Here is a 56,674-nt window from a genome sequence, read left to right on the forward strand (position 1 = left end):
ATGCCGAAGTTCTCAACCAACACATTCGCAACATTCGGAGAGAGGAATGCGGGCAGTGTGGGCCCGAGATGGATGTTCTTCACCCCGAGGTAGAGCAGTGCAAGCAGAACGATGACGGCTTTCTGCTCATACCAGGCGATATTGTAAGCAATCGGCAGATCGTTGATGTCATCCACGCCGAAAATTTCCTTCAGTTTCAAGGCGATGAGGGCCAGCGAGTAGGAGTCGTTGCACTGGCCTGCGTCCAGTACGCGGGGGATGCCGCCGATGTCACCGAGGTTGAGCTTGATGTACTTGTATTTGGCACAGCCTGCGGTCAGGATTACAGTATCCTTCGGCAGAGCCTTTGCAAACTCGGTGTAGTAATCCCTGCTCTTGGAACGACCGTCACAACCACCCATGACCACAAACTTCTTGATTGCACCGCTCTTCACGGCATCGACAACCTTGTCGGCCAGGGCGAACACCTGCTCATGGGCGAACCCGCCGACCAGCTCCCCGTCCTCGATCTGGGTCGGAGCCGCACAAGTCTTGGCAAGCGCGATGATCTCACTGAAATCCTTCTGCTCGCCGATTGAACCGCTGATGTGCTTGCAACCCGGAAAGCCCGTGGCTCCGGTGGTGAACAGGCGTGCCTTGTATGACTCGGCTGGAGGAACGATGCAGTTTGTGGTCATCAATATCGGGCCGTTGAAGGACTCGAATTCCTTCTTCTGCATCCACCAAGCGTTGCCGTAGTTGCCGTAGAAGTTTGGATACTTCTTGAATGCGGGATAGTAGTGGGCGGGAAGCATCTCGGAGTGGGTGTAGACATCGACTCCGGTGCCCTGTGTCTGCTCGAGCAGCATCTCCAGGTCGCGAAGGTCGTGGCCGCTGATCAGGATGCCGGGGTTCTTGCCGACTCCGAGCTTGACTTTGGTGATCTCGGGATGGCCATACGTGCCGGTGTTGGCGGTATCGAGCAGGGCCATGCCTGCAACACCCCACTTGCCGGTCTCCAGGGTGAGTGCCACCAACTCATCGACACTCTTCTTTTCAAGCAGGTCTGAGAGGGCCCTCTGGATGAAAGAATCCAGCTCTTCGCTTTCATTGATCAGGTTGTTGGCGTGCTTTGTATACGCGCAGATACCTTTCAAACCGTAGGTGATCAGCTCCTTGAGACTGCGGACATCCTCATTGCTCTGTGCAAGGACACCGACGGTCTTGGAAAGCTCTGCGTAGGTCGAAGTATCGACATTGTTGAACAGCGCGGCAGCACTGAGGTCCTTCTTATCTGCAAGATCAGCAAGCAATTGCTCCTTTTTCGCAATGGTAAGGAGAATGCGTTCCACCACTTTGTCGTCGTCAAAGTTGGCATTGGTGATGGTCTGAAAAAGGTTGTAGGTGACAAGGTGATTCACATCCTTGTCGATCTGCCTGCCCTCGGCGCGGAGTCTGGTGGTTATCTGGCTCAAGCCCTTGGTCACCCAGATCATCAGGTCCATGAGATTGGAGGTTTCGGGTTGCTTGCCGCAAACGCCGACTTGGGTGCATCCGAAATTTCGGGCGGTTTCCTGACACTGGAAACAGAACATCTTGGTATCCATTTATATTCTCCTTACGAACGTAGTTTAAAAGCTGACTACCAGAAACATCTTGAATCGCTCTGGTGCATAGACGGCATGGGGGACGTTGCTGGGCAAGAGGATCGATTCTCCACTTCTTACAGTGAATTTCTTTTCGTCGATCGTTACTTCCCCTACTCCGTCCAACGCGATGACCAGTGCATCCCCGCCGCTTGCGTGGGTACTGATTTCTTCGCCTTTTTCGAATGCAAACAACGTGAGGCTGTGATGCTTGTCCTGGGCAAATGTCTTGCTGACCACCTGTCCATCTTGATACTGGACCAGATCTGCAAAGACTTGGACTTCGGATGCTTTGAAATTCTTGAACATCGTTTCTTCTCCTCTTGCTTGCCTTCACTCGTACTGTAGAGCATTCCCAAAGAAGCGTATGTTGGTTTTCCAACAAACTTGGAAATTTTTGATTTCTTCCGGCAATCTTGTCCTAGCCTGCAAAACCTCCTATACTCTGCCCTATGAATTGAGGGGGAAATCTGGTTTGGGAATCCTAGAACTATTGTTGGTCGCCATCGGTCTTGCCATGGATTCGTTTACAGTATCCTTGTGCAAAGGATTGAGAATGAGGCGCATCAACTACGGGCAAGCCTTGGTAATCGCCCTTTTCTTCGGCTTCTTTCAAGCAATGATGCCCCTCCTTGGATGGATACTGGGCATTCAGTTCGAGCAGTACATAACTTCAGTCGACCATTGGATCGCATTCATCCTGTTAGCCGTCATCGGCTCAAAAATGCTGTATGACACCCTTACCGAGGATCCCTCCTGTCCTGTTCAAACGGTCGATCGACTCGATCTGAAGGAACTGCTGCTGTTGTCCATCGCCACGAGCATCGATGCGCTCGCAGTAGGCATAACGTTGGCGTTCCTCAAGACCGATATTCTTCTATCCGTATCCCTGATCGGAATTGTCACCTTCATCCTCTCTCTGGCTGCGGTGGCAATCGGAAACCGGTTCGGCAACCGCCTGCAAAGCAAAGCCGGTATTGCAGGCGGCGCGGTGCTCATACTCATTGGGCTGAAAATCCTGCTTGAGCACCTGGGTGTCATCACATTCTAATTCTGATTCCCATCATCCTCCGGCTCACCGCGGGTCACCCTGCCCATCAAGAGGAAGGCGATCAGCATGGAGACCGATCCATAGAGGAAAATTGCCCTGAACCCAAAGAAATCGATGAACGCTCCAGTAATCGGGGGGGAGATGATTGAAGCCAACTGGCTGAAGAAGTAGTAGAGGCCGGTATAGATGCCCACTGTCTGATAGCTCGACATCTGCCAAAGCATGGGAAAGCTGTTGGTCACCACCGACACCCAGAAAATGCCGAAGCAGAACAACATCGCCCAGAAGGTGTATTGGCGAATCGCAGCACTCAGGTGCGCAGTAAGCGGGTCGTGGAAGAAAATGGCCGCCAGCAGCACCACGAGAACAGAAAGGGAGATGCGGATGGTCTTCTTTCGCCCGATGCGATGGGCAACAATACCCGAGGGTATGGCAAAGATGGCATAGGCAATGCCGACCATGCCGGCAGCCAGGCTTGCCGTTCCACTGCTGGTCTTCAGGATGTCCTTCGAGTACAGCCCGACAAACGGCAGAATCCCCTGATAGCCGATGAACCAGAACAACAACGAAAACAGGATGAAGAGTGCGCTCTTGTCCTGTTCACTGAAAATGACTTTCAAAGAAGCCAAAATCGGCTCCTTCTTCTCGGTCTGCTCATGTACAACAGCCTTCTTCTCCTTCACAAAGAAGTACAGCAGGATGACTGCAAGCAAAACCAGGATCGAAGAAATCGGAAATGCCAGGATATCCTTGGTAGGGCCCCGTCCGGGCAGATTGATCGGAACATCCATCAACCGGGCAAGACCAACAGTCCCTACGATGGTCGCAATGCCACCCATGGTGTTGATCACCCCGTTTGCCTCACTGCGAAGATCACCGGGGATCATATCGGGCATGAGCGCCACAACGGGCCCTCTGACAGCCTGTTTGAACAGGTTGAGCACAAAAACCAGGACGATGAGCAACCAAACGCTGTACAGAGCCGCGATGGGAATCAGGCCGAAGGCAACGGCTGTCACCGGCAGGCAGATGATGATGAACGGCATCCTTCTGCCGATTCTCGTATGAGTTCGATCGCTAATGGCGCTGAACACAGGGATGAGGAAAATGGCCAACATGTTATCAAGGGTCATAATCGAGCCGATCAGCGCTTTGGACTCGACATAGCGAGCCAAGAAAATCGGAACATAGGTGTCATACAGGGGATCCATCAACCCCATGGTGAAGAATCCGAGCCCGATGAGGAAGGTGGTCAGATAGTACCCCTTCAGACCCCGTTTTTGTGCTTTGGCCATACAACAACTCCTTTGTGCGTGCAGTTGATTTCAGTGTACCATGAAATTATTACGATATGATGAGTATTATACCATGCTCTGGACGAAATTCTGACTTTACGGTACACCTTCGTCATGCACAAACACCGACAGTCAACCATCATTACATCCAAAGAAGCGTTAAGCACCCATCTAGCGCTCACCGAGGATGAATGGTTGTTCGACTCTGATGATCCTACCTCCCTGCCTCTGAAAATTCCCTGCTATTTTCTTGCTCTCATCGACAAGAACGACCCAGAGGATCCCATCCGCCGCCAGGTTGTTCCCACCAGGCGGGAACAACAGGTGCTTTTTGAAGAACACCTTGATCCGCTGGCAGAAGTCGACCACAGCGTTACCGACCGTCTCATCCACCGCTATCAGAGCCGGGTGGCATTCTTGACAACCGATGTCTGCCCCCTCCATTGCCGCTACTGCTTCCGTAGGCGTTTTACCGGCACCTTCCAAGGACCGGCCACCAAACAGCAGGTAGAGCAGGCAGCAGCCTACGTTCATGTTCATCCCGAAGTGAAAGAAATCCTCTTTACCGGCGGCGATGTCCTCACGCTTTCAAACAAAGCACTCGAAAAGATGATCAAAGCATTCAGGGACAAACGGCCCGACTTGGTCATCCGCCTCTGCAGCAGGATGCCTGCATCCTATCCGATGCGCATCAAAGCCGATTTGATCGCCATGCTCAAGCAGTTCGACAGCGCCCCGTTTTATCTGATGACACAGTTCAACCACCCTCGTGAGTTGACAGCCCGGGCGATCGAGGCGGTCAGGCTTTTTGTTGATGGGGGAATTCCTGCAATGAACCAGACGGTGCTGCTGAAGGGAGTGAATGACGAGGTCTCCACCCTGGAAGAGCTGTGCAACACCTTGGTTTTCAACCGCATCAAGCCTTACTACCTCTTCCAAGGAGACTTGGTATCGGGGACAGCGCATTTTCGGGTACCACTCAAGGAGGGGCTGGCGATTGAGGCCGAGCTCAGGAAGCGCCTGAGCGGACTGGCCATGCCTTTGTATGCAATCGACCTTCCCCAAGGAGGAGGAAAGGTACCCTTGATGCAAGGATACCTCTCCGAACAATCCGGTTGCGGGCTCTGGTCCTTCAGGACCGTAGAGGGTGAAACGAGAACCTATCCCGACTCTATGGCGCAATCCTCTTCAGGACATCCTCGATAGCCTTGTTTCGTATCTCCTGACGCTGTCTCTCATACTCCTCGGGAGCAAGGAACACCACCTTCTCCTTTTCTTCAAAGACAGGAACCGTAATGATGGGCTGTCCTTGCTTGGGTACCGGCGGGGCCTCGACTGTCACCGTGGTCTGCACTGTCTTGGGGATCGAAGGAGCCGCAGGTTGCACAAGAACCAGTGCTGGGACCGGAGCGCTCGGAATGGGCTCTGCAGGCTGGACGACAGCGGGTGCGACACTCGGAGCGCTGGGGACGGGAACAGGTTCAGCAATGGGCTCTGCAGGTTCTTCCTGGAGAATAATTGGAGCAGTCTCCATCTCGCTTGGCGACGTCACCACCTCTGGTGCAATTTCAACGACCGGGGCGACAGGCGCCGTTTCGCTTTGAGCCTGTACTTGTATAGAAGGACGTTTCACTGTAGGAGCTGCAGGAACCCTTACCAAGGGCATGGATGCAACATAGGCATTCACCTCTTCCCTCACAGTCGTCTCCATCTCGTCCAGCAAAGCAGGCACCAGGTCGAGCACAATCTGGTTGCGATAAGTGTCATACAAGGCAATCAAGTCCGACTCCTCCAAAGCAGGGGCAATACTCTCTCGCAGGCTTGCAAGATAACTTTCCTTGTTTGCCTCCAATTGCGCGACCACCTGCTCCACCACCTGGGGAATCTTTGCATCAACAAGCTGCGGCAGGAGGCTCAACAACTCTGCCTTGTTGCTTGCAATCGCCTCCGACATGACCGACTGTATCTGATTTCCATTAGCAACCGCATCAGCCTGCAGGTTTTCCCTGAGGGCTTGAAGATTGGAAAGCATCGATTGCTCCATCTCCTGACGGAAATTCCCCAGTTGTGATTGCAGAGCTTCGGCCAACAAGGGCTGGACAGACTTGGACAACTCAAAGGCCAATGCCTGGTCGGCAAGCAACTGGGATCGGATGGACTGCGCAAGCGGACCTTCCAACTCCTGTTTGAGTGTGGGAAGGAGTTCCTTGGCCAAGGCCAGGGTATTTGAGACGTCTTGGACAGAGGGCTTTTTGACTGGAGGCTGAACCTCCATCAGGGGTACGGACTGTCTCTGCCTTGCTTGCTCAAGGATTTCATTTGGTACACCAGGACGCATAAACCACAGTCCTGCGAATACAAACAATGTCACCACTATGGTGATGACCAGTACATTGATCCGAACCGCTTTATTCATATCAAACCCTCATATTGCCACGATTTCAAAACTGTGGAGAAATCGGTAATCCTATCGTAGCACAATAGGTTGCAACTTGTCGATGAATTAACGTTCTTGAGCGGGTATTGTGCAACACCTTCACCGGTTTTTTCCCTGCCAGGGAGGCGACATTGATGTCCTTCTGTGCACGCTCGCGGTCAAGAAAACGCTTCCAGGAAAGTCGCTCCCTGCCTTTCGCCCTCAGGTACCTGACCAAAAGCGGGGCTTGAATGAACACGATATGGTCACAGAGGTCGGCCAAACCCATTCGGCCGAGCAGCGCGGCATTGAGAATGATTGCCTCTTTGTTCTGCTGCCTCGCCTGGTCGATCATGTGCTTGCAAGCCTCAACCATCTCGGGATGGGAGATGCTTTCCAGCACTTTGAGCTTTCTTGGATCTGAGAACACCAGGGCCCCCAACTTCTTCCGGTCAATGGCCCCGCCGGTCAGGATGTCGCTTCCAAAGGCTTGAATAATCTTTTGTTCGCTTGTCTGCAACGCTGCGTGCCCCAAGGTATCGACATCCACGACGGGAAACCCAAACGATGCAAAAACCGAGGAGTATGCGTTCTTCCCTGCACAGGCTTTCCCCGTGATTCCAATCACCAGCATCAGTGGATATCCCCCCAGTTGGAACCTACCTCGATGCTCGTACGCAAGGGGACACTGAGCGCAACTGCATGTTCCAATGCTTCTTTGACGACAGCCTTGGTCTGTTCAATTTCGGCTTCCGGGACTTCAAAAATGAGTTCGTCATGAATCTGCAACAACAGGCGGGCACCCAGCTTATGCTCCTTGAGCATGGCATCGACCCGAAGCATGGCGAGCTTCATGATGTCGGCGGCGCTTCCCTGGATGACGGTATTGACGGATATACGCTCGGCTTTCGCCCGTTCCACGGCACTGCGGCTGTTGATCTCCGTGATGGTGCGCACATGGCCGAGCAACGTCGAGACCGATCCTGTTCTTTGGGAGGTTGCTTTGGTTTCTTCTACAAATGTGCGGACTGCACTATACCGTTCAAAGTATTGCTCGATGAACTGCTTCGCCTCGGAGTGGGGAATCTTCAGGTCCATTGCCAGGCTGTGGGTTCCCATGCCGTACATGACCCCGAAGTTGATCGTCTTGGCAATCCTTCGTTGTTCGGCTGTCACCTGCTCAAGCGGAACATCGAAAATCAGGCTGGCGGTGAACCTGTGTACGTCGATACCGGCTTCAAACGCCCCTTTCAGGCCGGGATCGTCGGCCATATGGGCCAGCACCACCAACTCTATCTGGGAGTAGTCGGCAGAGAGGAAGAGGTGGCCGGCTTTGGGTACAAAGGCTGAGCGGATTCTCCTGCCCTCCTCCGTCCTGACCGGTATGTTCTGCAGATTGGGGTCCTTGCAGGAGAGCCGGCCGGTTTCTGTTCCGGTCTGGGCGAATGAAGGATGAATCCTCTGTGTCTTCTCATTGATCTGCTGCGGCAGTTTGTCGATATAGGTTGTCTTGAGCTTGTTGAGCATCCGGTATTGAAGGATGAGCTCGACCTCAGGATAGCTGTCCCTCAACGGTTCCAGCACATCGGTGGAGGTGGAAAACCCGGAACGCGTTTTTGCCCCGGTTGGAATATTTCGTTCAACAAAGAGCACCTCTTGAAGCTGTTGAGGCGAATTCAGGTTGAACTCATGGCCGCACATGGAAAAAATCTGACTGCGTATAGCATCGATGCGCTGCTCGAATTCCGCTGAAAGCGGTTCGATGAGCTTGCGTTCGAGGTAGATGCCGGCAAGCTCCATCTCGGCGATGATCCGAAGCAGCGGCATTTCCAACTCATCCAGAAGCGTGCGAAGATTGCGTGCCGCAAGCAGCTCGGCAAAGAGTTTGTAGAGACGGAAGGTGATATCGGCATCCTCAGCGCCATAGAAGACCGCTTGGTCCAGGGGGATGTCCGAGAGCAGCTTGTCCTTGGGCACGATGTCGCTGTAGCGGACCGTTTTGTGATTCAAATACTTTTCAGCAAGGTAGTCCATGTTGAAGACGGATGTGCTGTCCAACAGCCAGGCAGCCACCATGGTGTCAAACACCATGCTCTTGACCTTGATGCCCCATTGGCTGAGTACCTTGTAGTCATATTTGATGTTCTGCCCCACCAACGACAGCTTGGCTGTGCTGAAGTAGGAATCGAGCAGGTCCCTGGCCTGCCGCCTGTCCACAAGCTCCCTGCCTTCATGTACAAGAGGCACGTAGTAGGAAGTGCCTTCAACCCAGCAGAACGAGAAGCCGATCACCTGGGCCGTCATCTCATCCAAGCCGGTCGTCTCAAGATCGAAAGCCATCACGCCACCGGCCTGTACGGCTTCATCAAACAGTCTTTTGACCTGGGCAAGATCGGTAACCGCCACATAGGAAGCTGTACCGGCCTGCGTCTTCACTTCAGCCTTGGGAGGAGCAGGCGCGGCGCCGTCTCCGTTCGAGGCCCTTCCCAGTTCCTTGATGATGCTTCGCATCCCGATTTCCTGAAACAGGGGAACGGCGGCATCGTAATCCACATCGCGTACCAAATACTGCTCGGTGTCGAAGGTCTCAACGGTGAAAAGGTCTCGTTTCAGTTCAACAAGGCGCTTGCTCAACTTGGCGTTCTCTTCACCCTCGACCAGTTTCTTCTGCAAACCGGGAGCAATGAGCTTGAGATTGGCATAAATGCCCTCCAAGGATTCGAACTGCTGCAAAAGTTTGGCAGCCCCCTTCTCCCCGATGCCCTTCACACCGGGAACATTGTCGGAGGAATCGCCCAGCAGGGAGAGGTAATCGACTACCTGCGACGGCTTTATCCCGTACTCTTCCTCTACTTCAGCACACCCCATGAGGCGGTAGAACTTCTCATTTTTCTTTGCCGGCCTGAGTGCAAAGGTATGTTCATCGACCAGCTGCAGAAGGTCCTTGTCGCCGGTAAACATGATGGTGTCGATCTGATGGCGGGTTGCCTCGTCGCTGAGCGTGGCGATGATGTCATCGGCCTCAAAGCCCTGCATCTCTATCGTGGGTATCTTCAAGGCTTTGAGGATGTTCTGGATGAGCGGAATCTGGGTGTGCAGCTCCTCGGGAGCCGCATCACGGTTTGCTTTGTAGGGCTCGTACAAGCTGTGACGGAACGTCGGTCCGATGCTGTCCATCGCCACCACCAGATAGTCGGGATTATACTCGCGGATGAGCTTGAGCAAGGTGGAGAAGAATCCGTAGATTGCTGATACATTATTGCCTTGGGCGTCTCGGATCGGATTGGCAAAGAACCCGAAAAAGGAGCGGTAAATGAGGCTGTAGCCATCGATGATATAGAGTTTTTTCTGGTTACTGAGTGTGGTGGGGCTCACAGCCTTCGGCTCTTGCGGCTTAGGGGGCACTGACAATACCCGATCCTTGGCCTCCAAGGCAAGTTTCTCCTGATCGAAGTCCTGGTTTGTAAACAATTCGTCCATATTCAACTCCCTACTGCTATATGCAGCATATCATAGGCCACCTGAAACCCCTCAGGCAACTCAGCGGACAGCCCGGCATGGCTCAGTCCATGGCTCAAATGGGTAAGGAACACCCGTTTTGCACCAACTTTCCGGGCAAATGCCACCGCTTCAAAAACACTGTAGTGGGTGGGATGAGGCCAATAACGCAACGCACCCACCACCAAGGTATCGAGCCCCTCAAAGTACTCAATACTCTGCTCGGGTACTTCACTGCAGTCGGTCGCATAGGCAAACGAGCCGATGCGAAAGGCAAATATCTCCCGTTTCCCATGAAGGATGGGTATGGGCAGGACCTTGCAATCGCCGATTTGAACCGCTTCATACGGTTTGAGAATCCGCAAATCCAGATGAGGAATTCCCCCGGCGATATCATCGCCGTTGAGGACATAGCTGAAACGGCTTTGGATCGCCTGCGCCACATCCTCCTTGCAGTATACAGGCAGACTGCGGTCTTTGCAAAACACCCGCAAGTCATCGATGCCGTTGAAGTGATCGGCATGGTCATGGGTGTAGAGCACAGCATCGAGATGATGCAAAGCGGATCTGAGAGCCTGCAGCCTGAACTCCGGAGAAGTATCGACCAGGATGGTGCTTCCCGCCTGCTGAAGAAGAATACTTGCACGGTAGCGGGTGTCCCGGGGATCGGAGGAGGTGCAGACAGGGCAGGAACAGCCAATGACGGGAATGCCGTGACTGGTGCCGGTACCGAGAAATGTGACATCCAATTGACTCATTTCGCCATATCCGACAAGTTCTTCACTGCATCCTCAAGTGCTTGTTGTCCTTGCTTTGCCGCATCCTTGAGCTTCTGCTGTACCTCAGGACTGGAGAGCAGCGACTGAAGGCGCTCGAAGGACTCCTGGGAGAACTCAGGATTCACCCTCAATGCTTCCAAGGCAGTCTGGACCTGAGAGTTCACCGAACCCTCTCGTAAAGCGAAACTCACCCCGAGAAACTGCATGCTCATGCTCGGAATAAAGAAGTACATGATGAAGAATGAAAGAATTGCAACAATGATGGATGACAGGAATGCATGAAAAAAACCTTTCTTGGCCATGGCTGAACTCCTCTAGGCAAATGTACCATACTTGGACGTCGCAGAAAAGCAACTCAGGCCCGGATTTCTCCGGGCCTGAGGAAATGATCGAATAGTTACTAGAAAAGAGAGAAAAGCAGGGAAACACCGAACTTGCCATCATCCAAATCAGCTTCGAAAAGCTTGTTCACATCCTGGGCATTCTCGAAGGTGTACAGAGTGTCGAGCGTGTAATTCAAGCCAAGCATCAGAGAACCGAGGTTGAAGTCAACCGTTGCTCTATAGGCAACAGGGGACTTGACAAAAGCATCACCAAAGTTCTCCCAAGTGTTTACTGTGGAATTATCGCTTGCGATAACCTGGGCTTTTCCAGCGTCATCAATCAGGACGCGGAAGCGGGGTCCCAAACCAAAACCAAGACGGGCCAACCCAAGCAAATCCATGGAGATACCGGCGGTGGTCAGGGCGGAAATCTCAGTGTAATCAACACCACCTCGAGTGGTATTTGCAAAAGTACCGACTACGTCCACTTCAGCAATGAGCAACTTAATCCTCACATCTGCACCGATGGTGTAGTTTTTAAAATCCCCAAGACCGGGCCAAAAATCTTCGTTGTCCAGGTCTGTCTTGATTGCTTCGAGGTTCTTGTTGTACTGCGCTGTAGCACCAAGGCTCAAATCAACGATTGCAGCACTGAGAGCTGCAGGCAACAAGACACAAACGACAAGCAATGTGACCAAGAATCTTCTCTTCATATCGTACCCCTTTTTGCCAGTTTTCCTGTCATATAAGCGATTATGTTCTAAATCTAGAACATTTTTAGAGCCAACGCAAGGGAAAGAGTCCTCTTTTCAATAGCAAAAGCGCCCCACCATGCATCAGAAGCAAGAGCAGACCCAACAGTCTTCTGACTTTCCATCAAATATCTCAGTTTCACGGTGATTGGACCAACTTCTGTCCCAAGTCCAGCCTGCAGGTATACAGGGCTTTTCCAAACCGCTTCCCCGAAGGTTACATCCTCGGCATCAGCCTTTGCACCTTGGGCAAGTGCATAATAGGATTTAGAAACTGTACTGTTTGTAGGTACATAGGTCACCCCTACTCCTGCACCCAATTCGAGAGAGAGCAAAGGACCAAGTATGGGCAAACTCAGCGACCCCATGCCGATCATCAGGATTCCTGTTTCTTCTTCGTTGCACTGAATCGGGAAAATCATTGCCTGAGCCTGAAGGAAAGCGAGCCTGGCACTGACCTCTCCACCAAACAACCAATTGTTCGGATCTTCCATGCCTAATGAGAATCCGGTTTCTTCATCAGGCGAGTAGGCAGCTCCGAAGCCAAGACTTACGTTCAACAAGCTCCTCGCTCCAACGGAGACAGGCAGCAACAAACACAGGATGACCAACACGGCCAGAGACTTGTTTCGCATGTGGTGTAATTACTCCTCATCTCTATAACAGCACTCGAATACCGATTACTACAAAAGAATGAGAAATTTTTTGTTGAATTCTTGTACTATTTTGCTATAACTTCACAAAGCCTCAAGTTCCTGCATCCAGATCGTGCAAGCAGCATCGCTGCTCATCCGCCAATCCCCGCGTGGAGAGAGTGCAAGCGAGCCGATCTTCGGGCCGTCGGGCAGGCAGGATCGTTTGAACTGTTGGCTGAAGAAACGGCGGTAGAACGTCTTGAGCCAAGCAAGGATGAAGGATCTCTCATACTCGCCGGCAAACGCGAGTACTGCCAAACGATGGACCTTGGCAGGGCTGAAGCCCCACCTGATGGCATAATAGAGAAAGAAATCGTGCAGCTCGTAGGGCCCAACGATGTCCTCCGTCACCTGCTTGATCGTTCCATCGCTGTTCGCCGGAAGCAGTTCAGGGCTGACCGGTGTTGCAACAATATCGAGCAGGACTTTCCCGAGGGCCGGATCGCTCTGGGCGGCGACATGCTTGACGAGGTGGCGAACCAAGGTTTTGGGGACCGAAGCATTGACCCCATACATCGACATGTGGTCTCCGTTGTAGGTCGCCCATCCCAAGGCAAGCTCGGACAGGTCGCCTGTTCCCACCACCAAAGCATTCAGCTTGTTGGCCAAATCCATCAACACCTGGGTCCGTTCACGTGCCTGGCTGTTTTCGTAGGTGACGTCCAGCACCTCAGGATCGTGACCGATATCCTTGAAATGCTGAGCGACGGCTTTCGCAATCGAGATGGTCCTCAGTTCAACACCCAAGGCCTTGGCAAGCTGTACGGCATTGCCTTTGGTGCGTTTGGTGGTACCAAAGCCCGGCATGGTTACCGCAACGATGCCGCTTCGGCTCAAACCCAGCATATCGAAAGCCCGTACACAGACCAACAGGGCCAACGTTGAGTCCAGCCCGCCGGAGAGCCCCACCACCACCGATTTTGTTTGGGTGTGGGCAAGACGTTGCTTCAGTCCAAGGGCTTGGAGCATCAGGATCTTCTCACATCGTTCGCTGCGGTTAGTCTCATCGGAAGGAACAAAAGGAGCCTTGTCGATAAACCGGGTAAGCGTACAGGCTGCAACCTTCCAAGAGAAGGAAATTGCCTTATAGGCACTCCTATCCGATTTGAAGGTTTGCATCCTGATGCGCTCGAGTGCAAGTTTCTGTACATCGATTTCAGTAATGAGCAGGGCATCGGTGACTCCATACTGCTCGCCCAGTTGTACGCCGTTCTCGTAGATGAGGTTGTGGGGGGTGAAGACCAAATCGGTTGAGGATTCGCCTTGTCCTGCATCACTGTACAAGTATGCACATACGAGTTTCGCGCTTTGGCTGGCCACCAGGCTGCGCCGGTACTCCTGTTTGCCGACCAGCTCGTCGCTGGCAGAGCAGTTGGTAATAACGGTGGCCCCCGCCAATGCATATCCGATGCCCGGAGAATCGGGGACCCACAAGTCCTCACAGACCTCGCAGGCCATGACAAATTCGGGAACTTCACTGTTTTGGAAGAGCAGGCGTGTTCCAAACCATGTGGTTTGTCCCAGGAGCGTTATCTCACGATTTCCATCCTTGGGGGTGCAAAACCACCGCTTCTCATAAAATTCCTGATAGTTGGGCAGATGTTGCTTGGGAACAACACCAAGAATAGAGCCCTTATGGACAACCACGGCACAGTTGTAGAGATTTCCCTCAACGACCAAGGCGGAGCCGAAAACCAACAGCAGCTCACACTCCTTGCTTGCTTCAACAATTGCCGCTACTGCCTCGAGGCAGCCTGTCTGCAACGTCTGTTGCAGGAACAAATCGGCACAGGTATAGGCGCTGGTGACCAGTTCAGGAAGCACAAGCAGGCGCACCTGCTCTTGTTCGGCTTGACGCATGAGAAGCAGTATCGTTTGGGTGTTGAACAGACTATCGGCAACCTTGACGTGGGCAGAGGCGACAGCACACTTGATAAACCCGTCTTTCATTCTCGATTCTCCCTGCGGTCAAGGACTGCCACCGCCTCATGGTGGAAGGTTTGGGGATAGAGGTCGAACACCCTGACCACAGTTGTAGTGTAGCCCTCACAGGCAAACCGTTGCAAGTCTCGTGCAAGAGTGACACTGTTGCAGGACACATAGACAACCCGCTCGGGTTTGAAGGAAGCAATCAGGGATGGTACGCTCTCATCCAACCCGGTACGGGGTGGGTCGACAACCACCGTATCGACTTGGATGCTCTGCCGCTTGGCCCACACTTCCACTGCATCGGTAAAGAACTCACATGCATCAAGGTGTTTTTTTGCCAGCTGAAGACATTGTCCCTGCCGTTCAACCGCGATAAGACGCCTTCCCTTTTTAGCAAGAAACGCACTGAAGGTTCCCACCCCGCTGTACAGGTCCATGACGGTGTCGCCTATTGCCTGGCTTGCCACATACTCACCCAGAGAAGCGGTCAGATACTTGTTTGACTGGAAGAAGACCTCGCTGGTGACAAAAAAGTGTTTCCCTCCTACACGAAGGCTGATCTCCTTGTCCAGAAGGGAGACATCTGCATCCGAGGCAATGGCGGGAACTTCCAAGTACCCTCCTTTCCTCGCTTTATTGGCGAACATCACCTTTCTTGCTACTTCAAACAGGGGTTTCGGGTCTGCAAGCAAAGCATTGAGCCCCTCGGTGAGGATGGGACAGCCTTCGATGCGGACAAGACTTGATGATTTGCGCTGAAGAAAACCAACCTGCTTGTTGGGCAAGTCCACATGGAATCGTACACGGTTTCGATAGTTCCAGGCAGGCCCGGTCACTGTCGGCTCAAGGTGGAAAGAACCTAGTTCCAAACCACCCAACCGGCTGAGGTTGTCAAGGACAATTTCTTGTTTGCACACAGCCTGAAAAGCTGCATCGGCATACTGGAAGTCACAACCACCGCAGATGTCCCAGTAGGGACAGGCAGGCTGAATGCGATGCCCGCTTGCCTCAAGCAGTGCATCGACGGTGGCAAGGTTGTAGCCGCCCTTGATCTGATCGATGGTGACGTCGACCACCTCACCGGGCAGCGTCCGGGCGACAAAGACCTTCTTTCCATCCTCTCCGATGGCAAGTCCATCCCCTCCGCTTATCAGCTTCTCAATGAAGAGGCGCATCACACAGCTCCCCAATGTACGTTGCAATAACAGCCATCCCCTGCTCCCAAAAACTCCTATCAGCCAGGTCGATGTCGACCAAGGAAGCCACCTCGCGTGCACTGAGGCTTCCCGTTGCAGCGAGCAGTGTCTTGTACTGCGCCGGAAAGGAAGAACCGGAATGCCTGCTCTTTTCGTACAAACCCAAGGCAAACAGCTGGCCGAAGGCATACGGGTAGTTGTAGAAGGAGAAATCCGAGGAGTAGTAGTGGCCTTTCGCCGCCCACATATAGGGATGGTACTCGACCAAACCATCGCCGTAGGTCCGCTTCTGGGCCTCTTCCATAATCGAGCAAAGCTCGAGCGCTGACAGCTCTCCATCCGGTCTTCTGGCAAAAACCTCCGTTTCAAAATAGAAACGGCTGAGGATATCGATGCAGACCTGCGTGGCATCCTGTACAAACTGCTCGACCAAGGCCAATCTCTGTTCGCCCGAGCTTTCGGCTAACGAGCCTTGGAATACAAGGAACTCACTGAAAATTGAAGCGGTCTCAGCCAGCGTCATGGGATAGGTTCTCTGAAGATTGCTCTTGGGAAGGACCACCGAGTCATGCCACGCATGCCCAAGTTCATGGGCCAAGGTCGAAACCCCGCTGTAGGTATAGTCAAAATTCGATAGTATCCTGCTCTGTTTTGCCAAGGGGAAGGATGTATCATAGGCTCCCCCTACCTTCCCCTTCCTGCTTTCCGGGTCGATCCAACGAGCCTTGAAGGCATGATCGGCAAAGGCTCCCATCTCCTGTGAGAAGGTGGAGAACTGCTTTACGATGAAGCTATGGGCTTCTTCATAGGTGAAATGACTCGCCTCTTTTCCCACTGGAGCAAATAGGTCATAGAAGCTGAGACCGGGAAGTCCAAGCAGTTGGGCTTTCTTCTTCAGGTACCTGCGGAAAAGAGGAAGGCTCTCTTCCAAGGTACCGATCAAGGCATCGAGAATCGGGCGGTCGATACGCGACTCAAACAAGGAACGATCAAGAGGAGAAGCGAACCCTCTCATCTTGTCGAGTGTCAACGTCGTCCCTTTCACCCCGTTCAATGCTGCAGCGAACGGCACCTCATACGCCTTCCACAGCGCAAGCTCCTTTTCAAAAGCGACTTTGCGGACATTGCGGTCGGCATTGGTGGCATCACTGCGCAGCTGCACCACGGTCTTCACCGTCTCTGCATCCCACTGCGTATGGATGCTTGAGCCCATGGCTTCCTGCAACCGGGAGAACGCATCGGTTCCGGACCGGGCGAGGTCGCTGGCCAAGGCCTCCAATTCGGGGGCCATCTGGTGCTTCTGCTCTTCAAGCAGCTCTTGCAAGGGGAACCGGTACGCTTGGAGGTCTCCGCCCTGGCTCGTCCGTTTTTCAACCTCATCGCCCCTTTGGGCAAGGTAGTTGAGAAACAGCACCTCCAAATGCTGCACTACCAAGGAAGCCTCCTCCACCTGACTCACCGCCTTCAGAAAAAGCGGATTGGATGTATTGGTGGTCAGGCAGGCGGAACTGTACGCGTTGAGGTTCTCCAGATAATCGAGAACCAACTCATAGCGCTCGATACTCTGTTTCAGATCACATGACCCAGTCTCAAGATCTGCTTCCAAGGCCTTTGATTCCGTTACTACCGTGTGAAGGTCCTCTGAAAATTCCTTGCTGTCACAGCCAGGATAAATGGGAGTGAGATCCCATGCAGGCAACGTATTCATTGATGGCTCCTTCTACAGGTGCAGATCGTACTCTGCAATTTTGTTGATGAGTGTGCGGCGGCTGATGCCCAACTCCTCGGCGGCACGGGTTCGGTTTCCCTCCCAACGGTGCAGTGCACGAATGATGGCATCGATTTCCACATCCTTGAGGCTTTTTGCCTCGGCATCGGACAGCTTGGGTTCCTCCTTGGACTGGGTGTGCAGGGAGACCGAACCCCTCAGGTCAAGGTCGTCACTCTGGATCTCATCCCCGCTGCTGAAAATGACAGCCCTTTCCAGAATGTTCTCCAACTCGCGGACGTTGCCGTAAAACTCATGGCTGCACAGCAGGGCCAAGGCATCAGCGGAAAAACCAGTGACTTTATGCCCCATCTGCCGATTGAGCCGCTTCAGGATTCCTGCCGCCAGCAACGGGATGTCTTCGTGCCGCTCACGCAGGGGTGGAATGACTATGCGCACGACGTTGAGACGGTAAAACAGGTCCTCGCGGAAGACACCATCGCGGACACGCTGTTCCAAATCCTTGTTGGTAGCGGCAATAATGCGGGCATTGATCGGCATGGCGGCGGTTCCGCCAAGCCTGGTGATTTTCCGGTCCTGCAGCACACGCAGGATCTTTACCTGCAGAGAGAGCGGCATATCGCCGATCTCATCGAGAAAAAGTGTGCCTCCGCTGGCCAATTCGAACATACCGGTCTTGCGCGAAACCGCACCGGTAAACGCTCCTTTCTCATACCCGAAAAGCTCGCTTTCCAGAAGGTTCTCGGGCACCCCGCCGATATTGATGGCCACAAAGGGGCCATCCTTCACAGGACTGGAAGCATGGATCTCACGGGCAACCACTTCTTTTCCGGTGCCGCTTTCACCGGTGATCAGGACGGTGGAGTTGGTATCAGAAATCTTGCCGATTACCTCCTTGATCCGCTTGATCGAGGAGCTCTCGCCGACAAAAATCTGTTTGTCCTCATCGGTGTTGTTCCTCGTCTCGCTCTCCACCAGGTTGCGCAGATGCTGGGCTTCCACCAATTTTTTGAGACGAATCACCAATTCTTCAGGGTCGAAGGGCTTTACGATATAGTCCTGGGCTCCTTCCTTGAGTGCTGAAACCGCATCACTGATCTCTCCGTGCGCACTGACCATGATGATCGGCATGCGAAAGCCTTCACTGCGGATCCAGCTGATCAAGGAAAGCCCGTCCATGCCGGGCATTTTCAAATCAACCAGGCAGGCATCATAGGCAACTTCTGAAAGCATGCGCTGGGCGGACAGTCCATTTTCTGCACAATCACTTTCAATGCCGTCCAGACTCAGGTAGCGATGCATCAAGTCGCGAATATTTGGTTCATCATCCACTATCAGTATCTTCATTTCACTTCCTCTTCGACCAGCTTCACCGGATGGAGCGACCGTGGAAGGATGACCTCTGCCACGGTACCGCCTCCTTCGCGGGCGTACAAGCGTATATTTCCGCCCCGGGCCTTTACAAATTGCCGACTGATGGATAGGCCTATGCCTGAACCATGAATCTTTGTGGTAAAGAAGGGATCGAATATTTTCTTTGCATCACCGAGACGGATTCCATCCCCCCGGTCCATGACAAAAACATGTACGAAATTTTTTTTATCAGTAGTGATGCGCACCTCTACCTGGGGATCGTGATCGTTGGAGCTCTCGACAGCGTTCTTGAGCAGATTCTCAAATATTGAACGAGCCCGGTCGCTGTCAATCACTATCTGAACCCGTTGTTCGCTGACAAACCGTATCGGCTTGTCAAAGCATTTGATCAGGGAGGTAAACAGCTCAGTCAAGTCTACAGAAACAGGCGTTCCTATCGGGTTGCGCAAGAAGTCACTGACTTTATTGGTCAACTGGGTGAGCCGCTGTACTTCCTGCTCGATCAACAGCAAATCCCCGGCATGCTGCTTGGGAAGCGTCTTCTTCAGCAAAGCCAACTGAATGGTGATGGCGCTCAGTGGATTCTTTATCTCATGCGTCAAGGTACGGGCTGCCTGCCCGAGATTCACCAGACTCTCCTGCTTGGTCAAGGCATCCCGGTACCGGCGGTTGTTGCGATAGATGCTGAGTACCAACAGGAACAAGCTGATAAGCGTTAACGTGGAAATGATTCCGATCACCGTAATCACCACGAGGCGGTGATGATAGCTCTGCCCATCAAAATGGAGGTAGAGAACATCGGGAAAATCGATGGGTGTGGGCAGCAGCCCGCTCTCGGTCAGGGTGAGCTCCCCGGTATCGAGGAGGATGGTGAGCCGGCTGAAACGGATGTACTCGATCATCCCCGTCTCACGGTTGTAGGTGGCTATTCCTGTATTGGGATTACTCTTGTTCAAGGAATCATGCGAAGTGGAAAACCTATCAAGGGGGATGGTCATGGGCACGTTGCCGAGGCTGAGAACCTTGCGACCCATGGAACTGTACACGCCAATACCGGAGATATTCTCGTCCTGCATGGTTTTCAGTGCTTTGGAGGTACTATCCTGCAGAGCAAGAAACACTGAGTTGAAAGCCCGTTCAGCCTCGCTTTGCATGCGAAGCTGCTCTCGTTCCACAAGTGCAGTGGTGAGAAAAATTACGAGTGCAATGAGTACGACGAAAGCAAATGCAAGGCTGGTTATGACAATGAAAGGTTCCTTTGCATCCACAATCATCCATCGAGTTCGTTTAGCTTTCAACCGTACATCTCCCACCCATGTTATTCATAATTGAGGGCGTCGATCGGGTCGAGCCGGGAGGCCTTCATCGCAGGATACCACCCGAAAAAGACACCGACAAACATGGAAAAGCCCATTGCAAGTATGAACGAGGCGTAGGATAAATGCAACGACCAATCCATCAGGTTGGTCACCGCATAGCTGAGCAGCGAGCCCAACGCAACACCAAGCAGGCCGCCGAGAATCGTCAAGGTGAGAGCCTCTACGATGAACTGTCCGCGAATCACACTGGGACTTGCCCCGAGAGCCTTGCGGATGCCGATTTCCTTCGTGCGCTCTGCAACGGAGACAAGCATGATGTTCATGATTCCGATGCCTCCGACCAGCAGGCTGATCGCTGCTATGGCTGCAAGGAAGGCACTGAAGGTTCCCGTAATCTGGTCGGCCATTTCAGCAAGCGAAGCCGGGCTGAAAAGGTTGTATCCGTCGGTACCGACTATGCCGTCCAAATATTCGGTAACCCTGTCGGAAACCTCAATGGTGTCATACCCTTCCTGCACTTTTACCACATACGCTCCTACTCCGCTGGTTCTGAGAAATCTCTGACCATAGGTATTGTAGGGAATAAAGACAGTGTTGTCGTAGGAGAGGTTGAAGGTTGCGTCCTTCGATTCAAGCACCCCGACGACCAAATAACTTTTTGCCTGGTTGCGGAACAGACTCACATACTGACCCAAGGCTTGTTGGTCAGGGAACAACGTTTCTGCAACCGTCGAGCCCAGCACTACGACCTGTCGGCGGTTGATGTTGTCCATATCGCTGAAAAACGAACCTTCGGCGTATTCAAGATTCAATACCGATCCGTAGTCGGAAAGCACCCCGGCAACCGATGCGTTCATGGATTCCTTTCCGTACCGGACACGGGCACTGCTGTTGTTTTGCGGCAGAACGGTCTGCAGTCCTTCAACATCGCGGATGAGCATATCGGAGAACTCCTCGTTGAAAGTTCCTGTAGTACGTTGTCCGTAGGAGGGATAGATGGTAATCATGTCCAAGCCGCCGACGGCGATGCTCTCGGTAATGCTCTGCGAAGCACTCTGGCCGATGGTGAGGATGGCGACCACCGAGGCGACACCGATGACGATGCCCAGCAGGGAAAGGGCCGTTCTCATTTTGCTGCCGCGCATTGCATTGAATGCCAGCTTGATATTTTCGATCAGCATGCTACTCCTCCAACCTTCCGTCGCGGATACGGATCTGTCGATGGCAACGCATGCCCAGCTCACGGTCATGGGTGACAAAAATTACCGTGCGCCCTTCGCTGTTCAGTTCCTCAAAGAGCTCCATGATCTGATTGCCTGTTTTGGTATCCAATGCGCCGGTCGGTTCATCAGCCAAAAGAATCGTCGGGTCGTTCACCAATGCCCGGGCAATGGCTACTCTTTGCTTCTGCCCTCCGGAAAGCTCATTCGGCCGATGATGGAGTCGGTCGGCCAAACCCACCCGCTCCAATGCATCCAGGGCTTTCTGCTTGCGTTCACGAACCGACATTCCTGCATAGAGCAAGGGAACAATGACGTTGTCCAGTGCAGTGAGTTTACCCAACAGGTTGAACTGTTGAAACACAAAACCGACCTTCCGGTTCCTGATGTAGGCAAGTTCGGTTTCGTTGAGACCGGCGGTGTTTTCACCATCGATGTCGATCAGGCCGCTGGTCGGGGTGTCGAGGCATCCGATGAGATTCATCATCGTAGACTTGCCGCTGCCCGAGGGCCCCATGATCGAGGAGAAATCCCCGCGCTTGATGTCAACCGATACCCCGTCGAGGGCTTTTACTACAAACTCCCCCATCACGTAGTACCGCCTGACATCCTGCAGTCGTATTACACTTTCAGCCATATTAGAATACCCTCATTCCAGGACCACCGCCGGCACCACCACCAATGGCGGAGAAGGCACCTGCAGTAGTATCGGTGCGCCTGATGATTACCGTATCCCCTACTTTCAAATCACCGTTGAGCAACTGGCTGATGCCTTCACCCAAATACTTGACCGTCACAGGAACCATGACAGTGCTTCCATCGGCAAGCTTCTTGGTTACCGTGCTGCCGCCGCGGGTGGTGGTTACAGCACTCTGGGGCAGCAGGATAAGCTTTGTCTCGCCTTCGCTGGTGATCGAACCTTCGAAGGTATATCCGGGAGCGATGGAAACAGGGGGATCGGCGATGGTCAGTTCCACATCCATGACCCCGATGCCCTGATTGGTATATCGCCCAAGCATGGGAATGTAGGAGACCTCTGCATCGATGGAGGACTCTGAATAGGAATCAAAATAGAGAACAGCCTTCTGCCCAAGTTTCACATACTGCATGTCGATTTCATCGATTTCGACTGTTGCCTTCAACCGGGAGCGGTCGATGATGGTCATAGCCGACGACCCTGCTTCAAAATAGTCTCCGACACTCACATTGACCTCTGCCACAACCCCATCGAAGTTGGCTATAGCCTTGGTGTAGTCGAGGCGGTTCATCGCCGATTTCAGGCGCAACTCCGTCAGTTCCAACTCCCTTTGGCTGCCGGTAAGCTGGATTCGCTCCAACTCTGCCTGCAAATTTGCAACCTCGTATAACTGGCTGGTGTTGTCCAGTGCGATAAGGACGTCACCCTTCTTGACCCGATCACCCTCTTTTACATAGACATCGGTGACGGCTCCTGCGGCCCGGAGGATGACCTTCTGGATTTCAATCGGTTCCACATACCCCGACAAATCGATGGTGGTGGAGAAGACATTCTCATAGACTTTGGCTTCTACTTCTTTCACAGCCGAGACCTGCTCTTTCTCTTGGGCCCAGGGGAATCGATTGTTTTCTTTGTAAAAGGTGTAGACATACAGCCCGAAGACGATAAGGGCAAGAATTACAAAGGTGGTGATGAGGCGCTTGACGCGCTGCCTGCGCAGTTTCTTGCGAAGTTGGTTTCTTACTTGGTGTTCGGTATTGAGCTCGTTCGAGGTATCGTGCATGGAATCAGTTCTCCCTTAGATTTGCAGAGCGCGGATTTGATTTTCAAGTTTCAAGCCATCCAACAAGATAGAGGACAGCGTATATGCGTCAATTTCAACATTAAAGGCAGCATCATCGACATCCGCCTTGGTGGCAAGACCCTTCTCAAACAGTGTTTGTTGTTGCTTCAACAGTGCCAGATTATAGTCCATCGACTGTCTGTGCAAGGCATGCGTCATCTTCCAAGCTGCAATATTGCTTTCCAATGTTGCTGCATTCTGCAAATACTCATTCAGCGCAGTCTGATAGGCTAATTCGGCGATAAGGACTTCATTTTCCAACTTCTGCAAGGTCAGGGCATCGCTGGCAAGAGTCTTGTTGTTGTTCCAGGAGCCGGAAACGGAGAGAGAAGGGGAAAATGAACCCGTATCAAAATTATAAGTCCCATTAACGCCACCGGAAAGAGAGAACTGTTTGGCATCGATAGCAGCAGAAGCCTGGACACTCATGGAATTCGTACGTTCTAGTCCTGCGCCAGCTGGAACAATACCACTTGTCTGGGTAGTCTTCACTCTCCCGTTCAAAACAAGGCTCTTATTGGTAAACTCAGCCTTCTTCAATGCAAGCTCTTCCTTTGCCAAGTCCAAGGCAAGGGACTTTAGCAGTACACTGCTGTTGCCCATGGGGTTGGAGGTGAATGAAAGATTCGGTTCGGGAATCGCTTCCACGCCTTCCCAGGCAAACCCGGCCAGCAGGGAAAACTGGCGAAGCAGCAACTCCCTGGTCGACTGGAGGTTTGCCAGCGTTGCTTCCTTCACCTTGATCGCCTGCTCTTGCGCCTGGTAGGCAAGGCTATCGCTGCGGATCAACTTCAAAGAAAGATTCTGCTGCAAACTGGTCTGCAAGTCTGCCAGGTCCTTTTCAGTCTGTTTGATCGATTTCTCATTCTCCAACAGGGAATCTATCTGTGAATACAAACTGGTAGTGAAATTCAACTTGCTCGAGTCATAGGTGCTGAGGGCAAGAACCTCAGTCTGGCGGTTGAGCAGCGACTTTTGGTTGTCGGCCGTATAGCCGTAGGTAAGGGTATGGCTTGCAGAAACACTTGGAGAGATTGAAGAATAGGAATATGGAGCATCTACACCCATGGCACCGGTTGAAACATTGATCGTTGTTTTCCCGTCATTCGGAAGTGTGAAGGCGACGTTCGTACCTGACGTAGAAAAAAAATAGTTCCCTGAGTTGTACGTTGCAGTGACCTCTCCACTGCCAACAGCAATTCCCAGCTCATCCTCAACCTGGTTGAGGCCGACAGTGAGCAAAGCCTTCTGCTTGGAGTACTCCAAGTCCTTCATGTTGGTACTTTCAGCCAAGGCTTGGGTTATCAAGTCCTGGAGAGGAATGGCTGTCAGGGGAACGGTTGCGGCAAGTACCAAACAGAGTACTGCCAAACGTCTTTGGTTATGCATATGAATCTCTCTACGCTCCTCGTAATATTCAAATAACTACCACACTATCGTACATTAGGAAGCCAGACGGCAACGGCTACGGGGCCAACTCCACATAAACTACAAAAGTCTTTGCCCGCCATCGACACAGAGGTCTACGCCTGTAACAAATGAAGAACGGAGAAGATACGAAACAGCCTGACAAACATCATCCACCGTTCCTGTGGACTTGAGTGGTAGCTGTTGCTGCATCTTTGCAAAATACGCATCATCCCCATTGCTCAGTACCAAACCCGGGGAGACGGCATTCACGCGAAGCGTGGGGCCGAGGGCCGCGGCGAGGGCCTTGGTCTGATAGGCAAGAGCTCCCTTGGCACAGTAGTAGGCCGGCCGGGACGCAGTAGGCGATGAGAGCTTTGCATCGAGCATATTGACAACCGAACCCTTCGCCGAGCGAGCCTTGAGATGGTGATACAACGCTTTTGTCAGGAAGAACGGTGCACTGCTGTGCACGGCCATGACCTGCTCGAACAAGGCGAAATCCGTTTCGTCCATCGTCCGTGAAGGAAAGAGAGATGCATTGTTTATCAGTTGATCGACTTGGCCGAAAGCCTGCACGGCCTGGCTGAACAAGTGATCAAGATGGACCTGGTGACGTAAGTCACCTTGGACATATGCACTTTCAAAGCCCTGCAATGCAAGTTCCTCAACTACATACTGCGCTTCTTTGACGCTTTCATTGCAATGAATTACTACCCGATATCCGGATGCAGCCAAAGATAGAGCCAATGCCCTTCCCAAACGTTTGGCCCCTCCGGTGATAAGCACAACATCTTTGTTACTCATAGACTTATTACTATACCGGCCTTGTTGCCGATTGGCAATTACGGCAGTATACTTGAAGGCAGGAGCAACATTCGAAACTCCTTACAAGGAACCATACACATGAGCAAAGACAATAAGAGTGAGAAAGATTGGAAAGACACTTTTAAAAAGAAACTCAACATAGAACCGGGGGTCCACGTCAATGAATCCGGGGGAAAAGACAAGAAGAAATTCACCTTCTCCTTTTGGTATTTCTTCATTATCTTCCTGCTGTTTCTTGCCCTGAACACTTACATGGTATCGAGGCAGACGAATGTATACTCGGTGGACTACTCCCAATTCAAATCCCTGATCGAAAAGGGAACCATCAAACGTGTCGCGATAGAGGAAGAACGCTATATCGGCTACCCCTTTGCCAAGGAACAGGTTGTGACCGACCTGCGTTCGCTTGCAACCGACCCAAATGCAGCAAGCTTGCTGCAATCCTTCAGCACCTACAAGGTCGAAGACCCTTCCTTCATTCCCTTCCTTGAAGAGCAAGGTGTTGAGTTCTATGCAGTACCGCCCGCAAAGCCGAGCATTCTATCCACCTTGCTCAGCTATGCGTTCCCGTTCATATTCATTATGCTCATCTGGCGCTTCCTATTCTCCAAAATGGGAGGTCAAGGCGGCCCGGGGGTACTCTCCTTCAACCAGAATAAAGCAAAGATTGTCGCCGAAGGAGATACCGGAGTTCGCTTTGCCGACGTGGCCGGGGCCGATGAAAGCAAGTATGAGCTGGAGGAAGTTGTCGACTTTCTCAAGAACCCTGACAAGTATACCGAGATCGGGGGAAAGATTCCCAAGGGAGTATTGCTGGTAGGTCCTCCAGGAACCGGAAAAACCCTGCTGGCCAAGGCTGTTGCCGGTGAGTCCGGTGTCCCGTTCTTCAAGATGAGTGGTGCCGACTTTGTCGAAATGTTCGTCGGTGTGGGAGCTGCACGGGTGCGTGACCTTTTCCGTCAGGCGCGTGAGAACTCTCCCTGCATCATCTTCATTGATGAAATTGATGCCATCGGCCGCTCGCGGGTATCGGCGGGAATCGGCGGAAACGATGAACGCGAACAGACGCTGAACCAGTTGTTGGTTGAAATGGATGGTTTCGACTCCAGAACCGGTGTCATCATCCTCGCAGCCACCAACCGACCTGAAATCCTCGACCCGGCCTTGCTCAGACCAGGACGCTTTGACCGACAGGTCCTGATCGACAAACCGGACTTGGAAGGGCGGTATGCCATTTTGAAGATACATACCCGCAACATCAAGCTCGGCGACGACGTCGATCTTCGCAAGATCGCCCAAAGTGCTGCAGGCCTGGCCGGTGCCGACCTTGCCAACATAGCCAACGAGGCCGCCTTGATGGCGGTCCGGCAGAAGCGGAAGCAGGTAATGCAGGCCGACTTTGAGGAAGCAATCGAGAAGTCGGTGGCAGGCCTTGAGCGCAAGAGCAGGCTGCTCAACGCCAAGGAGCGTGAACGGGTTGCATACCATGAAACCGGGCATGCCCTGACCGCTTACATGACAGAAGGAGCCGAGCCGGTAAGCAAGATTTCCATCATCCCCAGAGGAATGGGAGCTCTTGGCTATACCTTGCAGTACCCCACCGAAGACCGGTTCCTGCTCAGTCAGAGCGAGCTCTTGTGCAACATCGACACCCTGCTTGGCGGTCGTGCCGCCGAGGAAGTCATTTTCCAGGAGATTTCCACCGGGGCGGGAAATGATATTTCCAGAGCCAGCGACCTGGTTCGTCGCATGATTACCGAATTCGGTATGAGTGAACGATACAGGAACATCACCCTTCCTACGACCCAGAGCGGTATCGCCGGGGTGAGTGGTGCACGCGAGTACTCGGAGAAAGCCCAGGAATACATCGACACCGAGACGGCACGCATCGTCAATGAACGGTATCAGCTTGTAAAGGCCAACCTTGAGAAGAACCGCAAGGCTCTCGAGGTAATCACTGCAAAATTGCTGGAGAATGAAGTAATTAATGGAACAGAGTTCCAAGCTCTTGCAAAAAGTGAGGTCATTGTCTAATCTGCTTCCGTATGATTAAGAAAAAGATTGAAGATAGAGACTTACAAGAACACCTTGCCGCCCTAAGCGATGATGGGCGCGAGGTGTTTCTTTTGCATAACGACCAAATACGCGTTACTGCAATAGCGGCAACCAAGCTCATAAACCAAATGCGCGCCAACCATGATTTGGGCTTGCTGGAAACCTACGTGCTGGGTCAGGCCTACCTTGCCGGGGCTCTGCTCAGCGCCACGGTAAAAGGAAATGACCGCATCCAGCTGAATATTGAGTGCGGAGGCCCCATCGGAGGGGTATTCGTAGAGTCGTGGGCTGTGGGTGCTGTGCGAGGATACCTCAAGCATAACCCCATCCCGCTGAAGGAGAGCCTGAAAAGTCTCGATTTGAACGAGCTGTACGGGCCGGGTTTCCTTTCCATTTCCAAAATCCTGGAAGGGCGCAAGACTCCGTTCACCGGCCAAACCATGATGGCCTACGGCGACCTCGCCAAAGACCTGGCTCTTCACTACCAGCAGTCGGAACAAACTCCCACCATGTTCGTCCTCTCCCTGCATTTTGACAAGCAAGGGCGGGTTACCGGCAGCGGGGCTCTCTTTTTGCAGGTAATGCCTGGATGCAACGAAGGCGTATTGGCTGAACTAGATGAACTTTCCACCAAATTACCCTCGATCGGGACTTGGCTCGCAGAGGGAAAAACCATCCGGGCCTATGTAGAACAGCAGTTCCAAGCCTATCAGGTTCGCCACTTGGCAAGCCAGTTCATAGCGTTCTCCTGCCCTTGTACCCGAGAGCAGTACACCCGGTACCTGCAGCAATTGAACAAGGAGGAACAGAAGGACATTCTTGCGAACGGCCCCTTCCCCTTGGAGGTGGTTTGCGTGAATTGCAACACCCACTACCACTATGAACGTTTCGAGTTGGAACACCTGCTCTCTGAAGCAGGAGGAGTTGCCGAATGATTTTTTTCGCCACATCAGCCCTGTACATGAACGACATCATCGAGGAAGAGGCAAGAGCAGCAGGGGCTACCGATATCAGGACGATCAGCGGAGGGGTTGAATTCTCAGCCGACCTTGCTGCGGCCTACCGATTCTGTCTCTGGTCGCGTACAGCAACCAGAGTACTGCTCGGCTTGTTCGAGGATGAAGACATCCTCGATGCAGACGAATTGTACGAAGCGTCCGCCCAGATACCCTGGGAGGACTGGGTCAATCCCAACATCACCTTCTCGGTCACCGAGACAGTGAAGAACTGTCCGTACATGAAGAACTCCCACTTTGCCGCAATCCGTCTCAAGGATGCCATCGTCGATCGCATCCGTTCCAAATTCGACGGTGAAAGGCCCTTGGTGGATACGGAGAACAGCGATGTGGTCTTCCATCTGCATATCGACGGCGATAAAGTCGCCTGGTATGTGGATTTTTCCGGCCGTGGCCTTCACCGGCGTGGGTATCGGGTCGCCCAAACCGATGCTGTGCTCAGCGAGTACCTCACCTGCTCGGTCATCTACCGCAGTGAATGGCGGAAAACCTTGGAAAAAGGCGAAGGCGTACCGATGCTGCTCGATCCCTTCTGCGGCTCGGGAACCATTGCCATTGAAGCTGCCCTCTGGGCTGCAGACAGGGCACCCGGTCTGGTAAGCGCCCGGCGGTTCAACTTCTTCAACCTGCCCATCCATGACCCCGATGTCTATGAGGAAGTGGTCGATGAAGCGATGGAACGAGCGGAAAAAGCCAAAGAGCGCACCATCGAAATCCACGCATGGGACAACGACCCCAAGGCGGTGGCGATCAGCAAAAAACATGCCGAGCTCGCCAAGGTCGACCACCTGATCAAGTTTCAGGTCAAGGACTTTCGTACCATAACCGAAGCAGACGTTCCGGCAGGTGTGGGATACATCATCACCGACCCTCCCTACGGGCTGAGAATGGAGAGCGACACGTCCTTGGAAGTCCTCTACCGCCAGATTGGCAAACAGATCAGTACGCTGTTCGGCGGCTGGAATGTAGCGATTCTTTGCGGTCAGCAGGAGCTTCTCAGCCATGTCGACATGAAGCCCGATCGCACCAATACCGTCAACAACGGCGGTGTCACGTGCCAAATTGCCCATTACTATGTATTCACCGCCGAGGAGCGTCAGCAGATGATCGAGCGGGCGATTGAACGCAAGAAGGAACGGCTTGCGCAGCCTCTCGGCGATGGCGCCCGGATGGCGTACAACCGCTTGGTGAAGAACCTGGCCAACCTCAAACCAATCATGCAGCAGCAGGGCGTAAGCTGTTATCGCATCTACGATGCCGATATGCCCGAGTACAGTGCCGCCATCGACCTGTATGAGGATCGCTACATCAGCCTGCAGGAGTACGCCCCGCCGGAGACGATCGATCCAGAGGACGCCCTCAGGCGCCTTGGGGAGCTTATCGATGCCACCGAGCGGGCAACCGGCATCGACCGCGAGCAAATCTATGTCAGGCAGCGAACCCAGCAGAAGGGAGAGAAACAGTACGAAAAGATGGCCAGCACCGACAAGTTCTACATCATCAATGAGAACGGGGTGAAATATCTGGTCAACTTCACCGACTATCTCGATACAGGAATATTCCTCGACCACCGGCCCATCCGCAAGCAGATTGCCGAAATGTCGGAAGGCAAACGTTTCCTCAACCTCTTCTGTTACACCGGTACGGCAACCGTCCAAGCGGCAAAGGGAGGGGCTTTGAGCACAGTCAGTGTCGATGCATCCGCAACCTACCTGGATTGGGCGATGAAGAACATGCAGCTCAACGGATATACCGAGATGAACCACTTCTTCTATCGCAGTGACTGCCTTGAGTTCCTCTTCGATACGTATGACCGCTACGATTTGATCTTCTGCGACCCCCCGACGTTCTCCAACGGAAAGGGACGGGCGAGCTTCGATGTAGACCGGGACCAAGTCAGGTTGATCAAGGCTTGCATGATGCACCTTGACCCGAAAGGCACGTTGATCTTCAGCTGCAACTACCGCAAATTCCGCCTTGATGAGCGGTTGCTTGAAGAATTTGATGTCCAGGACATCACACCAAGCACCATCGCAGAGGATTTTGCACGCGACCAGAAAATTCACTATACCTTCTTGATCAAGCATCGAACCGTCGTCACAAGCAAAGACACGAAACCAACGATCAAGGTGGTGCGCAAGAAATAACCGAGAGAGGCTCCCGCAAGGGAGCTTCCTTTTACTCTTCACTCGTGCTAGAGTCTCGCTATGCAAGAAGCAACCCTCACCTGCCCCCACTGCCAACACGCAGGAAAGCACGAACTGCATCCGTTTTTGGATCTGAACAAGCATCCCAAGCAGAAGCTGGCCATACTCACGGACTCTCTCTTTACCGTGAACTGCCCATCATGCGCAAAACAGTTCACCGTTCTGCATGAACTGCTGGTCGTCGATGAGAAACAACACATCGGCCTTCTTCTGGCTCCCCAATCGGAAGTACGGGAACTGGATGGGGATGGTATCGGCAGGCAAGGATTGCAATCCTACACCCTGCGCTTGGTCTCAACAGCTGCAGGCTTGAAGGAAAAAATCCTGCTGCTGGACAGCAACCTTGACGACCGAACCATCGAGCTGTGCAAGCTCTATCTGACCATGTATCTACAAAAGCCGGATGCCCAGCTCTATTTTGCCGAATATCAGACGCAAACAGACAAGCTGCTCTTCTCTGTTCTTGACGGCAATGGAGCTTTGGAGGGCTCGATCGAGTGTGAGGATGAGTTGTATGAACAGCTGCTCCAGACTGCACAACAGTTTCCCATAAAACCGGGGTTCTTCACTGCAGTCGATCAGAGATGGGCGTACGAGCACATCAGAAACAGCGCTGACCGGTAACCTTTTTACACGTGTCGCACTGGTAGCAGATCTCATGCTCCATCACATCTCCTGAGGCGAAGGATTGTATGCTGCCCAACGTGGTCTGGGCGATATTATGCAGTGCTTCCTTGGTCAGGAAAGCCTGGTGGCTGGTCACCAGCACGTTGGGCATGGAGATGAGGAGCATCAGCACATCGTCATCGAGAATGGTGGTGCTTCGATCCTCATAGAAGACCTCGCCTTCCTCCTCGTAGACATCCAGCGCCGCCGCCCCGATCTTCTTGCTTTTGATACCTTCCAGCAAAGCCTGGCTCTCCACAAGGGCGCCTCTGGAGGTGTTGATCAGAACAACGCCGTCCTTCATCAGGGAGATGGTGTTGCGATTGATGAGGTGGAACGACTGTTCAGTCAGCGGGCAATGCAGGCTGATGATGTCCGACTGCCTGCAAAGCTCCTCAAAACTACAGTAGGTCACCTCGAGCTTCGGATCCGGATAAGGGTCGTAGGCAAGCACATGCATCCCGAACCCTTTGCAGATATCGATGAACACCTTTCCAATTTTTCCCGTACCCACCACCCCGATGGTTTTCCCATGAAGGTCGAATCCGACCAAACCATTGAGACTGAAATTGAATTCACGGGTCCGTACATAACTGTGATGGGTTTGTCGTACCACGCTCAACAGCAGTGCCATCGCGTGCTCTGCTACAGCATAGGGCGAGTAAGCCGGAACCCTGACGATGTGGATTTTCCCGAAGGCTGCCTTGAAATCGATATTGTTGTATCCGGCGCAACGCATGGCCAGCAGGCGTACCCCGCCCTCATACAACTCGTTGATCACAGCTTCGGTGATGGTATCGTTGACAAAAGCGCACGCAACCTCATAGCCTGCTGCCAGGGAAGCGGTGCGTTCGTTCAGTTTTGATTCGAAATAGGTTATTTCTACGCCATATTCACCAGATAACCGGTCAAACCAGACCTTGTCATACGGCTTGGTGTCAAAAAATGCAACGCGTGTCACTGGCGGTACTCCTTGTACTAAATGACGACTTCTTCCAGAACGTCGATCAGGAGTTGGTAATCTCCATCAATGGCGCTGATATCGGCTTCCAACAGTCGATCGGCATCGACGAGTGACCAATCAATATCGTACCCGGCATTCATGGTGAGTTGATAGAAAAACAATCGCGCAGCCCTTCCATTCCCATCCCTGAAGGGATGCAACGCCTCAACCTCTCCCATATAGAAAGCAAGGTCGTTGATGAAGGTTTCACGGTCGAGACCGACGAGGTACCGATCCTTTCTGAGACGGGTGAAAATATCCTCTGCAGCGCTGTCGATGTACTCCGGACTGCAGAATACGGTTCGTTTTGCAGCAACGGTTGTGCGGCTCATTCCTGCTGAAGGATAGACATCGCCGAACATCCGTTCATGAATTGACTTGAGGTAGTCGAAGTCATAGGTGTTCTGCACAGTCTCTGTCAGCATTTCAGCTGTGCGGATGTTTGCCATGTATGCCTCCACCCTTCTGAGCTTGGCCCTCTCCTTGATGGAAAAATAGTTGACCAATGAGGAAGTATGAGGATAGAAGGACAGTTCATCTTGAGGAGGTACATATTCTGTAGAAAGAGAATGGCTGTCAATGTAGGCCTGAATCAGCTCGTCTGCATTCGCATCCCCTTCAAGCACACCGCGTATTGCCTGCTCCTCTTCTTCGGAAAACTCAAAACCTTCTGCTTCATGATTGAACTTGATATAGTCGATGCATGCTTGCACTCGGCCTGCTTTCATAAAAACACTAACCATCCTTTTACCTGTACCAGGCAAGTGATGCAGATGATCTTACACCTGCAAAAACAAGAAACTGTTATACCAACTTATTCTATGATAGCCATACCAAAGAAGTGAGGTCAAGGCACTGTGAGAAAAAAGAGCCCATCACTGGGCTCTTTTCTATGATGAATGAGCAACCCTGTCAGAAGGAGAAGCCCATGTAGACGGTTCCTTCCGCAAATTGAGGTGCACTTGAAAGATCCCCTTCACTGAGGATGAATCCATACTTGCCGCTTACACCCATGCTGAAGCTCTTGTTGAACTTGTACTCAAGGGCTGCCTTTGCAAAGGCTCCATAGAGCATTGAGTCTCCATCAGTCGTAGCCAAGGACGAACCATAGGTGAAGAACCCGCCGACTCCAAGGTCGAAGGCTACCTTGCCGAACTCCATGTTCAGCATCGGCGCGACCGAGATGGTCAAGGCATGGTCAAGATTGCCGAATGCAGTAGCAAAATCGAATTTGAAGACGTCCTGGACTGCAGTGCGCCAACCATAGGTGGATACCTTGTAGGGAGAATACATCAAATCGACATCAACACCCAAACCCAGAGACTTGTTGAAGGTCATCAGGTTGTTCAACTGCAGACCGACTCCGGCTTGGAGGTTAAACCTGCCGTAGGAAGGAAGTGCAGGATCTTGCCAATTGAGTGTTCCACCCAGACTGATGGTGGTGTAGTACCTGCTCTCGTCTTTAGCCTTGGGCGGTTCTCCAGGCTCGACAGGGGCGGCAACCGGCTCAGGCTGGGCCGCAACCACTGCTTCGGGTGCCGGTTCAACCGGCTCGGCTGCTTGTTCAGCAACCATGACCGGCTCTTCTGCAATCGGAGCAATCTCTTCGCTCGCAATCACCTCTTCGGTTACGGGAACTACTTCTTCAGCCACTGCAACCACTTCTTCGGTTACAGGTGCAAATTCCTCGGCAACAGGAAGAATCTCTTCTTCAACAGGAAGCGCAATCTCCTGTGCAGATGCCACCACCGGCATCTCTTCCGCTACAGGGGCGGCTGTTTCAGGCTCAGCAACAACAACCGGTTCTTCGGCAATGACGGGCATCTCCTCGATTGCAGGGAACATCGGCTCGGCTACAGAGATTGCACTGTCACTGAAATGGATGCCGTCGTAGGACTGCTGCAGATACAGAGTGTGTGCGATGGTCCCATCCAAACCACGTTCGGTATGGCTTGTGACAGATGAATCGACAACTGTCCATTTGTCATCGTCCTCGCCGTTGACCTGATACCTGAATGTCGTGACCATCGGATCTTCAAGCAACCACTCCCAGGTCACTACAACAGGGACAGCGAACAATACGGCAGGTAACAAGACCAAAGCTGCCAATAAAGCAATGAATTTCATTCTCATAATGCATAACTCCTATACATAGCCCAAAACAAGGCGAACATCAAATTCTTGTCTGCGGTCGTTACATCCATCATACACTTCTCATCAGATTATAACAAGCAAATGTGCTTGGTGTCACTCCAAATCTCGACCTATTGTCATACCTTTTGGATATCGATAGGCTGGTCGGTATGAACACAATTACCTCTATTGCAGTATTCTGTGGAAGCAGCGAAGGGACCAAATCCATCTACCGGGAAACGGCCAGGGAATTGGGATTGGCGATGTATAAAAGGCAGACCACGCTTATATATGGAGGTGGAAACCGAGGCCTCATGGGCATTGTTGCAGAGAGCCTTCACAGCCAAGGTGGCAGAGTAATCGGAGTAATTCCCGAAGCGTTGCACCGCAGTGACATTTGCCGGCATTCAGTCGAAGAACAGTTGATCGTGGTCCAGACAATGCATGAACGCAAGGCAACCATGTACAAACTTGCTGATGCATTCGTGGCATTGCCCGGAGGCATCGGCACCTTCGAAGAGATATTGGAAGTCTACACATGGCTGCAATTGGGCTACCACGCAAAACCGGTTGCCCTGCTCAACACAGCCGGCTTCTACGACTGTCTGCTCACATTTCTTCAGCACAGTGTGCAGGAAGGCTTTCTCAAGCCCGATCATCTTAAGGCCCTCATTGTGGAGTCGGACATCGAAAAACTCTTTGAGAGGCTCACACTCTTTGAAAGCAGGCTCAGTGACAAGCTGTAGAAAAACCAGCAGAGAAGGACTATGCTTATTCCATGACCAAACGCCATTATCATATGCTGGAACTCTTCTACATCACGACAGGGTCGTTTCTCACGGCCTTGGGAATCGCTCTCTTCTCTTCTCCGGCAAAAATCGCCAGTGGAGGGGTAAGTGGTATCGCCATCATCCTGTACCACACCATCAAGCTGGATACCGGCCTATCCATTTTCATCCTCTCTGTTCCCCTCTTTCTCCTTGGAGTGGCCATCTTTGGCAAGCAATACGGGATCAAATCCTTGGCAGGAACCATATTGCTCTCCCTTTTCACCTCCCTCATCAATGCATGGGCGGGGTATGACGGGGTTCTGGACTACTCCAATCCCCTTTCCATTCTGCTCTCGGCGATTTCGGGCGGTGTCTTGATGGGGTTGGGCGTAGGCCTCGTCTTGCGCAGCGGCGCCAACACCGGGGGAACCGACATCCTGGCACAGATAGTGGCACGATTCACGCCGCTGTCCACAGGCACCTCCTTATTCCTCGTCGATGCCTTCATCATCGCCGCAAGCGCCTTCATATTCTCACTGGAAATGGCACTCTATGCTACGATCACCGTTTACATCGTCGGACTGACCATCGACAAGGTCGTGCTTTCCTTCGGCACCCGTTCGGCAAAAACCGTGTTCATCATCAGCGACAAGCACAAGGAAATTGAACAAGAAATCCTCAAGGAGTTGGGACACGGCGGAACAATTCTCTATGGCAGCGGCATGTATACCGGTTTCGACCGTCCGGTCATCATGACTGTGGTTTCCAACAACAAACTCGGAGCGCTGACCAATATCGTCCACCGACACGACAAGTATGCCTTCATGATAGTCCAGGAAGCATACAAAGTCCTCGGTGAGGGGTTCACCCCCATCGAGGAAGCTGCTTGGGCCGGACTTTCCGATGTGACGCAAAAGCAGAAAAAACAGCCTTGATCAATACTTCCAAAGCTTCTCAGGATAGTAGCCGCTTCGAATTTTCTTGGCCAACTGCTCCTTCACGTTCTCCCGGTCCTCGCTATAGGTCATACCAAACCAGCTCTCCTGGGTGGTATAGAAGCGAATCTTTCCCTCATTCTTCGTGACGATGTTGCTGGCCCCGTTGGGCAGGTAGCACTCTGCTTTCTCATCACGAATATTTTTCTGGATGAAAGCATCCCAATATGAGGAAAAGCTCTCGAAGGCGGAAGGGGCGAACCCGAAGAAGTTCATGGAAACCCACTCCTTGCCGGTCAAGTGGAGATCACCGCTCTCCCGATGGCTCACCACCTGTTCGCCCACATACCCGATCTTCGTATGTTCCTCCATATCGATCAGGTATCCATCCTTCACATTGCAGATGGCCCGACTGACCGTCCCGCTCCTGCTCATCGTATGATCGAGCACATACCCCACCATGGCATGCTCGCGGCTGCCCTGCTTTAGCGAACCAAGATGTTGGGCAAGGATGAAGAAGGATTCCCGTCCATAGTAGTCATCTGCATTGATGACGGCAAACGGCTCCTTGATTGCATCCTTGGCACAGAGGACAGCATGAATGGTACCCCAAGGCTTCTTGCGGTTGCAAGAAAGCTGCTTCTGCTCTTCAGTAAGCAAGGAATCCTTGTTCTGAAAAAGATAGGAAGCATCCATATTCTGTGCAATCCGGTCGAACAGACGCTCGCGGAAATCCTTTTCGATGTCCTTGCGAATCATGAAAATCACTTTCTCAAAACCGCTTTTCTTTGCGTCGTATACCCCGAAATCGAGAAGGGTTTCCCCATGAGCACCCACGCTGTCTATCTGTTTGATCCCGCCGTAGCGGCTACCCATACCGGCTGCCAATACCAATAGTGTCGGTTTCATCTACCTCTCCTCTTCTTCTAGTTATACAATCATTCTAATCCTGCATGTTCGCCTAGTCAAACGAACAAAGTATGGAAAAACCATAAACCATGGAGTATGCTACGCACATGAATAATCAAGCATGGTATTCCCAAGTCATCAGTTTCTGCCACTCGTCGGCTCACTGCAAAGAGTGTCCGTTCTACTTGCTCAACGACAAAGACGAGCAATTCATCGATTCAGTACACCCGTGCTTTGCCAGCAAGGAAACCTTGGTTGCCTTGGAGACCTGGCTTGCTGAAAGCAGAGAGGAAGCAAGTTGTCGTGAAACTGAGCATGAAGATGACAATCAGTGGTTGAAAGACCTGTTGAAAGTGCAGTTCCATGAGGATGACGACGAAGACGATTTCTTTTCCGACGAGGAGTTTATCTAGAGCACTTCGATACTGAGTTGGATGGCGGCCGAATACCATCCGGTTGCATACAAGTCGGGATCAAAATCAGGAATCTCCGCCAGAATTTCACCGCTCTCATAGAGAATCGCCTGATTGTTGCCATACACGCCGCGTACCCCGAGATCTTTTTCCATCGCCTGGCGGCCGGAGACACTCACAGAGCCGGAGATACCGCTGCTGACGCGGACAATAAAAGGAATCACGGAGAGTTGGCTTGGGAGCAAGGGCTCGTTTTGATCCAAGACGAATGCAAATTGGTCCTGATCGCCAAATTCACCCGGACGGATTGCCATGCGAAATTGAGAAACCGCATTATTGGAAACCAACGTGTAGGAACCTACCTGCACAATGCTGTTTCTGCTCTCTGCAAGATTGAAATTCAAGGCAGCCAGGTTTTGCTGAACCCGAAAAATCTCCTGGACGGGCATCTGGCCGCGCACCTCGACATTGGTGAACGGCAAAGGTGAAGCAATGAGGGGGAATGCACAAAAGACCGATGCTGCAATAAACAGGAATGCTCGCTGTACTGATTTCTTCAATCTGTGTTCCTTCATACTGATTCCCTTCTAAAGAGAAGTGTAATTAGAGAAGAAACAAGTGTCAAGAGTTGAGGATGTTGAAATTGTCCAGAACAAAGACTCACAAGTAAATAAAATATATTTTACTATACTATATTGTTTTATCTATGTCTTCTCTCGTGTCATAGGATTTCCTGCTTCTCCCCTTGACACAGCCAAGCTCTCTGCCGTACGATGACAGAGCTTTGGGCCCGTAGCTCAGCTGGATAGAGCGTCTCCCTCCGGAGGAGAAGGTCGTGAGTTCGAACCCCGCCGGGCTCAATAAATCAGGAAGTCATGAAATTCATGGCTTCCTTTTCTTATAGTCCACCACAACCCTGCATCGGATATCCCTGCTGCTGGAACCAATTCGCAATTCGTACTGCCCCTCATCACTGACAAACTTCCATGCATCGAGATCCCAGTGCTCGAAAGCCGTTTCGTCCACTGCAAAATGGACCTCTTTTCTCTCCCGGCTCTGAAGGAACACTTTGCAAAAGCCTTTCAACTCTTGGGTGGGACGGAATACCACAGGATCCAAAGGATGGACATAGAGTTGGACAACCTCAGCAGCAGGACAGCGGCCTGTATTGGTAATCGTTACCGCAAGGTCCCACCGCCCTTCTTCCAACTCCTTCACACCCGCCAAGTCATAGGAGAAGGAACTATAGCTCAAACCGTGGCCGAAACAATACAAGGGTTCGGGCCCTTCTGTATCGAACTGGCGATACCCTGTCATCAAGGCTTCCGTATAGCAGAGCTTCTGCACCTCCCGAACCTTAGGATTGCCCTGCCCCTTCTTGATCCGATTGATGGTTACGGTATCAAAATTCTTGGGATAGGATCGCATTGCACGATACTCATGCAAATATCGAGCCTGGGTAAACGGAAGTTTCCCGCTCGGGCTTACCTGGCCGAACAGCAAGGCCTTGAGGGCTTGGGCTGTTGAAGATCCCAGAAACGAAGTGTACAAAATAGCCGCCACACCATCCTGCCAGCTCTCCATCTCGACAGCAGAGCCGCTCTGTACGACTACAATGGTCCGCTTGTTCAGCCGAACGGCAGTTTTGATGGCCTTCAAATCAACTGCATTCAACGCCCACGGCCGGTCGTATGCCTCACTCTCTTCAATGTGGTCAAATCCCACCACCAACACCACGGCATTGCTGCTGCGAACTCGTTGCTTGAGATGCGAATGCTTGAACCAACGCCCTGGAAGCAAGAAGGATCCCTCCTTCTGCATCAGCTCTGCAAATGTCAGGGGTGCGGTTTCCAATTGGACCATCGATGATCCACCGCCTTGGGCGACCGTATATGCATTGGTCCCTCCAATGCAAATTCTCGATGAAGGCGAAAGCGGGAGGGCTTGCTCTTCGTTCTTCAAGAGCACCGGGGCACCCAGTGCGGCGTTCAGCGCAACAGCCCGGCTCTCCTGGGTACCGGCTCGGCATGCCGGATCGGCCATCGGAGCGGAGAACAGGCCTGCTTTCTCGTAGGAGGTGAGCAGATGCAGGACTTTCGCATCGATATCCTCTTGGGTGGCGGCCCTCCTTGCCAAGGCATCCAGAACCAGTTCACGGGTAAAGTATCTGCCTTTCGGCATCTCCAAGTCCACCCCGTTTTTCAATGTTCCATCAGTGCTGTACAGCGAATTCCAATCGCTGACAACCAAACCATCGAACCCCCATTCCCCTCTCAAAATCGACCCGATCAAATAGGGGTGTTCGCTGCTATAGATGCCGTTCACTTGATTGTAGCTCGTCATAATGCCCAGGCTGCCCGCTTCCAAAGCCTTTTTGAAGGCAGGCAGATAAAGCTCCCTGAGGCTGCGCTCATCAACTTCAGAGTTGGATTTATGACGGTCATATTCGCTATTATTGCAGGCAAAATGCTTTACAGTGGTAATCACCGGATAGGTACGGACCCCTCTGATATAGCTTGCGGCCATCTCCCCGGCCAGGTACGGGTCTTCGCCAAAGTACTCGAAGTTCCTTCCACAGACAGGAACGCGGGCGATGTTCACACCCGGGCCGAGCAACACTCCGACTCCGAGGGCACGGCACTCATGACCCATTACCCGCCCTACTTGGTACAGCAAGTCATTGTCAAACGTGGATGCAAGGGCAATGGCGGCGGGAAAGTCCGTTACCGGAGTCTTCCACCCCCTGAGTCCGATGGTGGCGTCGCTGGTCCAAACCGGCTTAAGACCCAACCGTTCGATACCCGGAATACAGAACTCATCACGACCGGACAGAAGAGAAATCTTCTCCTCAAGCGTCATCTCTGAGAGAAGCCGCTTTGCCATCGATGCTTCCTCTCCGTCAGGCACAACCAATTGCATTGGCTGATGGTCCAATGTAAAGGACCTGTTTTCCAACAGCCGCATCATCCGCTTTTGTATAACTCTCTTGAATGCCTTCTGGAACCAACGTACCGACACAGCCGCCCCCTTGGGGTAATTGTAGCACGACAAGCCTTGCCTTCCCATGGAAAAACTCGGTACTGTAAGGGTATGAGCATACGAGTACTCTTTTTAGGCGAAATTGTCGGCAAAGCGGGCATCAAGACTGTCAAGGATGCACTACGACCTTTGCGGATGGAACGCGAGATTGATTTGGTAATCGCCAACGGCGAAGGAGCCACCAACGGGTTCGGCCTGGGCCGCGCCCACAGCATGCAGCTTCTCAAACTGGGAATAGATGTAATCACCGGTGGAGAAAAAATATACTACAAGATGGACATGGTGGAATTCATCGATAAGAACCCCTCCATTTTGCGACCTGCCAACTACCCGCAGCAGAATCCAGGACGCGGAGTCCGCTATCTGACGGTCAATGACCGGAAGGTCTGCGTAATCAATATATTGGGAAATGCAGATTTCCCCAGAACCCACCTCTCCAACGCGTTTAGTCTCGCCCAGATTCTGGTGGACAAGGCGAAGGAAGACCAAGCCTTGGCATTGGTTCAGTTCCATGCATCCCCGACAGCCGAAAAACTGACGATGGGCTTCATGCTCGATGGCAAGGCAAGTGCCGTCATCGGTACGCATACCAAGGTTCTCAGCGCCGACGCTGCCATCCTCAAAGGGGGGACCGCCTATATTTCCGACAATGGCCGCTGCGGCAGCCAACTGAGTGTCGGAGGGTTTGACAGCAAGGTGGAGATCGAGAAACATATCACCCAGGTTCCCACTCGAAGCCAGGAGTGCTGGGACGACCTTGCCCTTGTCGGCGTTCTGGTGGATATTGCTGATGACGGCAAAGCAACCGCCATTGAAACCATTCGAGTTGCCGTTGAAAGCAAGGAGGAACAAACATGTATGAAATAGTCACCGTTACAAAAATTCTCTCACCTGAAATGCTGGAGGTCTCTTGTACCAGTTCGGCCTGCAATGGTTGTAAAGGTGAAGCCTTCTGCAATACCAAAGGCAAGCGGTTTGAAGCATGGAATAAAACCCGTCTGGCAGTCCAGGCCGGTCAGGCGGTCCGGATTTACCTCAAGCCGTCCAGAACCATAGCGGGGACGCTTATAACGCTCATTTTCCCCTTGGCCCTCTTCCCTGTCGGCTACTATCTCTCGCAGTTGGCGGGCTTTTCCGAAGGCGGCTCCTTTTTGGTGGCACTCGCCTCCATCGGATTGGGATTTCTCTTTGTCTGGTCCTATTTTCGGACTTCACAGAAACGCTACCTCCCGATTGTGGAGCAAATCCTCTCAGAAGAGAGCCAAGATTGAGATTGCCCAAAGGCTTGGGCGCCGGTATACTCAAGGCATGAGCAGAAAGTATCGTCTTGGCATGATTCTTGCATCTTTTTTCTTTGTTGCCTGTTCCCTCTCCCCTGAACAGGCGGCGATGGTGCGTTCGGTTGAACTGCCGGATCTTGCCTTGACCAACGCAACCTATGTGCTGAACAGAGGTGAAGACCATCCCATTTCCATCCTTGCCGGTCATATTGCTCTCTATGACACGTCACACAAGGCGGAGGCTGCCTCGATTACCTTCACCCAGAACGATGCTCAAGGCAATGTGGTTCTGAGAGGCTCTGCCTCTGCGGCAAACGTTGACCTGCAATCCTACGACGCACAGTTGCATGGCTCTGTCACGATTGAGAAAATCAAGGAACAATTGTTCATCGAAGCTGATCGACTGCAATGGCTGCATGAGGAGGAAATACTGATAAGCGAGGACCAGACGGAAGTAGTGATCACCTATGAAGGGAACAAAAAAGTACGGGGTACCGGTCTCAAAGTTGAGCTTGCAACTTCCCAAGTTTCATTCGATGAGGTGATCGAAGGAGTGGTACTCCCATGAAGCGATGGTTTGCCCTAGCCTGCATTCTTCTCGTTACGGTCACCCTGTCGGCAGAGGAAATCACCTTTTCCGGTGGAAGCACCCGTATGAGCATGCAGCAAGGAAACCAAACCATCACACTCGGCGGGGGAGCCCGGATTACCAGTGGATCGGTCCAGCTGTATGCCGACCAGATAACTCTTTCGGGCAACAATTTTCGGTATGTTGCATGTACAAAATCCGTCCGGCTCGTCGATGCCGAGCGGGGTATAAAGGTCCTTGCCCAAAACCTCTTTTTTGACCGCGACGAGCAGATGATTCTCATCGATGGGTTTGTCGAGTTGGATGATTCTGTCAATGAGGTGCATGCTACTGCTTTCATGCTGCAGTTCTCGCTTCAAGAGGGCGAAGTGCTGCTTCAGGTCGATGTCCGCCTCTTCAAGCATACCGAAAGCGGGCCGATGGCTTGTACAGCCGATGTGATGAGGTTTGACCGTACAAACCAGGACCTTGAACTGAAGGGAAAGGCAACCATCGACTGGGCGGGCGACCGCTATGAAGCCGAAAGGATCACCGTCGATCTCGAAACCGAGGAAATTGCCATGGATGGCTCCATAAAGGGGGTGGTCAATGGCTGACAACTTCACCAGCGTCCTTGAAGTGCGGAATCTTGCAAAGGCCTATGGCAAAAAAGAAGTGGTCAAGGATATTTCCTTCTCCATGCAATCGGGGCAGATAATCGGCCTGCTCGGTCCCAATGGTGCAGGAAAGACTACGACATTCTACATGATCGTGGGATTCCTGAAGGCAAAGACGGGAACCATCCTCCTCAATGGGGAGGACATTACCGAACTGCCGATGTACCAGCGCTCCAAGCGGGGTCTCTCATATCTGCCCCAGGAACCCTCGATTTTCCGCAAGCTCAGTGTCGAAGACAATATCCGTCTTGTTGCCCAAACCAGGCGGGACCTTACAAAAAGCCAGCAGGAAGATCGTGTTGAGGAGCTGCTGGTCGAATTCGGCATCGAGAATGTACGCAAGCAAAAAGGCTACACCCTCAGCGGAGGGGAACGGAGAAGGACCGAAATTGCCCGCGCTTTGGCATCCAATCCACAATTTCTGCTGCTCGACGAACCCTTTGCCGGCATCGACCCGAAGGCGGTGTATGAGATCAAGGTCCTTATCCGCATCCTTGCAGGCAGGGGAATCGGGGTATTGCTGACCGATCACAATGTTCGCGATACGCTATCCATCACAAGCTGCAGTTACATCATCAATGCAGGCACCATTCTTGTCTCTGGAGGCAGGGACGAGTTGCTCTCCAATCAAATTGCACGAGACATCTACTTCGGCCAAGAATTCGGGGAGGAATCCTGATGGAACTTTCACCAAATCTTTCACTCTCCCAGAAACAGCAACTTAAACTCAGCCCCCAACTGCTCCAGTCCTTCGAGCTGATGGCGCTGCCCTTGGCTGAGCTGCAACAAAAAATCAAGAGTGAGATTGAATCGAATCCTGCACTCGAATTGCCGTCAAGCTGGGAAGTCTCCTATGAGCGGTATGCCCAGCAAAGCCAGCAGAAGGAATCAGGTAGAATCGATGACACCTACTCCGATTCCTCCAGCTACGGCAGCGACTTCGCAGGGTATGACTATGAGGCGAGCGACCGTCAGCAGAAGTTCATGGAAAACGCCCTCTCCGAGGAGGAAACGCTGCAAGAGCACCTGCTCAGTCAGCTGGGTTGCGAAACGCTCAGTGAAGAGGAGTATGTCGTCGGACAAATCCTGATCACCAACATCGATGCCAACGGTTTCTTTCTTGAGGACCCCCGGGATATCCTGACTTCACAGCAGGCAACGCACCTTGAAAAGCTTCTGAAGATCATTCATCAGTTTGATCCAGCCGGAGTCGGGGTGAAGGATTGGAAGGAATCCCTGATTCTCCAAGCCACGCTCAAAGGACTCAAGGATGGAGACTTGCTGCATTTCAAGGCTCTGGTCAATGACAACCTTGAACTGATGCGGGCAAACAAACAGAGTCAGGTGGCGAAGAACCTGGGAATTGATGAACAGGAACTCGATGCCCTGTACTCCTTTCTCAAAACGCTCACCCCGTTTCCAGGCCAGGGGTTTGCCAGCGGACCACAGCAGTATGTCATCCCCGACGTCAGCATCAAAGCAGAGGACGGGGAGCTGGTGCTGCGCATGAACAACTCTTCGCTCCCGGACCTCAGGGTCAGTACTGAATTCGAATCCCTGGCAGAGGAACTTGTCAATACCGAAGAGGCGAAAAAGGCCCAGCAGTACATCCAGAATCAACTCAAGAGTGCAAATTCCCTGATTTTCCAGATTCAGGTAAGAAACCAAACCTTGTACCGTCTGGCCCAGGTTTTATTGGTCCAGCAACGGGATTTCTTCCTCTTCGGTCCCCAGTACATCAAGCCGTTGACCCAAAAAGAGGTTGCGGCTGAAATCGGGGTGCATGAAACGACGGTGAGCAGAATATCAACTGCAAAATGGATAGACACCGATTGGGGCATCATTCCGGTCAAGAAGCTCTTCAGCAATGCTGTAGGCGAAGAAGGATCCGAGCTTTCCAAACAGGCGGTAAAAGAGACAATCCGGCAGATTCTTGAAGAGCATCAGGGACAAAAAGCTCTGTCAGACCAAAAGATTTCCGATATCCTCAAGGAGCGCGGCATTTCAGTGGCGCGTCGTACGGTGGCGAAGTACCGTAATGAACTGAATATCGATCCCTCTTTCATACGAGGGACCAACTAACATGAAAGGAGCGCTTTCGCGCTCCTCTCCTATACATAGTTCGTCAAGTCAATCTAGTGTTCCTTGATTTTGCTTTTCTCCTTTCGAGCTGTGGCTTCGATTTTGTCAGTCAATAATTCGATGCCTTCATACAGCTCATAGCAGTCATAGCTGACCATCTTGATGGTACCCCAAGAGAAATGGAGTTTTGCGTCCAAATGGAACCCCTGACCTTCGGTTTCTCGTGTTATCACGATATCCAGGTCATGGAGATACCCTTCGGCAAATTGCAGCTTCTGGAGCTTCTTGTCCAAAAACTCACGGGTTTCATCACTTGGGTTGTAACGGATGCCTCTGACAGTCAAATTCATAAGCCCTCCTTTGACTATGGTCATACTCCAAGGATAAGGCTTGGGAGGCCAATCGTCAATGGACAAATGAAAATAACGAATTTCCTCTACCAATGAAATTTTTTATCTATTTTTATTATAAGTATTTAAATATTTCCTTGAGAACTATTTAAATCCTAGCGTTTTACTAGTATCAAGAATTTGTACTTGCGAAAGAGCATCAACAATTGTATAGTAAAAAAGTACTTGCACGAAGCACTGAAGAGGAGTACGACATGCCTGATTTTACTGTTCTGGACCTATTGGACTTGGACCTGAAAGAACATAACCACCTACGATTGAGTTGCATGGCAGGAAGAACCGGCCTTTCAAAAAAAATAACCACGAGCAAAATCAGTCGTCCAGGTCTTCCTCTCTCCGGATTTTTTGAAGAATTCAGCAACAATTCCATCCAGGTGCTTGGCCGGGGGGAACAGGTATACTTGGAAAAATTGGAGCGTGAACTCAACTTTGCAAGCATAGAAAAACTCTTCAGCTACGATATCCCTTGCTTTGTATTCTGTGATGACGGACATCCAAGTGCAAAACTCATAGAACTTGCAGAAGAAACAGGTACTGCAATCTTGAAGACCATCCTGGTCTCCTCCGACTTCTCAAGACGTCTCTACCAAACCCTTGACGAGGTTTTCGCCCCCACCCAAACCATCCATGGGGTGTTCGTGGAGGTCTACGGCATCGGTGTCCTGATCACCGGTGAGAGCGGGGTCGGCAAGAGCGAAACCGCCTTGGAGCTCATCGAACGCGGGCATCGCTTGATCAGCGACGATACGGTGAAGCTGAGAAACATCAGTGACAACTACCTCATCGGCATGGGGGAGAATCCCCTGCTGGCCCACCATATGGAAATCAGGGGCCTGGGCATCATCAATTTGGCAAACCTTTACGGTGTCGGAGCAATCCGTGACCGAAAGCAGGTGCAGCTGGCGATTCATCTTGAGCCATGGGATGCAAAGAAGAACTACGACCGGGTCGGGGAGTCCACCTTGGAGGATACATACCTCGGCATCTCCATTCCCAAGGTAATTATTCCTGTGAAGCCGGGAAGGAACATCCCGGTCATCATCGAAACTGCTGCACGAAACGAGCGTCTCAAGAAGCTCGGATATTACTCTGCCAAGGAGTTCGATCAAAGTGTTCTCAAATGGCTCGAGAGTGAATCAGCACGGAAGATGTACTATATCAACGAGGAGACATTTTGATGGTCACCAGGGAACTGAAAGTTTTCAACAGGGCGGGTATTCATGCCAGGCCGGCTGCTTCGATTGTCAAATTGGCAAACAAGTATGAGAGCGAGCTCTACCTGGAGAAGGAAAACATGAAAATCAATGGAAAGTCCATTATGGGCATCATCACCTTGGGGGCAACCCATCAAAGCACCATTGTCATGACCTGTATAGGTCCGGACGAACAGCAAATGGCCGATGCCATACAAACGTTGTTCGAGAACAGGTTCGAGGAGTAAGAAATGCGCGAGCTAACCCAAAGGCAGAAGGATGTCGCATCATTCATAAGCGCCTTCATCAAGCAAAACAACTATGCCCCCTCGGTCAGGGATATTGCCGATAACTTCAAATTCTCAGTCAAGGCGGCACACGACCATCTGAAGGCACTCGAAGCCAAGCAGGTCATCAAGACGACCGGGGGGATTTCTCGGTCGATCGAGGTGATCGGGCAGGAATTCTTCCCCCGCGAGGAGTTGATCCAGATACCTGTCATCGGCTCCATCGCCGCCGGAAAACCTCTGATGAGCGAAGAGAATACCGAGTATATGCTCAACCTGCCTGCAACCATGCTCAGAAACGTCCGCAACACCTATTTTGCATTGAAGATCCGTGGGGATAGCATGATCGAGGAAGGAATCTACGACGGCGACATAGCCATCATCAAGAAGTGCGAGGTTGCTGATACCGGAGAAATCGTAGCGGCCACCGTTGGCGAGGACGGGGGTGGGATAACATTGAAGGCATACTACCCTTCCAGCGAGTATATCGAGTTACGGCCTGCCAACTCCTCCATGGGACCGATCATCACCCGGTCCTGCAAGATCCACGGCAAGCTCCACTTGTTGATCCGTACCTACGCATGAGTGAACGAGCCTATCTGCTCCTCGGCCCTGAAGCCGGGGCGAAAGAACAAGAGCTGAAGGATATCCGTGCCCGCCTTCGCAACGAATACGGCAACGAGATCGAACTCGCACGATTCTATCCGTTTGAGACCGAGAACGGGGAGATGTTCACGGTCCTGAACAATAATTCCCTGTTCAGCGACTACCGCCTCGTCATACTCGGCCAAGCGGAGAGTGCCAGCGCCTCCCTGGTCCAAGCCATCACCGACTATCTGACCCACCCGGTCGATACCGCTACGTTGGTCATCATCTCCAGTGAACTGTCGGTTTCGCAGAAAATCATGAAACTGATACCCAAGCAGAACACCAAAATCTTCTACGACCTCTTGGAAACCCAGAAGGCGGATTGGATTCGAAATCATTTCAGACGGATGGGGCTCTCCATAACAAGTGATGCCGTGGACTTGCTGATGGACCTGACCGAGGACAACACCCAGGAGCTGAGGACCATCTGCAACCAGTTGGGACTCTTTTGGCAGATTGGTGCGAAAGGAAGGCCGATCGGCGAGGAGGATGTACAAACCTACATCCACCACAGCCGGCAGGAGGATGCCTTCACCCTGTTCCCCCTGATCGCCCGCTGCGACTTGAAACAGAGCCTGAAATCCCTCTCGGCGATGCTTGGGAGTGGAGACAGCCAAACCCCGATCCTGTTGGTCAGCGGCCTGCTTTGGCAATTCAGGCGCCTGCTCTCGATTGCAGAAGAGATGAACTTGGGGAGTTCGGAGTCTGAAGCCTTCGCAAAGGCAACGGTGCAAGGCAAGCCATCGGCCATCCGTAAGCCAAAAGACAAGTCAACCTACCATGATGCTGTTCAAGCCTACGACATCGCCTCAGTGCGACGCATTATCACCGCCTTGGCCGAAGCGGACATACAAGTCAAGGAAGCCAGTACGGAGTTGACTCCCTTGATTTTGGAACGCCTGCTCTACCGCATCATCAAGGGCAAGGGACAAGCACTCCACCAAGCTTCATTTGCCTCATTCTAGAGCGTCAGCTGTTTGAGCAACCGCTGGGCAACGGCCAGGGGAAGGGAAGCTTCAGCTGCCAGTTCTTCGGCTGTCTTTGTCAGCAAAACCTCAAGGCTCCCATACTGTTTCATCAGCTGCTCGCTGCGCTTCTTTCCTATTCCCTGAACCGATTCAAGAACCCGGAAGGAAGCTTCCTTGCTGCGGGCGGCTTGGTTGGCACTGGTTGCAAACCGGTGGCACTCATCCCGCACCGCCATCACCAAACGCAAGGCCTCATGATCCTCGGGAAGTTGGAGATCCTGTCGGTCGTCATCAAATACGATGGTCTCATACTCCTCGGCAAGTCCGATGATGGGAATTTCAAACATTCCCAAGTCATCCAATACCTGCCGGGCTGCATTGACCTGCCCCTTGCCTCCATCGATGATCAGAAGGTCGGGTCGTACAAGGTTTTCATTGAGGATTTTTGTATACCTTCGGGCAACCGCCTCCCGGATGGATTCGTAGTCATCAATCTTCCCTTCCAGGCTCTTGATGTTGTACCTGCGATAGTTGGGCTTGTCAGGGTTTCCATCCCGAAATGAGATAAGGGATGCTACAGTGTACTTTCCTGAGAGGTGGGCGATGTCAAAACCTTCAATCAATGAAGGCGGGGCATTGAGACCAAGCACTTCGGCAAGGTCATCGAGGGCTTTTGTATTGTCCCTGCTCTTCAGCCGCTTTTCCACATCCCTGACAGCGTTCTCCCTTGCCATACGCAAAATGCGGAAGTGCTTTCCATCCAGTGGAAGAGAGACTTCCAGCCTGCCTCCCAGCTGCTCGCTGAAGTAGCGCCTGATGAGGTTCACATCGATTTCATGGGAGACATAGAGAAACTGCGGCAGTTTCAAGCCATCGGCATAGTATTGCACCAAGAAGTTGAGCAACGTCTCCGTCTCATCACCGAATGTCTCGGCACGGTAGAGTGCGCGGCCGATCAGCTGGCCGCTGCGCATCTGCATGAGACTGATGGTACACAAGGGACCACGCATCTCGATTGCTGCATAATCGCGGCTCTCCTGGGTGAAGTCCTGTACCTGCTGGCCGGTCTCCACCGCCTTGATGGCGGCTATCTGATCGCGCTTGACGGCCGCTTCCTCAAAATTCAACGCTTTGCTGGCACGTTGCATCTCCTCTTCCAGGCTTGCAAGGAGCGCTTCGGTTTTCCCTTCCAACAGGTTTTTCACTGCGGCGATGGATTTGTTGTACTCCTCTACGGAAACAAGACCTGCACAGGGACCGAGACATAAACCGATATGGTAGTACAGGCATGGCTTGTCGCGCTTTTTCAGCGGGGTGCCACAGCGTCGGAGTGGAAAAAGTTTAGCAATGAGATCGAGGTAAAGGTCAAGCTTGCCGGCATCGGGATACGGACCGTAGTAGGAAGAGCCGTCATCGATGAACCTTCTGGTCTTGAAAACCTTGGGGAAAGGCTCATTGGTGATGCGGATGATCGGATAGCTCTTGCCGTCCTTCAGCGAGATATTGTATCGGGGCGAGTACTTCTTGATCAGGTTGTTTTCCAGCACCAATGCCTCATACTCATTTCCGGTTATGATGTGCTCGATGCAGGCGATTTTCGAAACCAAGGCAGCCGTTTTGGGGCTCCTGTTGGCAAGGAAGTAGCTGGTAACCCGCTTGCGCAGGTCCTTGGCCTTGCCCACATAGATGATGGTCTCCTTGCTGTCCCGCATCAGGTAGACGCCGCTGCTATGAGGTAGTTCCTTGGCCTGCTGGGAGGGTTCCAAAGACTCGGCGACACTACTTCCGAAGCTCTCGATCTCGCTCTCCGTCTGATACACGGCCTGCTCTTTGGGTTTCTTCTTCATACAGGTAAGAGCATAGCCGGCTCCCCTTGTTTTGACAATCCACACCCGATACAATACCGGCCATGGAACACCCCCTCTTTGCATCCCTGCCATACTCCGAGCAAACCTATCTTGCCGACCTCGACAGCCGTTACCACTTTTCATTCCAGCAGCAGCGACAGCTGATAGAGTCCTGTGCAGACCTGGCCATGTGGAAACTCGGACCGATGAGAGGATGGATCGATGAGCAAGCCGTACAGCACCTGGATGGCAAGCAACGATCACAGGCTTTGCTGGCCGATCACCACAAGCGCATGCAAGCTGAACGGACAAAACCGACTTCCTACAGCGATTTCCACCCAACAGGGCGCCTGCCGGACAAATACCGGAGCCTTTTTGTCTCCTCAAACACCCTGATGGGACGGTGTCCCTGTCCTGTGGAAGGGGAAAAGACCCGCTGCTGCAACCTCAAGACCCTCGATGTGGTACAACAATGTGCCTTCGGCTGCAGTTACTGCTCCATCCAATCCTTCTACAACAGTCATGAGATCAAGGTGGTCCAGAACCTGAAGCAAAGGCTTGGGGAGTTGGTTCTCCAGGATGATTGCTGGCATATCGGAACAGGACAGAGCAGCGACTCCCTGCTTTGGGGGAATGACTATGGAACACTCGAGGCGCTGGCCCTTCTCGCAGAGCGCCATCCCTCACTCATCATCGAGTTGAAAACCAAGAGTCATCGCAGTGACTATTTGCAACTCAAGCTGCCTCTGAACCTCATCTCCACCTGGTCGCTCAATGCTCCGACCATCATAGAGAAGGAGGAGCATCTCACCGCGACGCTCCAGCAGAGGCTCGATGCGGCCAAGCGTGCCCGTGATGCGGGGAGAATCATCGGCTTTCATCTCCACCCCATGGTCTATTTCGAAGGGTGGCAGGAGGAGTACGGGGCCTTGATTGAACAAGTAACCACCTCCTTCCGTCCCGGGGAGCTGATGATGGTCTCCTTGGGAACCCTTACTTTTACCAAAGCGGTCCTGCGCACACTGCGCTCAGCTCTGCATGAGACGCGGGTGACTGATATGGAGCTCACCCTCAGCGCCGGAAAGTACACGTACCCGTTGGAGGTGAAAGAGCAGATGTTCAGCTTTGCCTACAGCCAATTTCCTGCCTCTTGGAAGCAAGGCTCCCCGTTTTTCTATCTGTGCATGGAGGACCCAGGCCTGTGGGAGCCTGTATTCGGGTACAGCTATGAGGACGACAAGGCTTTTGAAGAGGCGATGAAAACCTCCTATCGGGCATGCCTGGGGCGCCACAGGACCTAGTTCAATTTCTGCTCAAACAACTCCAAAGCCCTTCCCTTCAGGGGGTTCTCCTCTCCCTTGAGCATTGCCTTCAGGGCATCGAGCTCGCTCTTGCTGAAGGTTTTCCCTCCGAGCTTATACTCTTCAAAGGCTTCGGTTGCCATGGGGCAGACCAAGCGAACCATGTCAAGGATGGTCTGCGCATAGACCCGGATCTCGTACTGGGCATGGCTGTCGAGCCTGAGCTGCAGGAAGTGGAACAGATTGTGCAGATCCATCTGCCAATACCATTCGGTGTAGAGACTCAGCGGCAGGTCCACGCGGGCAAGTTCGCGGGCGATGCCCAGATCAAGCAGCCTCTGATACGTTTCATAACTGCGCTTCTGGTCCTCCCTGAGCAAGGCAAGCACTTCATCGGCCAGCTCGGCAGGAACGGATTCATCAGTGCGGCCCTGTTTGTTGTCCTCGCTTTGGAAGTTGATGTGCGCCTTGTCGGGCAGATAGCACTCATCGCTCATGACGCTGTAACGGCCGCTGATCTCATTCACCCTGCCGGTGCGGTGGCGGATCCACTGCCGGGCTACGAAAATCGGCATCTTCACATGGAACGTGAAATTCACCTGCTCGAACGGGGAGGTGTGGTCGTTGCGAAGGAGGTAGCTGATAAGTCCCTTGTCCTGGCGATAGGTTTTTGTCCCGCTGCCATATGAGACTCGTGCACTTTGCACGATCCTTTCATCACTGCCCAGATAGTCAACGAGTCGGACGAATCCATGGTCCAGAACAGGAAACTCCTTATCCAGGATCTCTTCAGCTGCTGCTACAATGCAATGTGCCATGTCACTCTCCTCTGTACAAGTCTGTGTATTATGCCTTCCCAAGCCTTCTAGAGCAAGCCCATCCGACCAAGCAGGACGGCCAGTCCGGCGCTGCAGGCGGTTTCGGTGCGGAGAATCCTGCTTCCAAGGCTGGCAAATGAGAAGCCGTTTCGATCGAAGGTGGTACGCTCATCATCGGTAAACCCACGCTCACCGCCGATGGCGAGCACCACCGAAGAAGCCGTAATGGAAGCACGAGCAAGGCTTGTGCTCTCTCGTACATTATCCAACACAATACGTTGGCTGTTCTCATCGAGCAGGCTCATCGCCGTGGCAACCGAAGAAGCAAACTGCACCTCGCTGACGCCGCACTTGCCGCTTTGCATCGCTCCATCCAACAGGATGGAATGGTATTCTCCGCTGGTGTAGAGGGTTGCCTGGGCGTACGACTTCTCCCCTGTCTGGGTGGTGCAGAGGATGATTTTTTGCACCCCGAGGCTCACAGCTTCCCGCAAAATCCTGCGCATGCAGATGGGTCTGACCTGGGAGACCAACAAGGTCACCGGATAGAGGTGCGCACTTTGGGTGTCTTCCATCACGAAATCGAAGAGGATGCTATCATTCTTCAGGGCGGTGAGGGTTGCAGTTCCCTGGCCGACATTGATGATGCCGGCTTGAAAACGCTCACCCTCCTTGAGCCGAAGGATTTTGCAGATATGTTGGGCCCGCGGGTCCTGCATGGAGAGCTCGTTCTGTGCAGAAAGGGCCTCAAAAAGGATGATATTCATACAAGCGAGTATAGCATAGGCACCGGTTTTGAAGGTAGAGTAAGGACATGAAGAACGCAATCTACCTGGCTACCTCCCACGACTGTGCAGCAAATCTGGCAGGAGAAGCATATCTGCTGACCCTTGAGTATGACCACATCCTCTTCTTGTGGGTGAACGATCCGTGCATTGTCATCGGACGTTATCAGAATCCATTCGCAGAGTGCAATCTGAAGAATATGGAAAAGCATAAGGTGCAACTGGTGCGCCGCCAAAGTGGTGGCGGTGCGGTGTATCACGACCAAGGGAATCTCTGCTTTACCTTGATAGGGAACAAAAATACAACCACCAAGGAAGAAAACTTCGCCCTGGTGCTCAAGGCGCTTGCAAGCCTAGGGTTGTCGTGTGAACTTTCGGGGCGCAACGACATCCTGCTCAACGGGAAAAAGATATCCGGCAACGCATTCCAGACCACAGCCACCAAGTTTTGCCACCATGGGACGCTTCTGGTCAGCAGCGACCTTTCGGTGATGAGCAACTACCTTACCCCCAGTTCAAACAAGCTCGCATCCAAGGCTGTGAAGTCAGTTGCCTCAAGAGTGGGAAATCTGAAGGAAGGACGAGCAGACATCACCAACGAAATGGTGCAGACAGCCCTTGTCGATGCCTTCAATGCTGCCTACGGCCAGACTGAGGTAACCCCCATAGACTTCAAGACCCTCCCCCAAGCCCAGGAGAATTATCACCGGTTTGGAGACATTTCGGTGATTCTTGAGAAGACTCCCCAGTTCACCCACTCCTTCACCCACCGGTTCGAATGGGGTGAAGCCACGTTGCATCTGCAGGTGGAGAAAGGGGTCATCAGTGAAGTGAGGATGTTTACCGATGCCCTCGATACATCGATTGTCGATCGAGCCGTCGCCATACTGAGCGGAGCTCAGTACAACCAAAAGGCTTTGGAAGAGCTTGCACAAACAAGTGGGCAGGCCGATCTTGCCAGCCTGCTCGCTCATGTAGTCTCTTTACTCTAGCGTCCGCTGAGCTCTATCAGGGAGCGGAGCCTGTCGATGCGCCATGGCTCGACGTGCAAGCTCTTGACTCTCCAGCTCCAGTTGCCCTGTCCGCACGTCGAGGGGATGTTCATCCTTCCCTCCGAGCCGAGTTCCAGCCAATCCTGCATAGGGAGTATTGCATCCTTTGAGCAGCTGAGCAGCATCTGCCTGATCATCTGCCAAACGACTTGATCATCAGGACACTCCAAATACCGTCTTACAATGTCCTTGCCTTCACCGTCCAACGCTTCATACCACCCCCGTGTGGTGTTGTTGTCATGCGTTCCGGTATAGATGACGCTGTTGTACACGCAGTTGTGTGGCAGGTATGCATTGGTTGCATCCAATGTTCCGCCTTTCACATTGAAGGCAAACTGAAGAATTTTCATACCGGGGAAGTTGTTCGAATCCCTGAGCTCTTCGACATCCTCGGTAATCACGCCCAAGTCCTCTGCTATGATGGGAAGCTGGTCGCCCAGCGCCTGCTTCAGTGCAGCAAACAACTCCTTGCCTGGAGCTTCGACCCAGCTGCCGTTCATTGCCGTTTTCTCACCTTGAGGGACCTCCCAGTAGGCCGAGAAACCACGGAAATGGTCGATGCGTACAATATCGCAGGTCTCCAAGGTTTTCTGGATTCGCTTGATCCACCAGGCAAAGCCCTCCTTCTGATGGGCTTTCCAGTCATAGACGGGATTGCCCCACAGTTGCCCCTCATCGGAGAAGGCATCCGGGGGTACGCCGCTGGAAACGGTTTGCCTGCCATCCTTGTCCATCTTGAACAGATGTCGGTTCGCCCATGCATCCACACTGTCGGGAGCAACGAAAATCGGAATGTCTCCGATGATTTGGATGCCGTGGGTGTTGGCGTAGCTCTTTACACTTTGCCACTGGGTGAAGAAGAAATATTGCTGAACCTTGATGACATCAAGGCGGTTGGAAAACTCTTTTTGGACCTTTTTCAAGGCTGCTGCCTTTCGAAGCTTGAGCTCCTCGGGCCAAATCTCGAACCAGCGCGAGTCGTTGTAGTGCCTGCAAAGCACTTGGTACAGGGCGTAATCGTCGAGCCACCAGGCATTCTCGGCTACAAAGCTCTGATAGGATGCCAATTCATCAGGCTCTGCATATGCAAGAAACTCATGGGCGGCCTTCTCCAGCAAAGGTTCCTTGAAGGAACGTACCATGCCGTAATCGACTCTTTCTGAGGGGAAACCCGGATTGAAAAGCACGTCTTCGACATCCAGATAGCCGTCATATGCAAGGCTCTTCAGGTCGATGAGCAGTTCGTTCCCTGCAAATGAGGAACGGGCTGCATAGGGTGAATCCCCATATCCCGTGGGCCCCAGGGGAAGGATTTGCCAGAGGCTTACCGATGTTTTTTCCAGAAGGTCAAGGAATTGGAAAGCCTCATCGCCCAGCGACCCTATTCCGTGTTTTGATGGTAGTGATGTAGGGTGCATAAGCACTCCGCAACGTCGTATGTTGTGTTTCATACTTCGACTATACTGCATTTGGCTCTCCATTGGCTATCTGAGGGCAGCAAGACTTTCCCTTCAGCTCGCCTTGTTGAAAGCCAAAAAATCGGATATACTTGTGCTATGAATTTACCGCAGGGGAAAGTACAATTTGTTGTTGGGGAGCACGTCGTGTATCCTCTTCAAGGTGTAGGCGTCATCAAACGCATCGAAGAGCGGATGTTCCGAGGTGCGGTGACGATGTATTACGTCATTTACCTTGATATCTCAGACATGACGGTTATGATTCCTGTGGAAAAATCAAAGGAGATGGGGATCAGGCCCATCGTGGAGCCAAAAGAAGCCCAGTCGGCAATCGATTCCATTTCCAGCAAATACGAGCCGATGCCTGTTGACTGGAAGGCTCGCTATCAGATGAATGTTGATCTGCTCAAGCAGGGTTCCATCGCTTCCATTGCCAAAGTCGTCCAAGCTCTTTACCACCGCAGCAAGATCAAGGAACTGCCGGTACAGGAGCGCAAGCTCTATGATAATGCTCTGCGGCTGCTGATCGATGAGACCTCGTTCTCTTTGAAGAAAGACAAGAAGGAGATCGAGCTGCTCGTATTCTCCCGACTGGAGAAATAATATGGCTTTTCCCAAACATGCGGTGATAGTAACCGCTGCAGGCAGCAGCGAACGGTTCAATGCAAGCAAGGACCTTGGTGTCAAGAAAGAGTATCTGGCCATTGACGGGCATACAATTCTGTACCGCTCCATCGTCCCTTTTCTGCAGGTCCCGAACTGTGCCGCCATCCTGGTCACCTATCCCGAGGGGATGGAGGACCAATGTGCCGTTGCACTGGAAGACTTATTGCATCAGAACTTTGTTCCCCTGATTCTGGTAAAAGGCGGGAAGAGCAGGCAGGAATCAGTCTACGAAG

54 protein-coding genes and 1 tRNA gene (1 of these 55 cut by a window edge) are annotated in these 56,674 nt (G+C 52.4%); 24 read left to right on the plus strand and 31 right to left on the minus strand.

The genetic code is table 11. The features are described from left to right. Together hcp and B3F49_RS10980 are read right to left on the minus strand one after the other, a co-directional pair. Nucleotides 1–1,586: hydroxylamine reductase (hcp, locus tag B3F49_RS10975; RefSeq protein ID WP_293911034.1), on the minus strand; the 1,586-nt coding region annotated here is incomplete at its 3' end. A 24-nt stretch (nt 1,587–1,610) separates the two neighbouring features. After that, a complete protein-coding gene (locus tag B3F49_RS10980; protein WP_293911036.1) occupies nt 1,611–1,934 on the minus strand; it encodes a cupin domain-containing protein in 324 nt (107 codons plus the stop codon). 166 nt (nt 1,935–2,100) lie between these two features. Here B3F49_RS10980 and B3F49_RS10985 point away from each other — a divergent pair, with 166 nt between their 5' ends. Continuing rightward, on the plus strand, nt 2,101–2,676 hold the full coding sequence (locus B3F49_RS10985; protein ID WP_293911039.1) for a manganese efflux pump MntP family protein: 576 nt from the start codon (nt 2,101–2,103) through the stop codon (nt 2,674–2,676). Here B3F49_RS10985 and B3F49_RS10990 read toward each other — a convergent pair. Then, nucleotides 2,673–3,971, minus strand: a complete 1,299-nt coding sequence (locus tag B3F49_RS10990) for an MFS transporter (RefSeq protein ID WP_293911042.1) — start codon at nt 3,969–3,971, stop codon at nt 2,673–2,675. The two genes, B3F49_RS10985 and B3F49_RS10990, sit on opposite strands and share 4 nt — an antisense overlap. Nucleotides 3,972–4,085: 114 nt before the next feature. Between B3F49_RS10990 and B3F49_RS10995 the strand changes: the two genes are divergently transcribed. Then, nucleotides 4,086–5,177, plus strand: a complete 1,092-nt coding sequence (locus tag B3F49_RS10995) for a KamA family radical SAM protein (RefSeq protein WP_293911044.1) — start codon at nt 4,086–4,088, stop codon at nt 5,175–5,177. Here B3F49_RS10995 and B3F49_RS11000 read toward each other — a convergent pair. From B3F49_RS11000 to B3F49_RS11080, 17 genes are all read right to left on the minus strand, one after another. Then, nucleotides 5,143–6,387, minus strand: coding sequence for a hypothetical protein (locus tag B3F49_RS11000; RefSeq protein WP_293911046.1), 1,245 nt, complete (start codon nt 6,385–6,387; stop codon nt 5,143–5,145). The two genes, B3F49_RS10995 and B3F49_RS11000, sit on opposite strands and share 35 nt — an antisense overlap. A 25-nt stretch (nt 6,388–6,412) precedes the next feature. Beyond that, nucleotides 6,413–7,021, minus strand: a complete 609-nt coding sequence (gene coaE, locus B3F49_RS11005) for a dephospho-CoA kinase (RefSeq protein ID WP_293894417.1) — start codon at nt 7,019–7,021, stop codon at nt 6,413–6,415. Continuing rightward, nucleotides 7,021–9,867, minus strand: coding sequence for a DNA polymerase I (gene polA, locus B3F49_RS11010; RefSeq protein WP_293911049.1), 2,847 nt, complete (start codon nt 9,865–9,867; stop codon nt 7,021–7,023). Before polA ends, coaE begins: the two co-directional genes overlap by 1 nt. A gap of 2 nt (nt 9,868–9,869) precedes the next feature. After that, nucleotides 9,870–10,643, minus strand: a complete 774-nt coding sequence (locus B3F49_RS11015) for an MBL fold metallo-hydrolase (protein WP_293911052.1) — start codon at nt 10,641–10,643, stop codon at nt 9,870–9,872. Further along, entirely contained in the window at nt 10,640–10,966 is a 327-nt protein-coding gene (locus tag B3F49_RS11020; RefSeq protein ID WP_293894408.1) for a hypothetical protein, read from the minus strand. Before B3F49_RS11020 ends, B3F49_RS11015 begins: the two co-directional genes overlap by 4 nt. A 98-nt stretch (nt 10,967–11,064) precedes the next feature. Continuing rightward, nucleotides 11,065–11,700 (minus strand): hypothetical protein, encoded by a 636-nt coding sequence (locus tag B3F49_RS11025; protein ID WP_293911055.1) that lies wholly within the window; start codon nt 11,698–11,700, stop codon nt 11,065–11,067. A 53-nt stretch (nt 11,701–11,753) separates the two neighbouring features. Further along, entirely contained in the window at nt 11,754–12,374 is a 621-nt protein-coding gene (locus tag B3F49_RS11030; RefSeq protein ID WP_293911057.1) for a hypothetical protein, read from the minus strand. A 102-nt stretch (nt 12,375–12,476) separates the two neighbouring features. After that, a complete protein-coding gene (locus B3F49_RS11035; protein ID WP_293911060.1) occupies nt 12,477–14,384 on the minus strand; it encodes an NAD(+) synthase in 1,908 nt (635 codons plus the stop codon). Further along, entirely contained in the window at nt 14,381–15,538 is a 1,158-nt protein-coding gene (locus B3F49_RS11040; protein ID WP_293911063.1) for a class I SAM-dependent RNA methyltransferase, read from the minus strand. The genes B3F49_RS11035 and B3F49_RS11040 overlap by 4 nt, the downstream gene beginning before the upstream one ends. Then, entirely contained in the window at nt 15,522–17,267 is a 1,746-nt protein-coding gene (locus tag B3F49_RS11045) for a M3 family oligoendopeptidase (protein ID WP_293911065.1), read from the minus strand. The genes B3F49_RS11040 and B3F49_RS11045 overlap by 17 nt, the downstream gene beginning before the upstream one ends. Nucleotides 17,268–17,279: 12 nt before the next feature. After that, nucleotides 17,280–18,635 (minus strand): sigma-54-dependent transcriptional regulator, encoded by a 1,356-nt coding sequence (locus B3F49_RS11050; protein WP_293894392.1) that lies wholly within the window; start codon nt 18,633–18,635, stop codon nt 17,280–17,282. Further along, nucleotides 18,632–19,960, minus strand: a complete 1,329-nt coding sequence (locus tag B3F49_RS11055) for a sensor histidine kinase (protein WP_293894390.1) — start codon at nt 19,958–19,960, stop codon at nt 18,632–18,634. Before B3F49_RS11055 ends, B3F49_RS11050 begins: the two co-directional genes overlap by 4 nt. A 20-nt stretch (nt 19,961–19,980) precedes the next feature. Further along, on the minus strand, nt 19,981–21,162 hold the full coding sequence (locus B3F49_RS11060) for an ABC transporter permease (RefSeq protein ID WP_293911068.1): 1,182 nt from the start codon (nt 21,160–21,162) through the stop codon (nt 19,981–19,983). 1 nt (nt 21,163) lies between these two features. Next, the gene (locus B3F49_RS11065) at nt 21,164–21,838 is read right to left on the minus strand and encodes an ABC transporter ATP-binding protein (RefSeq protein ID WP_293911071.1); all 675 of its coding nucleotides are present in this window, start codon (nt 21,836–21,838) and stop codon (nt 21,164–21,166) included. Between the two features lies 1 nt (nt 21,839). Beyond that, on the minus strand, nt 21,840–22,961 hold the full coding sequence (locus tag B3F49_RS11070) for an HlyD family efflux transporter periplasmic adaptor subunit (RefSeq protein WP_293911073.1): 1,122 nt from the start codon (nt 22,959–22,961) through the stop codon (nt 21,840–21,842). A 15-nt stretch (nt 22,962–22,976) separates the two neighbouring features. Further along, nucleotides 22,977–24,410, minus strand: a complete 1,434-nt coding sequence (locus tag B3F49_RS11075; protein ID WP_293911076.1) for a TolC family protein — start codon at nt 24,408–24,410, stop codon at nt 22,977–22,979. A gap of 99 nt (nt 24,411–24,509) precedes the next feature. Further along, on the minus strand, nt 24,510–25,235 hold the full coding sequence (locus tag B3F49_RS11080; RefSeq protein ID WP_293911079.1) for an SDR family oxidoreductase: 726 nt from the start codon (nt 25,233–25,235) through the stop codon (nt 24,510–24,512). Nucleotides 25,236–25,334: 99 nt separating this feature from the next. On the opposite strand from B3F49_RS11080, the gene ftsH reads away from it, so the two are divergent. Genes ftsH through B3F49_RS11100 form a run of 4 tightly spaced genes read left to right on the plus strand, consistent with a single transcriptional unit; the run spans nt 25,335 to nt 31,158 of the window. Beyond that, entirely contained in the window at nt 25,335–27,290 is a 1,956-nt protein-coding gene (gene ftsH / locus B3F49_RS11085) for an ATP-dependent zinc metalloprotease FtsH (RefSeq protein ID WP_293894373.1), read from the plus strand. A gap of 11 nt (nt 27,291–27,301) precedes the next feature. Continuing rightward, nucleotides 27,302–28,246: an Hsp33 family molecular chaperone HslO gene (locus tag B3F49_RS11090; protein WP_293894370.1), complete on the plus strand. Its 945-nt coding sequence runs from the start codon at nt 27,302–27,304 to the stop codon at nt 28,244–28,246. Further along, nucleotides 28,243–30,474 (plus strand): bifunctional 23S rRNA (guanine(2069)-N(7))-methyltransferase RlmK/23S rRNA (guanine(2445)-N(2))-methyltransferase RlmL, encoded by a 2,232-nt coding sequence (gene rlmKL / locus B3F49_RS11095; RefSeq protein ID WP_293894367.1) that lies wholly within the window; start codon nt 28,243–28,245, stop codon nt 30,472–30,474. Before B3F49_RS11090 ends, rlmKL begins: the two co-directional genes overlap by 4 nt. Nucleotides 30,475–30,534: 60 nt before the next feature. Further along, the gene (locus B3F49_RS11100; RefSeq protein WP_293894364.1) at nt 30,535–31,158 is read left to right on the plus strand and encodes a CpXC domain-containing protein; all 624 of its coding nucleotides are present in this window, start codon (nt 30,535–30,537) and stop codon (nt 31,156–31,158) included. Here B3F49_RS11100 and B3F49_RS11105 read toward each other — a convergent pair. The 3 genes from B3F49_RS11105 to B3F49_RS11115 all read right to left on the minus strand — a co-directional run bounded on the left by B3F49_RS11105 (nt 31,136) and on the right by B3F49_RS11115 (nt 34,336). Then, nucleotides 31,136–32,161: a 2-hydroxyacid dehydrogenase gene (locus tag B3F49_RS11105; protein WP_293894361.1), complete on the minus strand. Its 1,026-nt coding sequence runs from the start codon at nt 32,159–32,161 to the stop codon at nt 31,136–31,138. The genes B3F49_RS11100 and B3F49_RS11105 overlap by 23 nt on opposite strands. 17 nt (nt 32,162–32,178) lie before the next feature. Next, nucleotides 32,179–32,931, minus strand: coding sequence for a Fic/DOC family protein (locus tag B3F49_RS11110; protein ID WP_293911081.1), 753 nt, complete (start codon nt 32,929–32,931; stop codon nt 32,179–32,181). Between the two features lie 184 nt (nt 32,932–33,115). Beyond that, nucleotides 33,116–34,336: a hypothetical protein gene (locus tag B3F49_RS11115; RefSeq protein WP_293911083.1), complete on the minus strand. Its 1,221-nt coding sequence runs from the start codon at nt 34,334–34,336 to the stop codon at nt 33,116–33,118. Nucleotides 34,337–34,506: 170 nt separating this feature from the next. Here B3F49_RS11115 and B3F49_RS11120 point away from each other — a divergent pair, with 170 nt between their 5' ends. Both B3F49_RS11120 and B3F49_RS11125 read left to right on the plus strand, forming a co-directional pair. Further along, entirely contained in the window at nt 34,507–35,082 is a 576-nt protein-coding gene (locus B3F49_RS11120) for a TIGR00730 family Rossman fold protein (RefSeq protein ID WP_293911085.1), read from the plus strand. Nucleotides 35,083–35,114: 32 nt separating this feature from the next. Further along, nucleotides 35,115–36,041, plus strand: a complete 927-nt coding sequence (locus tag B3F49_RS11125; protein ID WP_293911087.1) for a YitT family protein — start codon at nt 35,115–35,117, stop codon at nt 36,039–36,041. Here B3F49_RS11125 and B3F49_RS11130 read toward each other — a convergent pair whose 3' ends face one another. Further along, nucleotides 36,042–36,950, minus strand: a complete 909-nt coding sequence (locus B3F49_RS11130) for a nucleotidyltransferase family protein (protein WP_293911090.1) — start codon at nt 36,948–36,950, stop codon at nt 36,042–36,044. It lies immediately after the preceding gene. 107 nt (nt 36,951–37,057) lie between these two features. On the opposite strand from B3F49_RS11130, the gene B3F49_RS11135 reads away from it, so the two are divergent. After that, complete coding sequence (locus B3F49_RS11135; RefSeq protein ID WP_293891240.1) at nt 37,058–37,363, plus strand: hypothetical protein; 306 nt, start codon at nt 37,058–37,060, stop codon at nt 37,361–37,363. Here B3F49_RS11135 and B3F49_RS11140 read toward each other — a convergent pair. Next, a complete protein-coding gene (locus B3F49_RS11140; protein WP_293911092.1) occupies nt 37,360–37,938 on the minus strand; it encodes a hypothetical protein in 579 nt (192 codons plus the stop codon). The genes B3F49_RS11135 and B3F49_RS11140 overlap by 4 nt on opposite strands. A 211-nt stretch (nt 37,939–38,149) precedes the next feature. Between B3F49_RS11140 and B3F49_RS11145 the strand changes: the two genes are divergently transcribed. Beyond that, a tRNA-Arg gene (locus tag B3F49_RS11145) sits at nt 38,150–38,223 on the plus strand. Between the two features lie 22 nt (nt 38,224–38,245). Here the strand turns inward: B3F49_RS11145 and B3F49_RS11150 are convergent. After that, entirely contained in the window at nt 38,246–40,246 is a 2,001-nt protein-coding gene (locus B3F49_RS11150; protein ID WP_293911094.1) for a beta-glucosidase, read from the minus strand. A 207-nt stretch (nt 40,247–40,453) separates the two neighbouring features. On the opposite strand from B3F49_RS11150, the gene B3F49_RS11155 reads away from it, so the two are divergent. Genes B3F49_RS11155 through rpoN form a run of 6 tightly spaced genes read left to right on the plus strand, consistent with a single transcriptional unit; the run spans nt 40,454 to nt 45,009 of the window. After that, nucleotides 40,454–41,269: a TIGR00282 family metallophosphoesterase gene (locus B3F49_RS11155; protein ID WP_293911095.1), complete on the plus strand. Its 816-nt coding sequence runs from the start codon at nt 40,454–40,456 to the stop codon at nt 41,267–41,269. Then, on the plus strand, nt 41,257–41,673 hold the full coding sequence (locus B3F49_RS11160; RefSeq protein ID WP_293911097.1) for a SoxR reducing system RseC family protein: 417 nt from the start codon (nt 41,257–41,259) through the stop codon (nt 41,671–41,673). The genes B3F49_RS11155 and B3F49_RS11160 overlap by 13 nt, the downstream gene beginning before the upstream one ends. A 37-nt stretch (nt 41,674–41,710) precedes the next feature. Then, the gene (locus B3F49_RS11165; RefSeq protein ID WP_293911099.1) at nt 41,711–42,250 is read left to right on the plus strand and encodes an LPS export ABC transporter periplasmic protein LptC; all 540 of its coding nucleotides are present in this window, start codon (nt 41,711–41,713) and stop codon (nt 42,248–42,250) included. Next, on the plus strand, nt 42,247–42,867 hold the full coding sequence (locus B3F49_RS11170) for an LptA/OstA family protein (protein ID WP_293911101.1): 621 nt from the start codon (nt 42,247–42,249) through the stop codon (nt 42,865–42,867). The genes B3F49_RS11165 and B3F49_RS11170 overlap by 4 nt, the downstream gene beginning before the upstream one ends. Continuing rightward, the gene (gene lptB / locus B3F49_RS11175) at nt 42,860–43,606 is read left to right on the plus strand and encodes an LPS export ABC transporter ATP-binding protein (RefSeq protein ID WP_293911103.1); all 747 of its coding nucleotides are present in this window, start codon (nt 42,860–42,862) and stop codon (nt 43,604–43,606) included. The genes B3F49_RS11170 and lptB overlap by 8 nt, the downstream gene beginning before the upstream one ends. Beyond that, nucleotides 43,606–45,009: an RNA polymerase factor sigma-54 gene (gene rpoN, locus B3F49_RS11180; RefSeq protein WP_293911105.1), complete on the plus strand. Its 1,404-nt coding sequence runs from the start codon at nt 43,606–43,608 to the stop codon at nt 45,007–45,009. Before lptB ends, rpoN begins: the two co-directional genes overlap by 1 nt. 53 nt (nt 45,010–45,062) lie before the next feature. On the opposite strand, the gene B3F49_RS11185 is transcribed toward rpoN, so the two are convergent. After that, the gene (locus B3F49_RS11185; protein WP_293911108.1) at nt 45,063–45,383 is read right to left on the minus strand and encodes an HPF/RaiA family ribosome-associated protein; all 321 of its coding nucleotides are present in this window, start codon (nt 45,381–45,383) and stop codon (nt 45,063–45,065) included. A 230-nt stretch (nt 45,384–45,613) separates the two neighbouring features. Between B3F49_RS11185 and hprK the strand changes: the two genes are divergently transcribed. The 4 genes from hprK to holA are packed head-to-tail and all read left to right on the plus strand — an operon-like array spanning nt 45,614 to nt 48,512. Then, nucleotides 45,614–46,597: an HPr(Ser) kinase/phosphatase gene (gene hprK, locus B3F49_RS11190; protein WP_293891275.1), complete on the plus strand. Its 984-nt coding sequence runs from the start codon at nt 45,614–45,616 to the stop codon at nt 46,595–46,597. After that, a complete protein-coding gene (locus B3F49_RS11195; RefSeq protein ID WP_293891278.1) occupies nt 46,597–46,860 on the plus strand; it encodes an HPr family phosphocarrier protein in 264 nt (87 codons plus the stop codon). Before hprK ends, B3F49_RS11195 begins: the two co-directional genes overlap by 1 nt. 3 nt (nt 46,861–46,863) lie before the next feature. Then, nucleotides 46,864–47,484, plus strand: coding sequence for a transcriptional repressor LexA (gene lexA, locus B3F49_RS11200; RefSeq protein WP_293911110.1), 621 nt, complete (start codon nt 46,864–46,866; stop codon nt 47,482–47,484). Beyond that, a complete protein-coding gene (holA, locus tag B3F49_RS11205) occupies nt 47,481–48,512 on the plus strand; it encodes a DNA polymerase III subunit delta (RefSeq protein WP_293911112.1) in 1,032 nt (343 codons plus the stop codon). Before lexA ends, holA begins: the two co-directional genes overlap by 4 nt. Here the strand turns inward: holA and uvrC are convergent. After that, complete coding sequence (uvrC, locus tag B3F49_RS11210) at nt 48,509–50,362, minus strand: excinuclease ABC subunit UvrC (RefSeq protein WP_293911115.1); 1,854 nt, start codon at nt 50,360–50,362, stop codon at nt 48,509–48,511. The genes holA and uvrC overlap by 4 nt on opposite strands. Nucleotides 50,363–50,424: 62 nt before the next feature. Here uvrC and B3F49_RS11215 point away from each other — a divergent pair, with 62 nt between their 5' ends. After that, on the plus strand, nt 50,425–51,663 hold the full coding sequence (locus B3F49_RS11215; protein WP_293911117.1) for an SPL family radical SAM protein: 1,239 nt from the start codon (nt 50,425–50,427) through the stop codon (nt 51,661–51,663). Here B3F49_RS11215 and thyX read toward each other — a convergent pair. Both thyX and B3F49_RS11225 read right to left on the minus strand, forming a co-directional pair. Beyond that, entirely contained in the window at nt 51,660–52,481 is an 822-nt protein-coding gene (gene thyX, locus B3F49_RS11220) for an FAD-dependent thymidylate synthase (protein ID WP_293911120.1), read from the minus strand. The two genes, B3F49_RS11215 and thyX, sit on opposite strands and share 4 nt — an antisense overlap. 47 nt (nt 52,482–52,528) lie before the next feature. Beyond that, nucleotides 52,529–53,248, minus strand: coding sequence for an RsmE family RNA methyltransferase (locus B3F49_RS11225; RefSeq protein ID WP_293911123.1), 720 nt, complete (start codon nt 53,246–53,248; stop codon nt 52,529–52,531). 47 nt (nt 53,249–53,295) lie between these two features. On the opposite strand from B3F49_RS11225, the gene B3F49_RS11230 reads away from it, so the two are divergent. Then, nucleotides 53,296–54,258, plus strand: coding sequence for a lipoate--protein ligase (locus B3F49_RS11230; protein ID WP_293911128.1), 963 nt, complete (start codon nt 53,296–53,298; stop codon nt 54,256–54,258). On the opposite strand, the gene malQ is transcribed toward B3F49_RS11230, so the two are convergent. Next, on the minus strand, nt 54,255–55,769 hold the full coding sequence (malQ, locus tag B3F49_RS11235; protein ID WP_293911131.1) for a 4-alpha-glucanotransferase: 1,515 nt from the start codon (nt 55,767–55,769) through the stop codon (nt 54,255–54,257). The genes B3F49_RS11230 and malQ overlap by 4 nt on opposite strands. 105 nt (nt 55,770–55,874) lie before the next feature. On the opposite strand from malQ, the gene B3F49_RS11240 reads away from it, so the two are divergent. Then, nucleotides 55,875–56,378, plus strand: a complete 504-nt coding sequence (locus B3F49_RS11240; protein WP_293891308.1) for a CarD family transcriptional regulator — start codon at nt 55,875–55,877, stop codon at nt 56,376–56,378. Nucleotide 56,379: 1 nt separating this feature from the next. Then, a protein-coding gene (locus B3F49_RS11245) for an IspD/TarI family cytidylyltransferase (protein ID WP_293911134.1) crosses the window boundary here: on the plus strand, nt 56,380–56,674 show its beginning. Its footprint extends 518 nt past the window's final position; only the first 295 of its 813 coding nucleotides appear in the window; its start codon is at nt 56,380–56,382; the stop codon falls past the right edge of the window.

The organism is Sphaerochaeta sp. UBA5836 (assembly GCF_002432845.1).
Lineage (GTDB): Bacteria > Spirochaetota > Spirochaetia > Sphaerochaetales > Sphaerochaetaceae > Sphaerochaeta.

What these genes read in the sequence shown, in the direction of transcription:
- B3F49_RS10980 (WP_293911036.1), bottom strand. Translation starts at nt 1,934, where the DNA reads ATGTTCAAGAATTTCAAAGCATCCGAAGTCCAAGTCTTTGCAGATCTG.
- B3F49_RS10990 (WP_293911042.1), bottom strand. Translation starts at nt 3,971, where the DNA reads ATGGCCAAAGCACAAAAACGGGGTCTGAAGGGGTACTATCTGACCACC.
- B3F49_RS10995 (WP_293911044.1), top strand. Translation starts at nt 4,086, where the DNA reads ATGCACAAACACCGACAGTCAACCATCATTACATCCAAAGAAGCGTTA.
- B3F49_RS11000 (WP_293911046.1), bottom strand. Translation starts at nt 6,387, where the DNA reads ATGAATAAAGCGGTTCGGATCAATGTACTGGTCATCACCATAGTGGTG.
- coaE (WP_293894417.1), bottom strand. Translation starts at nt 7,021, where the DNA reads ATGCTGGTGATTGGAATCACGGGGAAAGCCTGTGCAGGGAAGAACGCA.
- polA (WP_293911049.1), bottom strand. Translation starts at nt 9,867, where the DNA reads ATGGACGAATTGTTTACAAACCAGGACTTCGATCAGGAGAAACTTGCC.
- B3F49_RS11015 (WP_293911052.1), bottom strand. Translation starts at nt 10,643, where the DNA reads ATGAGTCAATTGGATGTCACATTTCTCGGTACCGGCACCAGTCACGGC.
- B3F49_RS11020 (WP_293894408.1), bottom strand. Translation starts at nt 10,966, where the DNA reads ATGGCCAAGAAAGGTTTTTTTCATGCATTCCTGTCATCCATCATTGTT.
- B3F49_RS11025 (WP_293911055.1), bottom strand. Translation starts at nt 11,700, where the DNA reads ATGAAGAGAAGATTCTTGGTCACATTGCTTGTCGTTTGTGTCTTGTTG.
- B3F49_RS11030 (WP_293911057.1), bottom strand. Translation starts at nt 12,374, where the DNA reads ATGCGAAACAAGTCTCTGGCCGTGTTGGTCATCCTGTGTTTGTTGCTG.
- B3F49_RS11035 (WP_293911060.1), bottom strand. Translation starts at nt 14,384, where the DNA reads ATGAAAGACGGGTTTATCAAGTGTGCTGTCGCCTCTGCCCACGTCAAG.
- B3F49_RS11040 (WP_293911063.1), bottom strand. Translation starts at nt 15,538, where the DNA reads ATGCGCCTCTTCATTGAGAAGCTGATAAGCGGAGGGGATGGACTTGCC.
- B3F49_RS11045 (WP_293911065.1), bottom strand. Translation starts at nt 17,267, where the DNA reads ATGAATACGTTGCCTGCATGGGATCTCACTCCCATTTATCCTGGCTGT.
- B3F49_RS11050 (WP_293894392.1), bottom strand. Translation starts at nt 18,635, where the DNA reads ATGAAGATACTGATAGTGGATGATGAACCAAATATTCGCGACTTGATG.
- B3F49_RS11060 (WP_293911068.1), bottom strand. Translation starts at nt 21,162, where the DNA reads ATGCTGATCGAAAATATCAAGCTGGCATTCAATGCAATGCGCGGCAGC.
- B3F49_RS11065 (WP_293911071.1), bottom strand. Translation starts at nt 21,838, where the DNA reads ATGGCTGAAAGTGTAATACGACTGCAGGATGTCAGGCGGTACTACGTG.
- B3F49_RS11070 (WP_293911073.1), bottom strand. Translation starts at nt 22,961, where the DNA reads ATGCACGATACCTCGAACGAGCTCAATACCGAACACCAAGTAAGAAAC.
- B3F49_RS11075 (WP_293911076.1), bottom strand. Translation starts at nt 24,410, where the DNA reads ATGCATAACCAAAGACGTTTGGCAGTACTCTGTTTGGTACTTGCCGCA.
- B3F49_RS11080 (WP_293911079.1), bottom strand. Translation starts at nt 25,235, where the DNA reads ATGAGTAACAAAGATGTTGTGCTTATCACCGGAGGGGCCAAACGTTTG.
- ftsH (WP_293894373.1), top strand. Translation starts at nt 25,335, where the DNA reads ATGAGCAAAGACAATAAGAGTGAGAAAGATTGGAAAGACACTTTTAAA.
- B3F49_RS11090 (WP_293894370.1), top strand. Translation starts at nt 27,302, where the DNA reads ATGATTAAGAAAAAGATTGAAGATAGAGACTTACAAGAACACCTTGCC.
- rlmKL (WP_293894367.1), top strand. Translation starts at nt 28,243, where the DNA reads ATGATTTTTTTCGCCACATCAGCCCTGTACATGAACGACATCATCGAG.
- B3F49_RS11100 (WP_293894364.1), top strand. Translation starts at nt 30,535, where the DNA reads ATGCAAGAAGCAACCCTCACCTGCCCCCACTGCCAACACGCAGGAAAG.
- B3F49_RS11110 (WP_293911081.1), bottom strand. Translation starts at nt 32,931, where the DNA reads ATGAAAGCAGGCCGAGTGCAAGCATGCATCGACTATATCAAGTTCAAT.
- B3F49_RS11115 (WP_293911083.1), bottom strand. Translation starts at nt 34,336, where the DNA reads ATGAGAATGAAATTCATTGCTTTATTGGCAGCTTTGGTCTTGTTACCT.
- B3F49_RS11120 (WP_293911085.1), top strand. Translation starts at nt 34,507, where the DNA reads ATGAACACAATTACCTCTATTGCAGTATTCTGTGGAAGCAGCGAAGGG.
- B3F49_RS11125 (WP_293911087.1), top strand. Translation starts at nt 35,115, where the DNA reads ATGACCAAACGCCATTATCATATGCTGGAACTCTTCTACATCACGACA.
- B3F49_RS11130 (WP_293911090.1), bottom strand. Translation starts at nt 36,950, where the DNA reads ATGAAACCGACACTATTGGTATTGGCAGCCGGTATGGGTAGCCGCTAC.
- B3F49_RS11135 (WP_293891240.1), top strand. Translation starts at nt 37,058, where the DNA reads ATGAATAATCAAGCATGGTATTCCCAAGTCATCAGTTTCTGCCACTCG.
- B3F49_RS11140 (WP_293911092.1), bottom strand. Translation starts at nt 37,938, where the DNA reads ATGAAGGAACACAGATTGAAGAAATCAGTACAGCGAGCATTCCTGTTT.
- B3F49_RS11150 (WP_293911094.1), bottom strand. Translation starts at nt 40,246, where the DNA reads ATGGCAAAGCGGCTTCTCTCAGAGATGACGCTTGAGGAGAAGATTTCT.
- B3F49_RS11155 (WP_293911095.1), top strand. Translation starts at nt 40,454, where the DNA reads ATGAGCATACGAGTACTCTTTTTAGGCGAAATTGTCGGCAAAGCGGGC.
- B3F49_RS11160 (WP_293911097.1), top strand. Translation starts at nt 41,257, where the DNA reads ATGTATGAAATAGTCACCGTTACAAAAATTCTCTCACCTGAAATGCTG.
- B3F49_RS11165 (WP_293911099.1), top strand. Translation starts at nt 41,711, where the DNA reads ATGAGCAGAAAGTATCGTCTTGGCATGATTCTTGCATCTTTTTTCTTT.
- B3F49_RS11170 (WP_293911101.1), top strand. Translation starts at nt 42,247, where the DNA reads ATGAAGCGATGGTTTGCCCTAGCCTGCATTCTTCTCGTTACGGTCACC.
- lptB (WP_293911103.1), top strand. Translation starts at nt 42,860, where the DNA reads ATGGCTGACAACTTCACCAGCGTCCTTGAAGTGCGGAATCTTGCAAAG.
- rpoN (WP_293911105.1), top strand. Translation starts at nt 43,606, where the DNA reads ATGGAACTTTCACCAAATCTTTCACTCTCCCAGAAACAGCAACTTAAA.
- B3F49_RS11185 (WP_293911108.1), bottom strand. Translation starts at nt 45,383, where the DNA reads ATGACCATAGTCAAAGGAGGGCTTATGAATTTGACTGTCAGAGGCATC.
- hprK (WP_293891275.1), top strand. Translation starts at nt 45,614, where the DNA reads ATGCCTGATTTTACTGTTCTGGACCTATTGGACTTGGACCTGAAAGAA.
- B3F49_RS11195 (WP_293891278.1), top strand. Translation starts at nt 46,597, where the DNA reads ATGGTCACCAGGGAACTGAAAGTTTTCAACAGGGCGGGTATTCATGCC.
- lexA (WP_293911110.1), top strand. Translation starts at nt 46,864, where the DNA reads ATGCGCGAGCTAACCCAAAGGCAGAAGGATGTCGCATCATTCATAAGC.
- holA (WP_293911112.1), top strand. Translation starts at nt 47,481, where the DNA reads ATGAGTGAACGAGCCTATCTGCTCCTCGGCCCTGAAGCCGGGGCGAAA.
- uvrC (WP_293911115.1), bottom strand. Translation starts at nt 50,362, where the DNA reads ATGAAGAAGAAACCCAAAGAGCAGGCCGTGTATCAGACGGAGAGCGAG.
- B3F49_RS11215 (WP_293911117.1), top strand. Translation starts at nt 50,425, where the DNA reads ATGGAACACCCCCTCTTTGCATCCCTGCCATACTCCGAGCAAACCTAT.
- thyX (WP_293911120.1), bottom strand. Translation starts at nt 52,481, where the DNA reads ATGGCACATTGCATTGTAGCAGCAGCTGAAGAGATCCTGGATAAGGAG.
- B3F49_RS11225 (WP_293911123.1), bottom strand. Translation starts at nt 53,248, where the DNA reads ATGAATATCATCCTTTTTGAGGCCCTTTCTGCACAGAACGAGCTCTCC.
- B3F49_RS11230 (WP_293911128.1), top strand. Translation starts at nt 53,296, where the DNA reads ATGAAGAACGCAATCTACCTGGCTACCTCCCACGACTGTGCAGCAAAT.
- malQ (WP_293911131.1), bottom strand. Translation starts at nt 55,769, where the DNA reads ATGAAACACAACATACGACGTTGCGGAGTGCTTATGCACCCTACATCA.
- B3F49_RS11240 (WP_293891308.1), top strand. Translation starts at nt 55,875, where the DNA reads ATGAATTTACCGCAGGGGAAAGTACAATTTGTTGTTGGGGAGCACGTC.